We start from the raw sequence: 57,671 nt of genomic DNA, 5'->3' as shown, positions 1-57,671 counted from the left end.
TGACACAGCCTGCGTACCGATTGCTACAGAACCAGCACCAGAAGAGCGTGTTGCAGGATATCGAGTAATATTATTAGTGGCATCAACTAAATCATGCCCAGAAATATCTTTAAATACAGTATTAATATTACCTTGATTTAAATTACTTACTATTGAGCCATCCACGTTAGTTTTTGATACTGTATCTAAATCGTCCCCACCAATAGCAACAGACGATGCTCCACTTGCGATCGTATTACCACCAATGGCTGTAGCCTGGTCACCTGAAGCAATAGTTTTATATCCGATTGCTAATGATTGTGTATTGTTCGCTACAGAATGGGTACCAACTGCAATCGCCATATGGCCACTTGCATTTGCATCAAACCCCAACGCACTGCCTTCCCCACCTGCATAAGCTTTACCCCCTATAGCCGTAGCTTCCGCACTCATTGCAGTTGCATAATTACCAACTCCGGATCCTATAGCAATAGTAGTAGGATGCGTAGGATTCGAGTTTACTGTTCCAAAACCATTGGTATAGGCAGCCTTAACATCTGTTGGAATTCCACCTGACAACGCTAAACTAACGCCACTAAACGTATACAAAATTTTAATTAAAGAAGCTTGCGGCCCAGCAGATGAGGAAACTTTATCCCTATTTTGAGCTAATTCAGAAACCACAACCATCTTTTGATTAACATGGTCCCAAATAACTTTAAATATCTTATTCATAATTTACCTTTAATCGTAATAAAAAGTCATGTTGAATACTTGATGCTAAAAATGATCAGACTACATCTCATAACTTAATTTTCAATTTGAAACTGTGGATAATATATCACCATTTTAGATAGATAAAAACTATAAGTAAAAAGATTTCATTAAGCATTTCCTCTCAATGTAAAAGGTTAAAATTCATCTTATCTACTCATACTACAATGAACAAAGAAATAATTTTTTAAAACCGTTTAAACGGAAATTCTCAATCGCATTAATTACAAAAAATCCGCATCTAACATAAGTAATTTCATTCACTTTGAAGATGCAGATTTATAATGAAAAATAAATTTATCCCAACAACGATTTATCCCTTACCGCTCCTTTATCCGCCGAGGTTGCAAAGTGGCCATAGACTTTCAATGCGAACGATACTTCACGTTGGCGGTTGGCTGGTTGCCAGCCTTTTTTATCCTGTTCGGCACGGCGTGCGTCCTGTTCAGCTTGCGGTACAACGAGTTCGATTGAGCGGTTTGGAATGTCGATCTCGATTTTATCGCCGTCTTTGACTAAGCCGATTAAACCACCTGCCGCAGCTTCTGGTGAGCAGTGGCCGATAGACAAGCCCGATGTACCACCGGAGAAACGGCCGTCGGTCAGCAAGGCACAGGCTTTGCCTAAGCCCATTGATTTTAAGTAGCTGGTTGGGTAGAGCATTTCCTGCATACCCGGGCCGCCTTTCGGGCCTTCATAGCGGATCACGACAACGTGTCCGGCTTTGACTTTACCGCCTAAAATGCCTGCAACCGCATCTTCTTGGCTTTCAAATACAATCGCTTCACCGGTGAATTTGAGAATGCTCTCGTCCACGCCCGCTGTTTTCACGATACAGCCGTCAAGGGCGATGTTACCTTTCAGCATCGCTAAGCCGCCGTCTTGGCTGTAAGCAAACTCTTTCGAACGGATACAGCCGTTTTCACGGTCGTCGTCCACCGTATCCCAATGGGTATCTTGCGAGAAGGCTTTGGTGGTACGAATGCCCGCCGGCCCTGCACGGAAGAATTTATGTACGGCTTCGTCTTTGGTTAAAACGATGTCGTATTTGGCGATCTGCTCCGCCATACTCATTCCCAGCACAGTACGGGTTTGGTTGTTGAGCAAGCCGGCACGATCCAGCTCGCCCAAAATCGCCATAATACCACCGGCACGATGCACATCTTCCATATGGTATTTTTGCGTGTTCGGCGCCACTTTGCTTAGGCACGGCACTTTGCGGGAGAGACGGTCGATGTCTGCCATGGTGAAATCCACTTCCGCTTCTTGTGCCGCAGCGAGTAAGTGCAGCACGGTGTTGGTTGAACCGCCCATTGCGATGTCTAAGCTCATTGCATTGTCAAAAGCTTCTTTGGTGGCAATTGAACGTGGGAGAACGGAATAGTCGTCCTGCTCATAGTATTTTTTGCACAGTTCCACGATTTGTGTGCCTGCGTCTAAGAAAAGTTGTTTACGGTCGGCGTGAGTGGCAAGGCACGAACCGTTGCCCGGCAAGCTCAACCCTAAGGCTTCGGTTAAGCAGTTCATTGAGTTTGCGGTAAACATACCCGAGCAAGAACCGCAAGTCGGGCAAGCGGAACGTTCGATCTGCTCGCTCACTTCGTCCGATACATTTGGGTTCGCCCCTTGGATCATCGCATCGACCAAGTCTAATTTGATGATTTGGTCGGAAAGTTTGGTTTTACCGGCTTCCATTGGGCCGCCCGATACAAACACGGTTGGAATGTTCAAACGCATGGCTGCCATTAACATTCCCGGTGTGATTTTGTCGCAGTTGGAAATACAGACCATCGCATCGGCACAGTGGGCATTGACCATATATTCCACACTATCCGCAACCAAATCACGGCTCGGCAGCGAGTAGAGCATACCGCCGTGCCCCATGGCGATACCGTCATCAACCGCAATGGTGTTAAATTCTTTCGCCACACCGCCGGCTTTTTCGATCTGCTCGGCAACCATCTGCCCCAGATCTTTTAAGTGAACGTGGCCCGGTACGAACTGAGTAAAGGAGTTCACCACCGCAATAATCGGCTTGCCGAAGTCGTTTTCTTTCATTCCTGTGGCACGCCATAACGCACGCGCGCCTGCCATATTGCGACCTTGCGTTGAAGTCGCTGAACGTAATTTAGGCATAATCTCTCCAAATTTTGAATGTTGTGTTTGCTATGAATTGAGTTATTTTACTTGAATTTAAGAGGCTACGGTAATTTTTTTACAAGCGGTCAGATTTATAAAAAATTTTACAAAACTGTGAGTTATATCACATCGAAAACTCTTAAATTTAAGTATGCTATTAATATTACTATCACAGGAGGAAACTATGTTTAAACAACTTCAACAGGTCGGTAAAGCGTTTATGCTGCCGATTGCGATTTTGCCGGCGGCGGGTTTGCTGCTCGGGATTGGTGGGGCGTTGTCGAACAAGGCAACGGTGCAAGCCTACCCGATGTTGGATAACCCGACCTTGCAAGGCATTTTTCAGATTATGGCGTCTGCTGGAAGCGTGGTATTCGGCAACTTGGCGTTGCTGCTCTGTATCGGTTTGGGGATTGGCTTGGCGAAACGCGATAAAGGCGTGGCAGCGTTGGCGGCGGTGGTCGGTTATTTGATTATGACCGGCACGATTGCCGCCCTCATTCCGCTGTTTTCACCCGAAACCAAAGGAATTGATACGGGCGTGATCGGCTCGCTGGTGATGGGCTTGATCACGGTAAAACTGCATAATAAATACCACAACATTCAACTGCCGCAAATTCTCGGCTTCTTCGGCGGGTCGCGTTTTGTGCCGATTGTGACGGCATTTGCAGCGATCTTCGTCGGTGCGGTATTCTTCCTGATTTGGCCGACCTTCCAAAACTGGCTGGTCTCCGCCGGGCAGGGCATTGCGCAAATGGGCGAAATCGGCACGTTTTTCTACGGTTTCCTGATGCGTTTGAGCGGCGCGGTCGGCTTGCATCATATGATCTATCCGCTGTTTTGGTACACCGAACTCGGCGGCACGGAAGTGGTGAACGGCGAAACCATTATCGGTGCACAAAAAATCTTCTTCGCCCAGCTTGCCGACCCAAATCATCAAGGCTTATTTACCGAAGGGACACGCTTCTTCGCTGGTCGTTTTGACACCATGATGTTCGGCTTACCGGCAGCCTGCTTGGCAATGTATCACGCTGTGCCGAAAGCCCGCCGTGGTGCAGTAGGCGGCTTGTTCTTGGGGGCGGCATTGACCTCATTCATTACAGGCATCACCGAGCCGATTGAGTTTATGTTCCTGTTCGTTGCTCCGTGGCTCTATGTGTTCCACGCCTTCTTGGACGGCGTGTCGTTCTTTATCGCCGACCTGCTGAACATTTCCATTGGGAACACCTTTTCGGGCGGTGTGATCGACTTCACCCTGTTCGGCATTTTACAAGGCAACGAAAACACCAACTGGATTCGTGTGGTGATGGTCGGCTTACCGTGGGCGGCACTCTACTACTTCTCGTTCCTGTTCCTGATCAAAAAATTCAACGTGATGACACCAGGGCGGGCGGAAGATGTTGAAGAAGCTAGCGAACAACAAACCAGCTCGCTGACCGAAAATGCCCATAAAATCATCGCCGCACTCGGCACAGCAGCCAACATCGAGAATGTCGATGCGTGCATCACCCGCTTGCGTGTAGCGGTCAAAGACGTGAAAGCAGTCGACAAAGCCACCCTCAAAAAACTCGGTGCGATTGACGTACTCGAAGTCGGCGGCGGCGTACAAGCCGTGTTCGGGGCAAAAGCGGTGTTGTATAAGAGTGAAGTGAATCAGATTCTTGGTCGAGAAGATTAAGAAGAAGTATACAAGCGGTTGATTTCTTTCAAAAAATTGCAAATCATTCACTAAATATAGCCGCTTATAATATAAATTATAGTAAAAGGGCTAATCAATAAGATTAGCCCTGCTTTCATTAAAAATGGATTAATTAAAATTTCACCCCGAAACCCGCAAATAATACAACAGGATCAAGTTTTACTTTTACTTCGTGTTGCATATCCTGAGTTACAGTCGGAGTCTTAAATTTCGCTGTTGTTTTGATACGAGTGTACCAAGCCGATGCATTAAAATAAATGTTATCAGTTAATTTAACATCTACCCCTAAGTTCGCTACCGGACCAAATGAATGCTTTTTAACATTTAAGTCTGTTACTGCCGGATGAACAGATTTAGCGTGGTAGAAACGTGTATAGTTCAAACCTGCACCAATATAAGGCTTCACTGTTGCAGTTGGCTCAAAGAAATAGTATTGAGCGTATAAGCTAGGCGGTAAGTGTCTTAATCTGACTACTCTACCTAAGTCTGAATTTGGAGCTAATGCCGGAACATTCGCATTAATTTTATGTGAGAATGGTGTTGCACCTAATAATTCAATACCCACATTATCTGCCAACATATAAGTTGCAGTTAAGCCTAACTGAGTGTTGTTTTTAACTTTTAAGTCAACCTGTACCGGAGATGTTGTTTTAGAACTTGAATTCGCCTTAACATGCACAGCACCGGCACGGAACATTACATCACCTGCTTGATGAGCCATTGCTGAACCAGCTAATAAAGCCCCACCTAAAATAATTGCTAAAGTTGTTTTTTTCATTTTCATATCCTCAAAAAATAATTAGATTACCTATAACGAGGTAAACTTTAGTGAAGTGTAAATGAAGTGAAATAAAAATGAATTGATATTTATCAAATATTTAACATTAAACTACCTAATAAACATTATTTTTGTGATCTCTTTCACATTTTTACTTCAAAATATTCTCGAAATTAAAAATACAGCTCAATTGACTTTGCTATGTTATTCCAAAGTTGAACTCTCTGTCCTGCTGCTAAATGCTTTCATCAACTTATCCACTTTCTGCGCATTGCGGGCAAAGCCTCGGCAACGAGGACATATCATTAAATGAATTTTCAACTGTAACTGCTGTTTAAAATTGAGTTTCTGCTCGCAAGAAAGAGAAATCAGCTCGGTGGTTTCTTTACAATTTAACACCTTACTCTCCAAACCATTTTTGGCTTAAACAGACCTGTAAACGCAATCTTGATCGATAGAGCAACGTATGTACATTTGCCACTGAAATCTCACACTCTGTACAGATTTCTTCTGTTTCCATTTCTAAATGAGTACGCATCATAAACACTCTGGCTTGATTTACCGGTAAATTATTCAGACAAAACTCAAATATCTGCCAGAATTGAGCGGAGTAAATAGCACTATCAATGCTTTTCCATTCACTTGATACATACACATCATGATCCCAAGTTCCATTTTCATGAAACAGTTTCTCACTCAAATCCTGCTCATCTTGCTCAATTAGCTCAGATACCGTCACTAATTTGCTCTTAGCTTTGATTAAATCGACAATTTTATTTTTTAAAATAGCAAAAACCCACGTTTTCAACGCACTTTCACCTTTAAAAGAGTCAGCATATTTATAGGCACTCACAAATGCTTCTTGGACTACATCTTCAGCAAGTTCGTTGTTTTTTAAATATAAAAAGGCAAATTTCACCATTTGTAAACGTAGATCTTCCAGTTGCTTAGGAGAAATTTGCCATAAAGACGGGTGGGACATATACAGATCCTTTGGTAAAAATTGGAGGAATTGCACTACTTAAATTTAGATACTTTCTCCTGCATAGCTATTAATTTCTACTCTTAGAAAATAGGGGCAGAAATTAATAAGAGAACGTATTGATTGTAAATTTAACCTTCATCTGCCTTAATTGAAGAGGGATACAACACTTCCGCTTCAACCCATTTGTCCCACAACCGTCTTAATACTGTTTTCAAATTTGGATCTTGATTGATAAATTTACTCAATTCCGCCAATAGGCCGTTTAGTGAATTTGCGCTTTCTTGCAACGAACTAAGTAGAAAAAAATCCAGCTCTTCTAAGCACTTATAGTAGATACCAAACGCCGCATCACGCCAAATCAGCACATTAGTTGGCTCAACCTCAAACTGCTTAAACTCACTACGGATAAAATTGACATCATATTGGCGTAGCTCAGCAGCACCGGAAAGTTGCATTACAGTATTGTTATCCCATTCAAACTCTGCCGGTACATTTGCCATTGAGACTTCTGTCTGTAGCTGTGCGTTTTCAAAGTCCATTAGGGCAAGTAAGTGTGGTTCAAAACAGGCGTATTCTTGGCAAAAATGTAAAAACTCACTGGCAATATCTTGAAAATACGGCGAGTGGGCTTTGCCCTCCTGTACGAATTTTTCTTTAACATCACGCCATTGCTCAGCAGAAATATGCCGAGGCAATTCCACATAACAGCAATCAATAAACCCTAACGTATTATTGCGCACCAAACGGGCATATACGCCCAATCGCTGTGGTGACACGTTACCACGCATTAAACTTACATTGTTGTAGCGGATAGCATTAGCAAACTCGGCTTGAATCTCCTTTAACGAGCTTTTTTGCTCCTCAACCAGCTTAAGCGACATCTTTAAGCTCCGTTTTTGCATATTTTTTCTGTAAGCCTGCAATATGTTGAACTTCCTCAATCAACTCTTGGAATGGAGGGAAATTGAAATCACGCTCTAAAAGTGTTGGTGGAATGTATGGCAAACGTTCGTAAGTGTATTCCAGTAAATCCCACACCGTTTTTTGCACTGACTCGCCATGTGTATCCACCAACAAAGTCGGCAAATAGCGAAGTTCTCCTTTCACTATATTAAAAGACTCACCTTCGGTAATTTTCACCTCTTCTGCAGCATTATGATCCTCGTCGTGACCGGCAATATGAATATAGTTCACACGGTCTTTATCTACTTTATCGACAAATACAAATGGATCAAGAAGCCCATGATTGACACCATTTACATAAATATTGTTCACATCCAGATGAATGCCACAATCCGCCTCCTTTGCAATCGCATTAAGGAACTCCACCTCATTCATGGTACTGGTTGGTGAATGCAGATAGTAAGAGGTATTTTCCAGCGAGATCTGCATACCGAGATAGTCCTGAACCTGCTTAATACGGTTAGCAACATGCATGACAGCCTCATCAGTAAACGGCATAGGCAGTAAGTCGTACAAATGCCCCTCACACTCGCAATAACTGAGATGATCGGAGAAAAAGTGAGAGTTGTATTGCTGTTGCATTTTTTTAATGCCTTTGAGCAATTCCATATCTAACGGTGCCTGCCCTCCGAGTGAAAGCGATAAACCGTGAATAACCAGCGGAATTTTTTCTGCTACTTTATCGAAGTTATAACGTGCCTGACCGCCCATTTTGAGCCAGTTCTCCGGTGCTACTTCCATAAAATTAATAACACTGTTATCCGTTAAAGATAAAAAGCCATCCGACAAATCACGGCGATAACCTAAGCCTGCACCTGTAAATTTCAGCATTTTGTGTTCCTTTAATGATTTGTAAAAAAATAGGGAAAAACAACCGCTTGTTGCTTATTTCTCAACCCGACTAAGGGAGGAAGGGAGGAAGTGAGAGGGAAGGAATGAGGAGGAAAAAAATTACAACAAAATTGCAAGAAGGTAGGCAAATCTGCTAATTTTATTCTTCTCCCAGCCTTCCCCTTCAATGGATAGAGGAATCAGAGGTTATTTAGTCGCTCCACACTTCCCTTCGCCACATTTACCTTCACCTGCTTTTGACATGGTGTGTTTTGGTGAAGTAGCACCGCACTTACCTTCACCACATTTGCCTTCTGCTGATTTCGACATCATGTTTTTTGGTGCAGCTGCGCCACATTTACCTTCACCACATTTACCTTCTGCGGCTTTCATTTTCACACATTTACCATCTTTCATTTCAACACAGGCATCTGCTTTTACTGCCATAGTTTCTGCATTTACGGTTGTAGTTGCCATTGCTAATGCGCCAGCTAATGCCATTAAAGTTGATTTTTTCATTAAAAATTCTCCAAATTAAAGATTAAAGGAATTTCAACCAAGTTTTGGTTGGCGATTTTTTCTGTAATAGAAAATCAAGAGATAATGCACCTGCCCCCTGCATTAATAGAGGTACGAGCATCACTAAATAGATCAAGGCCATTTTGTAACCGTTGCTACACACGTTGTAACCTAAATCGGCATGAACGGCATACCAAGCTACTGAGGTTAAAATCATCAAACCAAGCGAACTAAAACGGGTAAATAGCCCCAGCACTAACAAGATTGGTAGGATAATTTCCGCACAGTTTGCCATTGCCCAGTTCAAATCCGTAGGTAACAGACTAAACGGAAACGGAAAACTGTCCTCAATAGAACTGAACCAGTTTTCGCCGTTTAACTTTTCTAAACCGGCCTCAAAAAATTCATAGGCAAGAAATATACGTAACACCAGTAAACCTATGCCGGGCATTACTATTGTTTTTGCACAGCATTCGGAAAATTGGGTTGAACAAGAGGACATAAAACGCTCCTAAAATAAATGAAAGTATTAGTTAGACGGAGCCGGCGGTAGGTTCTGACAAAAAATTTTTATTTTTCTAAACTAAAACCGTTAAATCTGGGTAAATCACCTATATTAATCGGCCAAAAATTTGCTAATGCATTAATTTTTGTGATCTTTTTCACATTTTTACTTGAAAAGTGCTTGACAAACACCATTTATAGTTTCGTTAGAGATTGACGCTAAATACCATTAGCTCAATGTGATAATCCATTAATAATGATATGGAGAAAATATGAATTTTGAAAAAATGACAACCAAGCTGCAAGAAGCATTAGCAGAATCTCAATCACTTGCTGTTGGAAAAGACAATCCGTATATCGAACCGGCTCACTTACTGTATGCATTGTTAAAACAAGATGGAGGCTCTATCGCTTCATTGTTTACTACATTAAATGTGAATGTGCCAACATTGATTCGCGAATTACAAACAATTTTAGACCGCTTGCCACAAGTTCAAGGCGGCAATACCCAAGTTTCACAACAATTAATTCGACTATTAAATCAATCTGACAAGCTTGCTCAACAATTTGGTGATAGCTTTATTTCATCTGAATTGTTTGTTTTAGCAGCTCTTGATGATAATGGCGATTTAGGCAAATTATTTAAAAAATTTGGCTTGAGCAAAGAAAAGCTGACACAAGCAATCAGCCAAATTCGAGGAGGGGAAAACGTGAATAATCAAAACGCAGAAGAAACCAGACAGGCTTTACAAAAATATACCATTGATTTAACCGAACGTGCCAAAGCAGGTAAATTAGACCCTGTTATCGGACGTGATGAAGAAATCCGCCGAGCGGTGCAAGTGCTACAACGCCGCACGAAAAACAACCCGGTATTAATCGGTGAACCGGGCGTAGGTAAAACAGCGATTGTGGAAGGTTTAGCCCAGCGTATCGTCAATGGAGAAGTGCCTGAAGGGTTAAAAAACAAACGAGTACTTTCCCTTGATATGGGAGCATTAATTGCCGGGGCAAAATATCGCGGTGAATTTGAAGAACGCCTAAAAGCCGTACTCAAAGAATTAGCTAAAGAAGAAGGACAAGTTATCCTCTTTATTGATGAAATTCACACGATGGTCGGTGCCGGTAAAACAGACGGTGCAATGGATGCCGGTAACTTATTAAAACCAAGCCTTGCCCGTGGTGAACTTCACTGTGTGGGAGCAACCACTTTAGATGAATATCGCCAATATATCGAAAAAGATGCTGCTCTGGAACGTCGTTTCCAAAAAGTATTAGTTGATGAGCCAACAGTAGAAGATACTATTGCGATTTTGCGTGGTTTAAAAGAACGTTATGAAATTCACCACCACGTACAAATTACTGACCCGGCAATTGTAGCGGCAGCAACGCTTTCGCACCGCTATATTTCGGATCGCCAATTGCCGGACAAAGCAATTGACTTAATTGATGAAGCGGCATCAAGCCTGCGTATGGAAATTGATTCTAAACCTGAGCCGTTAGATAAGCTCGAACGCCGCATTATTCAGCTCAAATTAGAACGCCAAGCGTTACAAAAAGAGGAAGATGAAGCCAGCCGCCAACGCTTAGCTAAATTAGACGAGGAAATGGCAACCAAAGAGCGTGAATATTCCGAGCTTGAAGAAGTTTGGAAAGCAGAAAAATCCGCATTGTTAGGCACACAGCACATCAAAGCCGAGCTGGAAAATGCCCGCATAGCAATGGATCAAGCCCGCCGTGAAAATGATTTTGAGAAAATGTCAGAATTACAATATGGCGTGATTCCAAACTTAGAAAAACAGTTACAAGCGGTCGAAAATGGCGAAAAAAATGCAGATGCCCAACTCCTTCGTACTAAAGTGACCGAAGAAGAAATCGCAGAGGTGCTTTCAAAAGCTACCGGCATTCCGGTTTCCAAAATGATGGAAGGCGAAAAAGAGAAATTACTACGCATGGAATCGGTACTTCATAGTCGTGTAATTGGGCAAAACGAGGCGGTAGAAGCAGTCGCTAACGCTATTCGTCGTAGCCGTGCAGGGCTGTCAGACCCGAATAAGCCGATTGGATCGTTCTTATTCTTAGGCCCAACCGGTGTGGGTAAAACCGAGCTTTGCAAAACCTTGGCAAACTTCTTATTTGACGATGAAGATGCCATGGTGCGGATTGATATGTCTGAGTTTATGGAAAAACACAGCGTTTCACGCTTAGTAGGAGCGCCTCCGGGCTATGTAGGCTATGAAGAAGGCGGCTATTTAACCGAAGCAGTTCGCCGTCGCCCGTATTCTGTAGTGTTGTTGGATGAAGTGGAAAAAGCACATCCTGATGTGTTTAACATTTTATTACAAGTATTAGACGACGGTCGCCTAACAGACGGCCAAGGCAGAACGGTCGATTTCCGTAATACAGTGGTGATTATGACTTCAAACCTAGGTTCACATCTCATTCAAGAAAATCCTGAATTGGATTATCAAGGAATGAAAGAAGTGGTGATGTCGGTGGTGGGGCAACACTTCCGTCCGGAATTTATCAACCGAATTGATGAAACGGTGGTCTTCCACCCGCTTGGTCAAGAACACATTCGCTCGATTGCCCGTATTCAGCTACAACGCTTAATCAAACGTTTGGCGGAACGTGGCTACGAAGTGACGGTAACGGATGCGGCAATCGACCATATCGGCAAAGCCGGATTCGACCCGTTATTCGGGGCAAGACCGTTAAAACGTGCGATTCAGCAAGAGCTTGAAAACCCGCTGGCACAGCAGATTTTAAGTGGTCAGTTATTGCCGAATAAAGCAGTAACGGTGGATTACCAAGGCGATAGAATTGTAGCAGTTCAATAGATAACAAGCGGTCTAAAAATGCAAAAATTTTGCAAAAAAAGACCGCTTGTATATTAAATATTTTCATAATGCCCTTCATTAACTTTCATCTGTTAATGAAGGGCTTTTGTTATCTGATTTTGCTATGATGAGCAAAATTTTGATAATCAAACTGAATAGGAGTGTTCAATGAGTAAACTATTTCCGGAAGCAACCACACGTCATCAAGCCCCTTATCGCAATGATATTGTAGGGAGCTTTTTACGCACCGATGCGTTAAAACAGGCAAGAGAAGATTTTAACCAGAAAAGAATCAGCCAAGAGCAATTACGTGAAGTAACTCGTGCCGAAGTTAAAAAATTAGTTGAATTACAAAAACAACATGGTGTGCAAGCAGTATCCGACGGTGAATTTAGCCGTACTTGGTGGCATTTGGATTTCTTAGCGGAACTCGATGGCATGGATTGGACAGAAACCGAAACCTTTAGTGTCAATTTCACCAGACATAAGCCTAAAGCTCAATCGGTAAAAATCGTGGGCGATATTGGTTTTTCCGATAATCACTCTTTTGTAGATGCCTACCGTATTTTAAAAGAAGCTGCCGGTGATTACCCAACAAAATTCACTATTCCTGCCCCCACAATGCTGCATATTATTTGCTGCGTGAGAGCGGAAGACTATCAACCATTACCGCAATATCAAGATGAACAAAAATTGTATGATGATATTGCTAATGCTTACATCAAAGCAATGCATAAATTCTATGATATGGGGCTACGTAATCTTCAATTAGACGATACTAGCTGGGGACAATTCTGTGCTGAGGATAAACGTAAAGAGTTTGAAGCAAGAGGCTTTGATTTGACCGATTTAGCAGAAAAATATGTTGCCCTCTTAAACCGTATTGTAGATGCAAAACCGTCTGATATGTCAATTACAATGCACATTTGTCGTGGTAATTTCCGTTCTTCATGGTTCTCAGAAGGCGGTTATGGACCGATTGCTGAAACCTTATTCGGCAAATGCCGTATTGATGGTTTCTTCTTAGAATATGATACCGAACGTGCCGGAACTTTTGAACCGCTACGTCATATTAAAGATCAGCAAGTGGTACTCGGTTTAATTACCTCTAAATTTGGTGATTTGGAAGATAAAAATGCGATTATCGCCCGTATCCAAGAAGCAGCGAAAATTGTGCCAATTAATCAGCTTTGTTTATCGCCACAATGCGGTTTTGCCTCTACAGAAGAAGGCAATATCCTCACAGAGAACGCACAATGGGCAAAATTACATTTAATTAAAGAAATTGCTGAAGAAGTTTGGGGTAAGTAATACTCTTTTATAAAAAAATAGCCAAGTCTAACTTGGCTATTTTTCATCTATAACCAGAACCAGTAACCAATTCCAGCAATCACTAGCATACAGAGTAAGTCGATTTTATAAGACTTGAGCATATCTTTTTGTCTAACCAAACCTGTTCCATAAACTATGGCATTAGGTGGCGTCCCTACAGGTAGCATAAAGGCACAAGATGCCCCTAACCCAATAATTAAGGCAAATCCAAGTGGGTTGATATTTAAAGCCTCTGCAATGGAGATAAAAATCGGCACAAGTAACGCCGCACTTGCGGTATTTGAAGTAAACTCAGTTAAGCTAACAATAAAAGCAGCAATAATCAAACACACAATAAAATAGTGCTTGCCTTCAATTAAAGAAATAATACCTTCTGCCATAATTCGGCTTGCCCCAGTATGGCTAAGTACAGCACTTAAAGTTAGCCCACCACCAAAGAGAAATAATATTCCCCATTCGGTATTGTCTTGAATTTGTTTCCAGCTCACGACTTTTGTTACACACAGCAATAAAGAAGCAACAAGGGCAACAATGCTATCAAAGCTCCCAATATTCGCTTTTAAACCTAAAAATGTTGAGATAAGAGGGTTAATAACACTACTTAGCACCCAGCAACACGCAATGAAAAGAAAAATACTCAGCGTAATAACACGTTGTTTATTAAATCCAATTTGCTCAAATTCAAACTCAAAATCTTGGTTAAATCTAGGCTTAAAAGTGATATATAAAATAAAGATGACTAATGGCAAGATAATCAACATAACCGGTAAGCCATACATCAACCAATCGGAAAATGTAAGGTGTAGCTGGGAAGCTGCAATCGCATTTGGCGGGCTTCCGACTAAAGTCCCCATTCCACCGATACTTGCACTATAAGCAATACCGAGTAATACGAAAGTATAAGTATTGCGTTCCGATTCTCTGTCCATTTTACTGAGAATACCTAATGCAAGAGGTAGCATCATTGCAGCCGTTGCAGTATTGCTCATCCACATTGATAAAAAAGCCGTAACTGCAAATAAATAAAGTACGGCAAGCAATAATTTTCCCTTTGCCAGTGCCATAATTTTATTTGCGATCATTTTATCAATTTTTTGGATATGCAATGCAGCAGCCAATGCAAAGCCCCCAAAGAATAAGAAGATGGTTGGATCAGCAAAGGCACTTAATGCCTCTTTTGAAGTAACTACCCCTAATGCAATTGCCAGTACAGGCACAAAAAGAGCAGTAATAGTAACGTGGACGGCTTCCGTGAGCCATAAAATAGCGACGAAAGCTAAAAGAGCCAGCCCTTTGGTTGGCTCAGGTTCAAAAGGTAATGCTTTAAGTAACACAAAAAAAAGAATGACATCAGATAGAAAAATAGCCATATCACGTCGATTCTTTTTAACTTGTTCTAAAATGAGCGCATTATTCATTTCAAATCCTTATATTTCATATTAATGGATAATATCTTATCTAAAATTACAACTTGCTATTAGAAAAATATACCAAGATATGAGGTAAATCAAAAAGATAGGGAATAAAAAAGCAAGCATTTCTGCTCGCTTTAGAAAATAAGTTATCAAATTACAAAAATAATTAAAATTAGACCGCTTGTAACGGAACATATTCAATGTCTAAATCTAATAAGGATTTAGCTAAGGCTTTTGTCATCGCTCTACTACTTAATGTGCCTTCTGCTTCTGCTAATACAATTCGCTCAACAGGCACATCTACCCGCCCTAAAAACAGGCGATAATTCAATGCACTTTGTAGCGGTAAAAAAGTTGGGTTAAAAGCGGCATTTTCCATATATTTGCCACAAATAATATGCTCACCCACTTGTAATGCTACTCCGCTAAATGTTTGACTGTAAGGAGCGTAAGATGAAGCCGCTGCCTGAATCGCCGCTTGTTCTAACTTATCACCTTTTACTTCAAACTGCTGAAAGTGTTCATAAAACAGCACTTTTTCAATATTTAAATCTTTCGGCCCAAAACTATCCGGCAAATAGCTATGTAATAAATTATTTTGACTGTGAGGTAAATGCACTTTTAAGTCAGCCGCACTGTTTAGCTCATTCATAAATTGACGGCAATGTCCGCACGGAGTGTAATTGACCACTATATCCGTAATCCGGCTTTCACCCGCCAAGAAGGCATGAGAAATCGCACTTTGTTCAGCATGAACAGATTGCTGCATACATTCACCGGAAAACTCTTGGTTTGCCCCAAAATAGAAATCCCCGTTTTTGCCGATCGCCACCGCACCAACATTAAATGCTGAAACAGGCGTCACCGCATAACAGGCTGCAACCGAAATACAACGCAATGCCAACTCAACAGCTGATAAATCAAATTGTTGGCATAACGCTTTAACATTGTCTGCTTTTAATTGCCCGTGGAAATTTTGTTTTTTCAACTGCTCAACAATCGCGTGGGTAACTTCATCGTTTTTGTCGGTTAATAACTTTTCAAAACGTGCCAAAATATGATTGTGAAAACTCATAATCCCTCCATTAATCTATTTATTATCATAAATCTGCCGACAAGCGGTCTGATTTTCTCAATTTTTTGCAAAGACTAAAGATGTCCCCGCTCAACAATCACGCCGACACTGCTAGCCTGTGCCACCGCTTTCGGTTTGTGTAGCTCAATGCGAATCCATTTCAGTCCATATTCTTTCTGCAATAAGTCCGCCAACTGATAGGCAACCGTTTCCACTAACTTAAAAGGTTGTGATTCCACAAAATGCAGTACTTTTTGTGAAACCTCTGCATAATTTAGACAAAATTGCACGTCATCTGTTTTTGCAGCTTGGGAAAAATCCCATGCCATATCAATATTAAAAACCAAACGTTGTTTAATTGTATGTTCCCAATCGTAAGCGCCAATAGAAGCAAATGCGGTCAGCTCCCGAATAAAAACTTTATCACTCATTTTTCATCCTGTTTTATTTTCTGAATTTCTGTAGAATATAGCACAAGATAAATTTAATCAGGAAAATTTATGAATATGATTCCCTATTTATTGATCTTAATCGCCTATTTGCTCGGTTCTATTTCAAGTGCGATTATTTTTTGTAAGCTAGCTGGCTTACCTGATCCAAGAGAAAACGGCTCACACAATGCCGGAGCAACTAATGTATTACGTATCGGCGGAAAAACTGCTGCGCTTGGTGTGCTACTATTTGATATATTAAAAGGCACTTTGTCGGTGGCTATGGGAATCTATTTTGCCTTAACGCCTTCTCAGCTAGGGTTTGTTGCTTTAGCGGTCTGCCTTGGGCATATTTTTCCGATTTTCTTCCAATTTCGAGGCGGTAAAGGAGTTGCCACCGCCTTTGGTGCCATAATACCGTTGAGTTTTATTGTAGCTGCTGGAGCAGTTGGCACTTGGCTGATAATTTTTCTACTGTTTGGCTACTCCTCATTAAGTGCGGTAATGGCAGCCTTACTTTTACCTTTTTACATTTGGTGGTTTGAGCCACAATTTACCTTTCCTGTTGCCCTAGTATGCTGTTTGTTGGTTTACCGCCATCACGATAATATTCAACGACTCTGGCGTGGACAAGAAGACAAAATTTGGGATAAATTTAAGAAAAAGCCAGCATAACAACCATATAGGGCAAAATAGGCATAGTGAATTCACTATGCCTATTTCATATCACACGGCTAAATCCGCTTCATCACCTCGATTTTGCAGCCATTGTTTACGATCTTCCGCTCTTTTTTTGCCGAGCAACATATCCATAATTTCAAAGGTACTGACCTCGCCCTCTTCTACATCCAAACTTTCATCAAATGTGAGTTGCACTAAACGGCGAGTACTCGGATCCATCGTGGTTTCACGCAATTGACTTGGGTTCATTTCACCCAAACCTTTAAAGCGTTGTACATTCGGCTTGCCTTTTTTCTTAGCTAGACGAGCCAAAATTGCTTCTTTTTCCGCTTCATCTAAGGCGTAATGCACTTCATCTTTGCCAATATCAATACGATAAAGCGGCGGCATTGCCACATAAACGTGGCCATTTTGTACCAATTTCGGGAAATGGCGTAAAAACAAGGCACATAATAAAGTCGCAATATGTAAGCCGTCTGAATCCGCATCGGCAAGAATACAAACCTTACCATAACGCAATTCATCTAATTTATCACTATCAGGATCGATCCCCAATGCGACCGCAATATCATGTACCTCTTGCGAAGCTAACACTTGATCTGATGATACTTCCCAAGTATTTAAAATCTTACCACGCAACGGCAAAATCGCTTGATACTCCTTATCTCTAGCCTGCTTTGCCGAACCGCCGGCAGAATCCCCTTCCACTAAAAAAAGCTCGGTACGGCTTAAGTCTTGTGCGGTACAGTCTGCCAATTTTCCCGGTAACGCCGGGCCGCTGACTAATTTTTTACGCACCACTTTTTTCGCTGCGCGCAAACGGCTTTGAGCAGAATTAATCGCCATTTCAGCAATCAATTTGCCGATCTGCACATTTTGGTTCAGCCATAAACTAAAGGCATCTTTTAAGCAGTTATCCACATAACTTGAGGCTTGACGGGAAGATAAACGCTCTTTGGTCTGCCCTGCAAATTGCGGCTCTTGAATTTTCAGCGAAAGCACATAGGCACAGCGGTTCCAAACATCATCAGCGGTCAGTTTAACGCCTTTCGGCAATAAGTTGTGGATTTCACAAAACTCTACCATCGCTTTGAGCAATCCATTGCGTAAACCATTCACATGCGTTCCGCCTTGCGGGGTTGGAATAAGGTTTACATAGCTTTCCGCCACCAATTCCCCACCTTCAGGCAACCACGTTAAAGCCCAACTTACCGCCTCCGTCTCTGCTGAGGTATCGCCAATAAATGGAGGATTCGGCAGCGATTCATAACCGCTTAAAGCTTCAGTTAAATAATCAGACAAACCGTCTTCGTAGTACCAAGTTTCTTCGGTGTTATTGATTTTATCAATGAAATTAATGGTGAGCTTCGGGCAAAGTACCGCTTTGGCACGCAACAAATGACGTAAACGGCTCACCGAAAATCGAGGGCTATCAAAATATTTCGGGTTTGGATAAAAACGAACAGTCGTCCCGGTTTGCTTTTTCGGACAAGAACCGATAACAGTCAGCTCCTCGACTTTCACCCCATTAGCAAAAGCAATGGAATAAACCTCACCGCCACGTTTAATTTGAATTTCCACACGCTCGGAAAGGGCATTTACCACCGAAATTCCCACACCGTGCAGACCGCCGGAGAAGGTATAGTTTTTATTTGAGAATTTACCTCCTGCGTGCAGTTTCGTTAAAATAAGCTCAACGCCTGAAATTTTCTCGGTAGAGTGAATATCCACAGGCATTCCTCGCCCATTATCCACAACTTCTAATGAATTATCGCTATGGAGAATAACATCAATTTTATCGGCATAGCCCGATAATGCTTCATCCACACTGTTATCAATCACCTCTTGCCCTAAATGGTTAGGACGTGTGGTATCGGTGTACATTCCCGGACGAAGCTGCACCGGCTCAAGATCTTTCAGAACGGTAATTTCATCCGCCCCATAGCGTTTTTCTGACATTATTCTTTCTCTTAGGCTACAAAATAAAATAAGGCTGAATTTTAAGGAAATTTAGCCTCTTTTGCAAAGTTTTGGTGAAATGATACCGCTTGCAACCTTTAATCTTCTAAAAACAACGGCCCTAAAGGCGTTTTAGGAATACCGAAATGTTCCGGGTAATGCACTTCTACCAAATACAAACCTTCCGCTTTGGCTGTGGGAGCGGCTTTTTCTCTATCTCGTTGATCTAGCACCCATTTTGCCCATTCTACAGGTTGTCTGCCCTGCCCGATTTCAAGCAAAGTGCCGACAATATTTCTGACCATATGATGCACAAAAGCATTGGCTTGAATATCAACAATCACATAATCGCCTTGACGGGAAACATTTAAATGGTGAATATTTCGCCACGGTGTGTTTGATTGGCATTTCGCCGCACGGAAAGAGGAAAAATCGTTTTCACCCAATAAAAACTGTCCTGCTTGGTGCATTTTGCTTTCATCAAGCGGGAAATGAAAATGGGTTACGCCTTTTGGCAGAATGGCTGAACGCAATTTGCTGTTATAAATAATATAACGATAACGGCGAGCAGTGGCACTAAAACGAGCGTGGAAATCATCACTCACTTCAACCGCCCATTTCACAGCAATATCATCGGGCAAATGAGCATTCGTGCCGAAACACCAACTTTGCAATGGACGAACGGCCTGAGTGTCAAAATGCACGACCTGACCTGTGCCGTGTACGCCTGCATCGGTTCTACCGGCACAAAATACTTCAACAGGGGAATCAGCCACAACAGACAACGCCTGCTCTAACTTTTGCTGCACGCTTTCCACTGCTTCTTGCCGTTGCCAGCCAAAATAGCGGCTGCCGTCATATTCAATGCCTAATGCAATTTTCATCTCAACCTCAAAACCTAATATCAAAAATAAGGGCGAAAAACTTTTCGCCCCTACGATTATTTATTTAATAAACCTAAAAATTCTTTGCGGGTTTCTCGATCATCTAGGAACACGCCACCGAAAGCCGAAGTAACGGTATAGCTGTTGGTGTCTTTCACGCCACGGCATTTTACGCAGAAATGTGTCGCTTTCACATATACTGCCACATCATCGGTTTCCAAAATGGTTTGGAAAGCAGTGAGAATCTGCTCGGTAAAGCGTTCCTGCACCTGCGGACGTTGGGCAAAAAATTGCACCACACGGTTAATTTTAGACAAACCGATCACCCACTTTTTCGGGTAATACGCCACCGCCACTTTGCCGTCAATAGTCACAAAATGATGCTCACAGGTCGAAGTTAAAGTAATATCATCTACCAACACCATTTCGCTCACCTTCATTCGGTTTTCGATATTCGTAATTTTAGGGAAAGTAGCATAATCTAATCCGCTAAAAATCTCATCCACATACATTTTTGCCAAGCGATGAGGTGTTTCTTCAAGACTGTCGTCCGTTAAATCTAAGCCGAGTAATTCCAATACTGCTTGCATATGCTGCTGAATTTCCGTACGGCGACTATCTTTATCTTTGCGATGAGCAACTGTCGGGGTCTCAATCCCTTTTGCCAATAACGCTTGGCGTACTTTCTGTGCTTCGTCAGAAATCCTATTTTCTGTTGTGTCTAATTCCGGTGAGATCGTTGTCATTGGTTTTCCTCTCAAATATAAGCCGCAAATTCTAACAAATTGACATCAAAAAAAATAGCTCTAAAATGAGCTATCATAGTTATAAATACAATATTAAACATGCGAAATAATCACTATCTCTTTAACGCCGAACTTGTTGCCGAAGAACAGGTCGAGTTTATCCAAGAATTACTCAGTTGCAAAAATTTTGAAAATTCCGACCGCTTGCTAGGCTTCTCAAAAGGTCGCGGTATTACATGGTTTTTAAAAACTAAGGCTGAACTTGGCATAAACATCGTACTTCGCCATTACTATCGAGGCGGATTATTCGGAAAATTGGTGAAAGATAGTTATTTCTTTAGCGGATTTAAACAGACTCGGGCATACCAAGAATTTTTCTTGCTACAGCAAATGTTGGCATGGAATTTACCGGTACCACGCCCTGTGGCAATCAAGGTGGTTAGAACCTTATGTTGCTATCGTGCAGATATTATGCTGGAAAAACTGGATAACACACAGGATTTGAGCAAAAGCTTACAATCTCGGGCTTTATCAGCCGAGCAATATGAACAAATTGGAAAGTTGATTCGCCATTTGCATAATCACCAAGTTCATCATTCTGATTTGAATATTCATAATATTCTACTAGACGATAAATCCAAATTTTGGCTGATTGATTTCGATAAATGCCGTATTCAAAAAGGCGATATTTGGAAAAAAGGTAATTTAGCCCGTCTGCTACGTTCTTTTAAAAAAGAGCAAGCGAGGTTAAATATTTTATTTAAAGATGAAGACTGGCAATCCATTTTGAAAGGTTATTTAGCGGAATAAGGACGCATGAATACGTCCTTCAAACTACCACCCCAACGCCTTATTGGCTACCCAATCACGCGCGTTAGAAGAATGTGAAACCGCAAATAACGCAAAATTCCGCCCTATTTGCACAGGTAACATTTCGCAAGAAAAGAGTGAAATCAAACCGCTTGTTGAGCTCATCATACTAACCTGATCTCGCTCTCGCCTTTTTTCAAATTCAACCAACAGCGAAAATTCGCCAATATCCTTGCCTTGCTTAAAGGCATCGGCAACTGAAGTAGCTAAACTAAAGAGATCACGCAAACCAAGGTTAAAACCTTGCCCGGCAACAGGATGCAGCATTTGTGCGGCATTGCCGACCACCGCCAAACGGTGGTGAATATGCGATTCCGCTTTTTGCAAAATGAGAGGATAAACAAACCGCTTGCTCACACGCAAAAACTGCCCTAGCTTCCAGCCAAATTGCTGCTGTAATTGAGCTAAAAATTCGCTATCTGACAATTGCATTAACGTCTTAGCTTCTTTCACACACCAAACCAACGACATACAACTCCCCGCCAAAGGCAATAAAGCAAAAGGCCCTTGCTCGGTAAAATATTCAAACGCCTGATTTTGATGATGCTCGCTCAACTCCACATTCGCAATCACCGCCGATTGCCCGTAATCTTTAACCTGTTGCGTTGCTACGCCACATTGTTTGGCAATATTTGATTGAATACCGTCAGCGGCAACCAGTAAGCGGCAGCTTAGTTGCTCACCACTGGCTAAAGTCAACTTACAACCTTGTTGTGAGCGTTCAATTACCTCCACTTCATTTGGACAGAAAGTGTGGATATTCGGCTGTTTTTCGAGGCAAGCGGTCAATTTCTTGCCTAATTTTGCTAATTCCACCACCGCACCAAGCTGAGGAATATTCTGCTCTGCCGCTTTCAGCGTGGCTTTGCCGAAATGCCCTTTATCCGCCACTTGGATTTGATGAATCGGGGTAGCGATAGCTTGAATCACCGCACCCAAATTTTCACCTGCAAGCGGTATAATTTGGCTCATTTTTTGCAAACTGCCTTGGGCTAATGCAATGCTGCGCGCATCAAAACCACCTTGCTGCTCATAGTTAGGTAACAATTTTTCGACAATCGCAATTGAAATTTTGTGCTGACAAAAACTGCTTAACGCCAACGCCAACACCGAGCCGGTAACGGCTCCGCCTACAATCACAACATCAAACTGCCTTTCCATTCCTACTCCTAAACCACCGCTTGCAAAATCGCTAACGGATAACACTCGCCTTTTAAATAATCCTGTACTGACTGAATCACCAACGGACTTCGCTCACACTGCCCTTCTTGCTGAATATAGTGATGGAACTCATCAAGCGTAAGCCACATCGCTTGGGTAATATCCGCATCTTTAGGTTGCGGCTCTAGCCAATCTTCCAACTCCACCGCAAACACAAAACGCAGATAATCAGTTTGGCTGCGAGGGGCTTGCCATTGATAAACACGAATCAGGCTGCTGATCTCAGCTTGAATGCCTGTTTCTTCAAATAGCTCCCGCTTTGCCGCTTCAAGCAACGTTTCATTTTGCTCTAAATGTCCTGCCGGCTGATTCAAGGTGCGTTTGCCATATTCGATTTCTTCGACAAACAAAAACTTGCCCTTGCAATGCACCACACAGGCAAGGGTAACATTCGGTTTAAACATTAAATGACCTCAATTAACGCTTTACCTTCTTCTTGTTCAAGTAATCTACCAACATGAAATAAAGAAACACAGGCATTTTTTGCAATTTGTTGGACTTTTTCAACCGCTTGCGGCAACACTGCAACAAGTAATCCACCCGAAGTTTGTGGATCGCACAAAATCGCTTTTTGCTCGTCTGTCATTGCAGAAATTAAATGACCATAGCTGTCAAAATTGCGGGTTGTACCGCCCGGCACAGCTCCTAAAGCGATGTAATCTTTTGTCCCGTCAAGAGTTTGAATATCCGCAAAATGCACTTCGGCACGCACATTTGAGCCTTGGCACACCTCGCTTAAATGACCTAACAGCCCGAAGCCTGTTACATCCGTCATTGCCGTGACTTCAGGTAGCTCAGAAAATTCCGCTCCAATCAAATTGATTTGGCACATTACCTCACTTGCCAAATGCTGATGTTCAGGCTGAAGTAATCCCTTTTTCTCTGCCGTGGTTAAAATGCCAATACCTAACGGTTTAGTTAAAAACAGCTCACAACCTGCCACCGCCGAAGCATTACGTTTTACACGCTCGGTTGGCACCACGCCGGTTACCGCTAAACCAAAAATCGGCTCGGGCGAATCAATCGAATGCCCTCCCGCCAAAGCAATACCTGCCTGCTGACAGGCAAAACGCCCGCCCTCAACAATTTGCTGAGCCACTTCCGCTGGCAATTTATTGACCGGAAAGCCCAGAATGGCAATCGCCATAATCGGCTTACCACCCATCGCAAAAATATCACTAATTGCGTTAGCAGAGGCGATCCGCCCGAAATCAAACGGATCATCTACAATCGGCATAAAAAAGTCCGTTGTACTGATAATCGCCTGCCCATTGCCTAGATCATAAACCGCCGCATCATCCGCCGTTTCATTGCCTACTAACAAGTTCGGGTCGATAAATTTGTCTAATTGAGTTTGTAAAATTGTCCCTAACACCTTAGGAGAAATTTTACAGCCTCAACCCGCCCCATGGCTGAACTGGGTCAATCTAATCGGTTCAGACATCTCGCCTCCATCATTAATCAAAATTACGCTTATTGTACGCTAACAAGCGGTAAAATTCGGCAAGTTTTTTGCAAAAAATTCCGGAAAATTTGCCGAATTTCACCGCTTATTTTATCTTACATTATCCATTTTTCTAAATTAGTCTCTACTTTGGGTTTCAATGCCAACTCATTTTCCAACGCATTAACCCACTCTACGCTATTCTCAAAAGGAGCAAAACGATGGCGGCGAGCCACAGCCGCAAAATCGCCTAATGTCAGATTATCGAAATAATAGAACCGAGAAAGCTCTTGCTCACTCAACTCCACCAATCCCAATATTCTAGCTTGGCTGATAGCAGCTTTTTTTCGCTGTTCCGGCTGTAAATAATCAAACTTCAATTTAAGATCAAAACGGCGTAAAGCCGCAGGGTCGAGATTGTCCATTAAATTGGTAGAGACAATCAACAAGCCTTCAAATTTTTCAATTTGCGTTAGCATTTCATTAACGAAACTATGTTCCCAGCTACGTTGTCCGCTTTCACGAGCAAATAAGAACGTATCGACTTCATCAAAAATCAGCACCATATTGTTCTCTTTCGCTTTTCGGAACGCTTCTGCAATCTGTTGTTCGGTTCCTCCGACAAATGGACTCAATAAATCCGAACCTTGTTGAACCAATGCTTGCAAGCCCATTTCCTGTGCCAGCCAATTTGCCCAAGCGGTTTTGCCGGTTCCCGGTGGGCCGTAGCAACAAATTCGCCCACGTTTAGTGCGTTTTAGCCCTTCGCTGATTTTGTGCATATTTTCCGCACAATTTACCCAATCTAAATTGTAGGCAATTTTGCTTTCAACAAGCGGTTCAATTTTGCGAAAACCTTGCGAAACCAGCGTTTGATTAAACATTCCCAACGCTTTTTCTGCAAACTCCGTTGAATTTTCAGCCTGTAAACAGTTCATCACATTAAAGATGCGAGTTAATACCGCTGGCGATAAATCGGCATTTCAAAAATCATATCAAAACGGCGGAGATAGGCATTGTCAATGCAGCTAACCGAATTGGAAATCCAGATCATCGGAATCGCATTATTTTCCAAGAAATCATTGACCCAAGCCTTATGCTCTTGGGCAACAGAACGCTCGGTAAATGAACTGGCGAACACATCTTCCACTTCATCAAAAATAATCACTGCACCTTTGCCCACCAGCAATTTTTGCGCCAAACGGCAATTCTCTAAACGCGTTTTTCCACTTAGCACATCGCCATCTTTATCTTGATTTGCCATTGTGTAAGCTGGCAGATTGAGCGTATTCGCCAGCAGTGCCGCAAATTCGGTTTTCCCTGTTCCTGCCGCTCCGTAGAGCAGAATATTTACACCTTTTTTCGCATTTTTTGTGGCAACTTCGAGATAATTCAGCATCATTTCACGACTTTTCGCAATATATTCATAATCACTTAACTGCAATATCGGCGGTATGGTTGGCACAGTTGCACGCTCGATCAAAGATTGCTCGGTAATCGGTAAAATCCCAAAATCATCGAAATCTAAGGCATCTCCCCACCCCAAATACTCACGAAACTGCTCAGGATTATAGCCACGCTCAATCAAACCGTAGCTATTTAATTTGCTCTGTTTCCCCAACACCGATTTTACTTCTTTATGGCTTATCCCCAGCAAATCGGATAACACCAACGCAGTTTGATTTAAATCCATATGCGGAAAATACTCTAATAAATTGCGTAAATTCCGCTCTGCCCGAAAGTGAAAGGCAAACTGCATCACCGCTTGTTCACACGGGTTCAAATCCAAAAATTGTGCCAATTTCGCCAAATTTTCATACGCTACCTGCCAAAGTTCTGGCAGATCATTCTGACTCACAATCGCACGATAACGTGCTTTCAATAAATCACGGGCAAGGGGTTTGAGTTCTTTCTCTTTTTCCATCTCCTCAGGCAAGCCCATAGCGAATGCCACATCATCTCGACGATAATTGTCATTACGGAAAAACTCCGAAAATAATCGATGCTCGAACATTGCTTTCAGCATAATTTTTTCAGAATAAAGGGAAACGGTTGAAGGGTTTAATTGATAGTTACTCATAAAACATTCCTCTGCTGATTTCACATCAGTAATTCTATTTATCAACACGACAAGTTGTGTCGCATTCAATGCTTTATGGTAGATTTTGATCGGACGAGCGGCATTATAGCGGTGAAAAATAAAAACGCAAGCGGCCGATTTTGCAGATTTTTTTATAAAATTGACCGCTTGCAACTAGGCTTCAAGGCTTGCCAAAATCTCTTCGACAAACTGTGAAACAACTTCCGTAGCTTTACCGTAACGAGCTTCTTTAAAAGCAGTTTTGACTTTACTCGGCTCTAAATTGAGCTCGACCGTGTAGGATTTCCAGCGATTTGCCTTTTCAACAAAACCAGCAGCAGGGTAAACATTGTCCGATGTGCCAATGGAGACAAAAATATCGCAATCGTAAATCGCCTCATCAATCTCTAACATTTGCAACGGAATTTCTCCGAACCAAACAATATGCGGACATAGCCGAGCGGGCTGAATACAGCAAGTACAGCGACTTTCGTCCGTCACATCGCCGTGCCATTCATAGACTGTACCTTTGTTCGGGCAACGGACTTTCAGCAATTCGCCGTGCATATGAATCACGTTTTTGCTGCCTGCACGTTCGTGTAAGTTATCGACATTTTGTGTGACAATCAGTAGATTTTCGCCGAGTTTCTCTTCCAATTTAGCTAAGGCAAGATGAGCCGCATTGGGTTGCACTTCGGGATCAAACAGTTTTCGGCGGCGTTCGCTATAAAAACGTTGGACTAACTCCCGATCTCGTTTATAGCCCTCAGGTGTTGCGACATCTTCTACCCGATGATTTTCCCACAAGCCGTCTTCGGCACGGAATGTACGAATGCCAGACTCGGCAGAAATACCAGCACCGGTTAGCACCACGATTTTAAGATCTTTTTTCATTTTAATGTTCCTTATTATTCCCATAATTTAAAAAATATTGATAGCTCTGCTTTTCAATAAAGTAGTATTCTTCCATTGTCTGTTTTGGATCAATTCATCCATATTCAGCGTATGATCAAACATCGCATATTGGTATGAATTTTCTCCCCCTGTTCCCCAAATAATGTTTTTCAACGTGAGTTTCCGATAAATCGGAATCAATAACGGCACAAGTAAACTTTCACAAAATAATGTTTTAGGATCATCAAAACGTGTCTGATTTATCCAGCCAAAGTCATAAAATTTACCGTTCTCTTCGCATATCACGCAATCAACACTTATCGGCATATCAAAAAATAGCTCTCCGTTTTCTAAGGTAAATTGATAGCAGTAACTGCCCTCAAAATGGGTATTGGAGTGCTTAATAAAGCGTAAACTTAAATACTTATCCCATAATTTTGACGTGATAGTAATTTGATTACCTTTATATTCTACTATCGGCTGCTGTTTTTGTACCTCCTGCAAGGCAATAAAACCGTTAATAACCCATTGGGTGAAATCTACTTTCATTGCAATTTCTCCAAATAACCAAACCGATTTTCTGCTATTTCTGCATTACTTGTAAATTTCCACATTCCCACTAATATGGCAATTTGCTTCAATTTTAGCATTACCATAAATCCGAGCATTATCTGAAATCCGAATTTCGCCAATATAGTTTCCACCAATTTTGGGATTTCCAAAAATTTTCACTGAACCACAAATACAAGTGTCTTTCCCACCTACCGCTGCATTCCCGAAAATTTCCACCTCATCTTCAATATCGCCTTTGACTGCGACTTCGGCATTATCATAAATTTTCACATTGCCACTTATACAGCCTCTTAATACTCTCGCACTGCCATACACTTTGGCATTATGTATCAAAACTGTGTAGCCACCGATATAACCATTTTCCGATACACAAGCCTGATCCCACACTTCCGCATTATTCGCCACCCAACAATTTCCCTCGTGCGACAAATTATGCTCACCACTAATAAAACCGCCTGAATCGCCTACTTTCACTTCCCTACCATCACTTGTCGTAAAATCTCGTAAAGCCTGAATTTGATAGAGCTTTTGCTCATCATTGCCTTTATCACTTTCGATCAAACGATATTTTTTCATTTGTGACTTCTGTTTTATTGAATAAATCTAGTTTATGCAAACGTGCGATATTTTATGTCGCACAAAAGATACTTTTTGTGATTTTCTTTTTAAGAAATACATAGATACACCGCACCTTAAAACAGGCTAATTGGAAGAGTTAAAAGTCGGAAAAAGAAAAAGCGGTGCAATTTTGCAGATTTTTTGCAAGATTGCACCGCTTGTACAAGATTAGTTATTTTTTAACTTGGAGAGTCTGTCACGTTCCTCGTCAAAAATTTTCATCATTTCATTATTATGATTATTGATATTTTTTGCATTCCACTTATCATAACTAAGCATTATCGCTTGTTTAGGACTAATACATTTTAAGCTACCTGATACATATCTTTTTACTTTATCTGATGGAATCTCATCATTTAATGATGAATTTTGATAATGAGAAATCAAGCATAAATTACCAAAACTATTTAAAATCTCCTCTCTTTTAGAATCAAAAGGATCAACATCATTTAATAAACTATCTTTCTTACTTTGAGGTAAATAATGTTCGATAGAATTTCTAGACAATGAAAATATGAAGTTGTCTTTCTGTAGAAAATCATTCTTTTCACCGACTTTATTATTCCAATCTCTCCATAGAAGATAATCCAAATAATTAAATATATAGTTAGGTATATATTGACCTTTTTGATTAAATAATTTTTGCCTACTATCCTCTATATAATAATCGTAAGCCAATTTCTCCAGTATTGATATGTATGAATTAGCCAACAACCCATATCCCTCTTTAAGAGAATCACTTTTGTAAAGAATACATAAAACATCATACAGCCACTCTTTATATATTTTTTGTCTAAATGCCGTATGAAACATAGAGAGTAGCTGTACTATCTTAGTATGTTCCTCTGACGTATCATAATTAACACCTTCATTAGTAACTATTCCCTCTTTTTCTTTAGCTTCAAAAGCTGTCCCAAATGTATTCACTTCTTTGAAATAAAAATATTTTCCATTCTTATATTTTTTTAAACCATTTAAAGACCAACTATCATCTTCATCTCTTGATTTGATAATATATCTATCAAAAATCAATCTACATTTTAGCAGGCACATAATAAACTCTTTTATTTTATCTTCAGCAAGTAATTTATTAAATACCTCAAAAATAAATTTATCATTTAAAGGAATATCTTTATCATTTAAAGGAATATTTTTATTTGAAGTAAAAACTTTCAAAACAATCATTAAGAAATTAGGGAAGTCTATAATAGAGTTAAATTTCCCATCTCTAATTTCATCATAATTATTGTTATTAACATCACTGTTAATAATTTTATGTCCATCTAATAATGATAAAATATCTCTTTTATCACTACTATATTTATCAGGTTCTGATTTTATTACTGCCAGCATCTTATCAAAATCTGATGGTATTTTCTCACAAAAATCACCAAAGAAATTTTCATTCGTCCTAACACTTTTACTATCATCATTAGAATATGGAAAACGCTTGATAGCATAAACATTCATATCCGAACAAGAATCCCAAATTAAGGAAAACAAAGATCTTTCATTTTCTTGAAGTTTATCCATCAATCTTGCTTTTAGTACTTCGTGTTTTTCTAATTGCTCACCACGATTATTCATAATTTCAAAATAATGGTTAAGATCCGTATTTTCAGGCACTTCTGTTCTAAGAATAACAACTCTTTCAAGTAAAAAATTGAAAAACTTCTGTTTTTTATCCTCATCTAATAATTCATTATAATTTTTGATAATCTGAAACCCTTGCTCTATACTATTTTTCTGAGATTGTTTAGAGTGAAGTTTTTCAAAACTATCATTTGATTCCTCTCGATGCTCAAAATCCAAATAGATATTTTTTTCTTTATTGTAATAACTTAATAGTAGCTTTAATGTGGTTAAGCGTTGTTGCCCATCAATCACTTCATATCCGTCTTTACGCTTGGACACCACTAGGCTACCTATATAATAGTTTTTACCTTCATTTTTATTTAAGGCTTCGAAAATATCTTGAATAAGTAATTCAATTTCATCTTTACCCCAAGCATAATTACGCTGATATATTGGCACAATATATCTATCACTGTTACATAAATCTTTTATATGTGATGTTTTTACTTGCTCATTCGTCATTCTTATCTTCCTCAATATTTTTAAGTATAGAAACCAATCCTGTTTTATTACCCTTATCAAATTCAATGCTGTATTCATCAATAATAAACTCTAGAAATTCTCTTGAGTTATCAGATCTTATTAAATGAGAGAAAGAGCTATTTGAGTGATAAACTTCATTTTCCACCATTCTATAGAATACTCTACCCTGCATTAAACGAATCCGATAGCACCATTTAAAGCATTTTTCTACGGCTTGAACGAGATTTTCTGTACCAAATTTATCGTAGTAGAGCATTACCAAACATTTAAATAAATTCTTGATATATTTATCACCGGTTCGATAAGAACCGGAGTATTCATCAATATACCTTAATAAATTATTGTCATAGTCCTTCAATTTTCCTGAAAAAATCTCGGAGCTTGTCAAGAACCCTGTCTGCTTATCAAATAAGAAAATATAGCTTTCTCTATAATGCTCGATATAACGGAAAAAGAGTTCCCCATTCACAATAGGTTGAACAGATTGAAAGTGAATTTTAGCAAACCGGCTATCTATTAAAGTAGGGAAAACCTGATACATTTTATATAAGTTAAAACTTGCAAGTTGCTGTGTAATATAAGGATAATTTTTATCTGCACCCGCACCCTTGAATGTATCCAACTCCTTATTTGTGAATCTTTCTGCTGTCTGATATTTCTGCCAACGCCGTAATCTGAACAAAGTTTCGCTGATAACTTCTTTTAAATCTGCAATCTCAGCTTCTACTGCACTTTCCCAATTTTCTACACATTGATAAATCGTTTCTTTATCTGCATTAAGTTCTCTTAAATGGTAAGCCTTTAATAAATCATAAGGAGCAAGCGATTTTCCCCTTGCATTTTGAGCATCAAAGAATTGGAAAGCTTCATCAATATCTTCTAATTCAATGTAAACAAATTCACAATTTTCTAAAATATAGTTAGCAAAGCCCTGTTTGTCTTTTACTCTTTCTTGAATAAATTGCTCAACCGCATTTTTATTCATTATAAGATTATCAGCACTGATACTATGAGAAAGATTCTCTGATAATAACGGAAAAGTAGAATCATTAGTTAATAAATATAAAATCACACTAAGACTAATCAAACGTTGTTGTCCATCTACTATATTGAATTTTCCTTTTTCATCTTTATGAATAACAACAGCCCCAACCCGATAAATTTTCTTACCATTTTCAAAATGAAAATAGAGATCGCTTAGTAGTTGAGTGATATTTTTTATCGACCATTTATAAGGTCGCTGGTAATCTGGAATAGAGAGTTTCTCTCTTATAACATCTTCAATTTTTCTAATTTTAGCAATTTCTTTTTCAGTATTCGGTTGGCTCATTTCTGCTCCTTTATTACACTATTCCAATGTTTTCATTGTATCAAACATTTGCAGATTTCCGTTGAATTTAACCCGCTTGTAATACCTTATCAATCATTTTCAATGCTGCCAATCCACCCATTTCCAAACTCAAAAAATGCATTTTCGGCACGCCGGCATCAATAGAGTTAATTCGAATCAAACCGCCTTTTTTCTGTTTGGCGGTGCGTTCGGAAAAATTACGCACGGTTGGAATCGCTTTGCCTGCTCCAATTTCGATCACCACTGGTCGCTCCGTTTTGCAAAGCCACTCTTCAAGCAATATCTGTTTGCCGAGTTGATAGTTTCCCGCATATTTCCTGTCGTTGAACATCAGTACATTTTGACGGGCTAAGCCGCCGCAGTCAGGGCAACGTGGAGCTTCACTCAACACAAGGCACTATTCATCATCGGTAATAGGTCGGTAGCCGTACGACCACCACGATCTACCTTGGCAATTTGCGACACACTGCAAGCGGTCTAATGTGCCGTGACATTCGTAAATTCGGGCTTCTGAAAAACCTGCTTTGCGGAAATGTCCGTCCATGTTGCTGGTGAACACAAAATAGCCGTGAGGTTTAGCCTCCGCCCAGCGTTTAAGAATAGCGTAGCCCTCGTGCGGTTCGGCTTGGCGATATTGGTTTAAGCGGTGAGCGAAAAACCATTTGGCAAGCTCGGGGCGTTCTTGATAAGCAAGCGGTGTCGCAATATCCATAAATTGCAAATCGAATTTTTTAAGCGGTGGATAAGCATTCCAAAATCCGCCCACGCTGCGGAAATCGGGCAAACCGCTATCTACCGACATTCCTGCCCCTGCGGTAATTAAAATGCCGTCTGCTTGGCAAATCAGTTCGGCAGCGTAATTGAGATCGTTTTTCATATTTTGCTCCCCTGTTTTTGATGATTTTACCTATTCGTGCGGCAAATTGTGTCGCACAAATCATAAAATCTCACATATCACGACCGAAAAATCATCATACAAGCGGTATTTTTTGACGAGTTTTCTGCAAATTTGCAGCATCTCTTGATTTGTAGCGTATTTTCGCCAAATCATTTCAATCTGTTTGGGTGTAAGATAATCGTAAAAACCGTCAGAACAAAGCAACATACTTTCTCCTTTTCCTAGCTGAAATTCGGCAGAATGAATACGGAAATCCTCCGCTTCAAAATCTGCGGTAATACAGTCGGATAACGCTCGGTACATTGAGGCATACTCTGCCCTTTCATTCGCTAATCCCTGAGCTTTCATTTCATTCAATACCGTATGATCTAAACTTAATTGCTGCCACTCTCCGCTTGCAGTGATTTTATACGCTCGGCTGTCGCCGACATTCAGAATTTTGCCTTTACCATTGGCATCTAATTCGCAACCGACAAAGGTGCTGCTTATGCCAAAATGAGAAGTCGCATATTTTTCACAAAGCTCAAATTGTGTGTTTCTCAACCATATTGAGTTTAGCTCTCGGCACTCACCTAACTTTTCCATTAAGAAACGGCTGGCGAGCTGCGACTTTGAACTGTGCGAAACACCGTCCGCCACACCGAAAATCACCTTGTCTTTATCCAAAAGCTCACTTTCGGCATTTTTACATTGCCATTGATAAACAGCTTTACCGTTGAATAACGCATCTTGGTTTTTCTGACGATAGTTGCCGACTTGTTGGCAAAACGTGAGTTGAAAAGGCATTTAATCGCTCCTGTTTTGATTTTTTGCTTTTAAAACAGGCTTAGAGGGAAAATAAAAAGTCGGAAAAAATTAGAATTTCTCGATCAAGATCACAAAATTAGCCCGAAATCCAAATTGGTTTTATGGTAAGGTATGGACAAATAAAGGAGAGCCTATGCAAGATTTAATCACGCCTACCAGCGCTAACATTCTGCTCTATTCCGCACAACAAGATGTGCAAATTGAAGTGCAATACTTAGATGAAACCTTTTGGCTGACACAAAAAAGTATGGCGGAGTTGTTTAGGGTACAGCCTCATACTATCAATTTTCATTTGAAACAGATTTTTGAGACAGCGGAGTTAGAACAAATTTCAACCACTCGAAAAATTCGAATAGTTCAACAGGAAGGAAATCGTCAAGTTAGTCGTAATCTTGATTTCTACAACCTCGATGCCATTATCGCTGTCGGCTACCGAGTAAATAGCCGTGAGGCAACCCAGTTCCGCATTTGGGCAACTAAAACATTACGAGAATTTATCATCAAAGGCTTTGTCGTTGATGAGCAACGCTTAAAACAAGGAAAACAGTTCGAGCAAGATTATTTTGAGCAGCTCGTTGAGAAAATCCGTGAAATTCGGGCATCTGAACGCCGTTTTTATGAAAAAATCACGGATCTGTATGCGTTATCTTCTGATTACGATCCGAAATCTCCCCTTACCCGACAATTTTTTGCCACCGTGCAAAATAAGCTACATTGGGCAATTACAGGGAAAACCGCTGCCGAAATGATTTATCACAAAGCCGACAGTCAAGCTCCTAATATGGGGCTAACCACTTGGCGAAATGCCCCCGACGGCAAAATTTTGAAAAGCGATGTTTCTGTTGCCAAAAATTATTTAGAAGAAGCACATATCAGCGAACTCAATAGATTGGTTTCTGCTTATTTAGATTTGGCAGAAAACCGTGCCAAACGGCAAATTCTGATGAATATGGCAGAATGGGAGACATTTTTAAATAACTTCTTGATGCTCTCCAACTACCCGATTTTGCAAGATAGTGGCAAAATCAGTGCTGAAATGGCAAGAATTAAGGCAGAAACGGAATATGAAAAATTCCGTGTGATTCAGGATAAAACCTTTAAAAGCGACTTTAATCGCTTTTTAGAAGAAACCGTCCATTTTCAACGCTAATACAAGCGGGTCATTTTGCAATAAATTCTGCAAAATGACCCACTTGCTTTTCTAAATACGCTCTTTTTGAATATCCCAAATATCCTCACCGAATTTTCGCAGCCACCATTCCAGCATATCATTTTCTGCGACTATGGCTTGAATACGGTAATGCTCGTCCGTTTCTTCCACGATATTCTGATTTTTGGATAATGGCGTTTCGGTTAAATGAAACCCTGCCGATTTAGTGATAGAAAATGTCAAACAGACTTTATCGCCACTGCCAAAGCCAAGATGCCCGTCTTCTTGATAACGCTTCAGATCAAAATCAGTGGGTCGAGTAAAATTGAAGGTGGAAATTTCAACTTTTCTCAAACGATGCAAGGCAAGCAAACGGTTATCCTCAAATCCTTCATAGCGACAAACTAAATAGATACTCGCCCCTTGTTGAGCAATAGCGAGTGGCATTATAGTTGCCGAATGTTGCTTACCATACTGATTTTGGTATTCAATATGTAGCAATTTGTTCTGAAATAAAGCCTGGCTAACCGCAGCAAAAATATCTTCTTGAATTGTTGCCGGCACAAGCGGATAGCTTGTCGGCGTTGAGCAGACTTTATTAAGCCATTGATATTCGGGTTTATCTTTACTGCCTGACACCATTTTATCTGCCTGTTCAAAAAAGGGTTTCATTGATGACATTAAATTTGCTGGTAGCAGATATTTCAACTGCTGTTCAGCAAGTTTGAGTAGCAGTGACTGCTGTTCATTTAAAATCGGAAGTGCCAACCCCTGAGAGTAGAGTTTCCAACTATATCCAAACGGCTTGCTTCGTTCATCGCATTCAATATCAAAATGCTCACACAAAATTTTAAGTGTGCGTTGAATACTTCTTAAATCTCGCTCAAATCCAGCATCAAGTATCTGTTGGTGTAAGGTTTTCGCATCAATTTTTCGAGGCAATTTAGGAATTCGGCGTAGGATTTCCAGCTGTACCAGGGTTGCATCAATATCTTTGGGGCGGTTTACCATACTATTCTCCATAGAAATTTTTCAATATTATAATAAAGTTACGATATATTGTGTCGCATAAAATGAATTTTGCAAAAAATTCTGAAAATTTGACCGCTTGCGGTATAATCACGCTCTATTTTGAACGCAGAATTTAAGTAAAAAGGAAGAAATAATGTTTGAATTGAACCCGATTAAAAGCCAACTTGCTGATTTATCTCAACGAACTGAGGTAATTCGGGGGTATCTTTGACTTTGAACATAAAGTCGAACGCTTAGAAGAAGTGAATGCCGAGCTGGAACAGCCTGACGTGTGGAACAAGCCGGAAAAGGCACAGGCTCTGGGTAAAGAGCGGGCGATGTTGGAGCAGATCGTCAATACCATCAAAGCGTTAGAACAAGGCATTGAAGATGTTGAAGGTTTGATTGAGCTTGCAGTGGAAGCCGAAGATGTAGACACCTTTAACGAGGCTCAAGCCGAAGCTGACGATTTAGAGAAAAAACTCGCTGATTTAGAGTTTAAGCGAATGTTCAGCGGTCCGCATGACAGCGCCGACTGCTATTTGGACTTACAGGCCGGTTCAGGTGGCACGGAAGCGCAAGACTGGACGGAAATGTTGCTACGCATGTACCTACGTTGGGCGGAAAGCAAAGGTTTCAAAGCAGAATTGATGGAAGCCTCCGATGGTGATGTGGCAGGCATTAAATCTGCCACCGTAAAAATTTCCGGCGATTATGCTTACGGTTGGTTTAGAACTGAAACAGGTATTCACCGCTTGGTGCGTAAAAGCCCGTTTGATGCCAATAACGGCCGCCATACATCGTTCTCTGCGGCGTTCGTTTACCCTGAAATTGATGACGATATTGATATTGAGATCAACCCTGCCGATCTCCGCATTGATGTATACCGTGCCTCGGGCGCCGGTGGTCAGCACGTCAATAAAACGGAATCGGCGGTGCGGATTACCCATATGCCGAGCGGAATTGTAGTGCAGTGTCAGAACGGTCGTTCGCAACATCAAAATAAAGATCAGGCGATGAAACAGCTTAAAGCGAAGCTTTATGAGTTGGAAATGAGCAAGAAAAATGCCGAAAAACAGGCGATGGAAGATAATAAATCCGACATCGGCTGGGGCAGTCAGATCCGCTCGTATGTATTAGACGATTCCCGTATCAAAGACCACCGTACCGGCGTAGAACACCGCACTACACAACAAGTGCTAGACGGCGATTTGGACAAATTTGTGGAAGCGAGTTTGAAAGCCGGGCTTTAATATTGTCCACTGAATGCTTGAACAAGCAAAACGACTGGCACTCACAATAAGCTGAGTGCCTCATCCATAAAGATAGCCTATGTTCCTAGAATCCTTACAATTCAGCATCAGCATTACGCTGCCAACTATTTTATTAATGTTGTTTGGTATCTTTTTACGTTATCGAAAATTTATTGACGATGCATTCTGCCAGACTGCATCGAAAGTAGTGTTTAATTTTACTCTACCTCCAATGATTTTCTTTAATATGCTGAAAAGTCCGCTGGATTTTTCCAGCCAAATTAACCTGATTGCAACGGGTGTCGGTGGCACATTGCTGATTTATTTTTGGGCGGAATGGTGGGCGGCTCGCCACATTGAAAACAGACGTTATCGCTGCATTTTCACTCAAGGCACATTCCGTGCTAATGCGGCAATTTTAGGCATTGCGTTAATTCTCAATGCCTATGGCGATAAAGCCTTAGCTGCCGCTTCTGTCTATATTTCGTGTTTGGTGATTACCTTTAATGTGCTTGCCGTGATTACCCTTACCTCTTCGCTGAGCGAAAGAAAAGTGAATGTAGGCAGATTAATTATTTCAATTTTTAAAAATCCACTAATATTGGCTGTGGTGGTAGGCATTATATTTAACGTGTTTGAATTAAGTAGCCTGATTCCCAAACCGATTGAATCTGCGGGGAATTTAATTGCCGGGCTAACCTTGCCGCTGGCGTTAATTTGCACCGGAGCAAGCCTTAACTTCAAGCAGCTTAAGCAATTTAATCAAGGGGCAGAAAGTACGATTAACAAAATTGTGCTGTTTTCTGCCTCGGTTCGCTTAATTTTTGCCCCGCTGTTTTTATTACTGTTTGGCAAATTTCTTTTAGCTTTACCGCCAATGGAACTCGGCATTGTATTTGTTACCGCCTCTGCGCCTGTGGCCTCTGCCACCTATGCAATGACCCGAAATTATGGAGGCGATGGTGAAGCAGCCGCTAATTTAATTGCCGTTACCACTCTTGGCTCAATGTTGAGTGCAAGCTTGGGCTTATTTATGTTACGCCAAATGGGCTGGGTTTAATTTTATGGAACAAAATTTATTTTAATAGGAAATTACATGGAATATCGTTATTACATCACCAGCACTATTGCGATTATCGCATTACAACTTTTTTTATTCAGTTTTAGCAAAACAATAGCTTGGCTGTTTAATCTATCCGCTAAAGCTCGTAAAGCCCTTACTATCACCACCTTTTTGCTGATTAACGGCTTAGTCGTTTTACATATTACCCGCACAGTAACGCTGTTTAGACCAATGGCATTTGTGCTGGTATTGCTGCTATTTGCATTTTTTATCAGTTTTTTGACCGCTTGTATTTACAAACTCAGTCAAGGAAATCCAACCGTAAACCGTTGGCTAAAAATCTGCTACCCTTTTGCCTTTTTAGGCTTAGTCGGGCTGGGGTTTTATAATGCCTATACACCAACGGTGGTGCATTATTCGGTAAAACTAGATAAACCATTAGCCCAACCACTTCGCATTGGTATGGCAAGCGATCTGCATTTAGGTCAACTGTTTGGAGCCAAGCAACTTGATAAACTAGCAGACATTTTCAACCAAGAAAAAGTGGATCTGATTTTATTGCCTGGCGATATTATGGACGATAATATCAGCGCCTATCGAGCGGCAAATATGCAACCGCATTTAGCGAAATTGAAAGCTCCACTTGGTGTTTATGCTACCCTCGGCAACCACGATTTCTTTGGCGATCAAGAGAATATCGCACAAGAAATTACCGCTGCCGGCATCACTGTTTTATGGGATCAAGCGGTTGAAATTGACGGAAAATTTACCATTATCGGGCGAAATGATGATTTGATGAAAGACCGCCCCTCTACGGAAAAACTACTGCAAGGAGTAAATACAAACCTACCCGTGTTTTTGCTCGACCATCGCCCGACAGAAATAGAAAAACACGCACAATTACCGATTGATATACAAACCTCAGGGCATTCGCACAAAGGACAAGTTTTCCCCGCCAGCATTATTACCAAGCTGATGTATCGCCTACATTACGGCTATGAAAAAATCGGCTTCGGGCATTATTTTGTCACCTCAGGCTATGGTTTCTGGGGCGTGCCGATGCGACTAGGTTCCCAATCGGAAGTGATGATTATTGAGGTGGAAGGGAAAAATCCATAACACTTATAAGCGGTAAAATTTATCTCAAAATTTGCAAAAATGTCAGATAAATTAACCACTTGACATCATTTTTGTGAGCTATATCACAGTCATTTTTCACAACTTTCGCTATACTCTTTCTCATTCTAATTTTGAGGAGTGTTATATGAGCGAATTTGTTCTTAACGACCACCCACATCGCCGTTTTAATCCGCTGAAAAATCAGTGGATTTTGGTTTCCCCTCATCGGGCAAAACGTCCATGGCAAGGGCAACAAGAAGAAATTGTGCAAGATGATAAACCAAGCTACGATCCAACCTGCTATCTCTGTCCGGGCAATAAACGTATCACCGGTGAGCAAAATCCGAATTACACCAAGCCGTTTGTGTTTAAAAACGATTTTTCGGCGTTACTGTCCGACACACCAGCTCCTGAGCCAAATAACGATCCGCTGTTCCAAATCTCACATACCCAAGGGGAAAGCCGTGTGATTTGCTTTTCGCCCGATCACAGCAAAACCTTGCCACAACTTTCGGTTTCAGAAATTACCGATGTGGTGACCGTTTGGCAAGAGCAAGCAAACGAGCTGAAAACATCTTACCAATGGGTACAAATTTTTGAGAATAAAGGCTCAATGATGGGCTGCTCTAACCCACACCCGCACGGTCAAATTTGGGCGAGTAATTTTTTGCCGAATGAAATCACCCTTGAAGATGAATGCCAAGCCAACTATTTCGCTCAATATGGCAGCCCGCTTTTGCTGGATTATGCTAAGCGTGAACTAGAAAAAAACGAACGGATTGTTGCTGAAACCGAAGATTGGATTGCGGTGGTGCCTTACTGGGCAAGCTGGCCGTTTGAAACGTTATTGTTACCCAAAGCCAAACAATTTAAGTCGATTACTGATTTAAACGAAACGGAAAAAGCCGATTTATCCTTAGCGTTGAAAAAACTCACTACTCGCTACGATAATCTGTTTAATATCAGTTTTCCTTATTCAATGGGTTTCCATTTCGCCCCGTTTAACGGCAAAGAAAACGCCCATTGGCAGCTACACGCGCATTTTTATCCGCCACTTCTGCGTTCGGCAACAGTACGTAAATTTATGGTTGGCTATGAAATGATGGCTGAAACCCAACGAGACTTAACTCCGGAGCAGGCAGCAGAACGTTTAAATGCAGTCAGTGACATTGAACATTATAAAAAGTAAGGAATACCAATGAAACCACAAGAAATTGCCATTCAAAAATTTGAACAACATTTTGGTTACACCGCTGAACGTACCGTTTTTGCCCCGGGTCGGGTGAATATTATCGGTGAACATACTGATTATAACGATGGTTTTGTGATGCCTTGTGCCATTAATTATGGCACTGCGGTGAGTTTTGCCAAACGGGACGACCATAAATGGTGTGTATTTGCTATCGATCTTAACGAACAAGATGAGTTTGATTTAAGCCAGCCAATCACCCAAAGTGAACATAAATGGGCAAACTATGTGCGTGGTGTGGTCAAATATATTCAAGCCCAATATCCCGATTTCAAACAGGGGGCAGATTTAGCCATCACCAGCGATGTACCGATGTCATCAGGCTTAAGTTCCTCAGCCGCACTCGAAATTTCCATTGGAAAAACTGCTCAACTATTGGGAGATTTACCGTTTTCATTACAACAAATCGCTTTAATCGGACAGGAAGCGGAAAATAAATTTGTCGGCTGTAACTGTGGCAATATGGATCAGCTCACCTCAGCATTAGGGCAAAAAGATCATTTGGTAATGATTGACTGCCGCTCTCTTGAAATCACGCCAACCCCTGTGCCACAAGGCTATTCGATTGCAATCATTAACTCTAATGTAAAACACGACTTGGTGACAGGCGAATACAACAGCCGCCGTCAAGAGTGCGAATTTGCCGCTCATTTTTTTGGAAAAGATAAATTGCGTGATGTCACCGCCGAGCAATTTATTGAGCGAGCCGCCGAATTAAACGAAGTCAATGAACTTGCTTATAAACGAGCTAAACATATCATTAGTGAAAACCAACGCGTGTTGGAAGCAGCAGAAGCATTAAAAGCGAATGATATGGTAAAACTAGGCGAATTAATGGCACAATCTCACGACTCTATGCGTGATGATTTTGAGATCACTATTCCGGAAATTGATTATTTGGTCGAACTTGCACAAAGGGCTATCGGGAAAAATGGCGGGGCAAGAATGACAGGTGGCGGCTTCGGTGGTTGCATTGTCTGTTTAGTACCAAATGATAAAGTAGCGTCTCTTCGTCAGCTCGTTGCTGAAAACTATGAAAAGCAGACCGGTATTAAAGAAACTTTCCACCTTTGCACTGCTTCTGATGGTGTGCGTGAGGTATAAGCTTTCCCTAGCGCGAGCCGTGCTGAGTTAAATTCTCCCAGCTCCTCTGGGGCTGAAAAAATAGAGAGCTACAGCGTGGCTCAGATTTTCTAACCCCCATACGGCTCGTATGGGGCAAAGAGGTAATCTATGAATCTATTCACTCTGGAAAACCCATTTTTAAAAATCACCCTATCCGATTTAGGTGCCTCTTGGTTATCCTGTATAGTCAAAATGCCAAATGAAGAACGGGAAGTATTAGTTACAACATCTGCAAAAAATTGGCAAAAACAGACCGCTTACTTCGGGGCGACGATTGGTCGCTACGCTAACCGTATTGCCAATGCCGAATATTCACTGAACGGTAAAACCTATCAGCTTGGCAAAAATAACGGCAATAATAATTTGCACGGAGGGGCTTTAGGTGGAGATAAAGTCATATGGACATTGGAAAGCCAAAGCGAACAAGCGGTTAAATTTTCCTATATTTTTGCAGATGGCGAAGAAGGCTTTGGCGGTGAAGTGCAAGCAACTGTAGAATATCGTTTAGAACAAAACGAACTGAAAATTCTATTTAATGCCAAGGCTAATCAAGACACTCCGCTTTGTTTAACCAATCACGCATATTTTAATTTGCAAGGCTTTGGCGATGTGTTAAATCACCAACTGATGATTAATGCCGAGGCTTATCTACCTGTGGACGAAAGTGGTATTCCCAATGCTCCACTGAAAAAAGTGGACGGTACCAGCTTTGATTTCCGCACAGCGAAAACAATTGGGCAAGATTTGTTAAAAGAGACCGATCAAAAAGCGGTAAAAGGTTACGATCACGCATTTCAGCTTGCAAAAAACTCGCAAAATCCGACCGCTTGTTTAACTGTATCGGATCTAAAAATGGAACTTCGGACCTCAATGCCGGCTTTACAACTCTATACGGGCAACTGGCTAAAAGGGCAACCGAATGTAAAAGGCGGTGAATATGAGGATTATGCAGGTGTAGCACTAGAACCTGAGTTTTTCCCGAACTCGGTGAATCAACCTGAATTATTACAATTTGGGGGAATTACTAAGGACGGGGAAACTTATCAGCATTCAATAAGTTATCGCTTTATTCTATAAATAAATGAGGGGCTATTTATCCCCTCATTTCAACTTATTGAGTTAATGTTTTTACCAAACTAATCACATCTTCAATTTGCTTAGCGGATAATTTGCCTTCGGCAGTAAACTGCACTTTCCCTGATTTATCAAGCACCGCAATAAAGCTTTCTTTTTCTTTTAAGCCCCAAGCTTTTTTTACATTCCCTTGTTGATCTAATACAACTTGGCTGTGCGGATTGTCTAATTTTCCGTTTTCTACACTATTTTTTACAAATAAACCTGTGCCGACAATTGCATCATCTGCATTTACGATAGTGACAGTTTGGTATTTACTGCGATCAAAGCCGGCACTTTTAATCGCTGTCATCAAAGCTTCATTTTTCTCTTTAACCGAAGTTCTACCTGCAAAATGGTGGATAACACGCACCTTTCCACTTAGCGATGACGAACTCCAATTTTTATAAGACACTTTTCCACCCGAAACGGTTAATTCGCCATCTTTGGCAACTGCAACATTAGGCATAGATTGATTTAGCTGTACATTGTGAGCAAATGCCGCATTTGCAAAAATTAAGCCAAAAATAACCGCTAGTTGAGATGATTTTCTCATTTTTTCTCCTTACATTTATAAAATTTATCCCGACACGGAATCAAATAAACCGATTTTACTCAAATCTTTGTTTAAAAGAAAAGCATTCGATGAATTTTTCTACTCGTTAATTCATTGAATTTATGGTATTTTAACAGACGTTTTTACAGCATTTATTTTTTTATTCATTTATAACAATTTAAGGAGCTTTATATGCAACAAGGCAGCGGAATGGAGATGATCTTTATCCTGATTATTTTCGGTGCAATTTTCTATTTCATGATTTATCGCCCACAAGCAAAACGCCAAAAACAACAACGCGAATTACTTGCAAGCCTGGCAAAAGGTGAAGAAGTATTAACCAGCGGTGGTTTAATCGGTAAAATCACAAAAGTAACTGCGGATAATGATAATATCGTCATTGCATTAAATGATACAACAGAAGTTACTATCAAACGTGATTTCGTGGTTGCAGTGCTACCGAAAGGTTCATTAAAATCGCTTTAATTAAACATTTAACATTTGGGGATTTATTGTGTTAAACCGTTTCCCTCTATGGAAGAATTTAATGGTGATCTTCGTGATCGCCATTGGTGCTTTATATGCCCTTCCAAATTTATATGGCGAAGATCCGTCAGTGCAAATTTCCGGCACTCGTGGTCAAGAAGCAACGTCTGAAACTCTTGCTCAAGTACAATCCACACTTTCATCCATGAACATTCAGCCAAAATCTGCCGTGCTGGAAAACGGCTCGATTTTAGTTCGCTTGGAACAGGATGATCAACAACTTCCTGCCAAAGAAAAAATTTCCGAAGTATTAGGTAACAAATATTCTGTGGCATTAAACCTTGCACCTGCAACACCAAGTTGGCTAAGCAATATTGGTGGTAGCCCAATGAAACGTGGTTTAGATCTGCGTGGCGGTGTACGTTTTTTAATGGAAGTTGACATGAATACGGCACTTGCAAAACAACAAGATTCTTTGCAAGACAGCCTACGTAATGATTTCCGTAAAGAAAAATTACAGTATAAAGCGGTCAAAAAAGGCGAAAATTTTGCAACTGAAATTGAGTTTATTGATAACGAAACCGCTGAAAAAGCAGGACGTTTAATTCGTCGTGCACATCCTAATTTAGATATTTTAATTAAAGAAAATAATCTTACTTTAACACAATCTGCGCAAGCTTTATCTGATTCTCGTAGTTCAGCAATTGAACAAAACTTATCAATTTTGCGTAAACGTGTTGAAGAATTAGGCGTTTCTGAGCCAACTATTCAACGCCAAGGTGCAGATCGTATTGTGGTTGAATTACCGGGTGTGCAAGATACAGCTCGTGCAAAAGAACTTCTAGGGGCAACCGCAACCCTTGAATTCCGCTTGGTGAACACCGAAGCGAATGTTGCCTCTGCTGCCCGTGGTATCGTGCCGGCTGATTCGGAAGTCCAAAGCACCCGTGACGGTGAACCTGTAGTCTTACGTCGTAAGCCTTCTTTAGGCGGTGAACATATTATTGATGCAACCGCAGGTAAAGATGAGCGTGGTTTACCACAAGTTAGTATCAAGCTAGATACTGCAGGTGGTGAAATGATGGGCGAAATCACTAAAATGGCAATCAAAAAACCGATGGCTACTCTTTATACCGAATTTAAAGATTCCGGACGTAAAGATGCTAACGGCAAGGTAATTCTTGAGAAACACCAAGAAGTGATTAATGTTGCAACTATTCAAACACGTCTTGGCAATAATTTCCAAATTACCGGCATTAACTCACCAGCTGAAGCACAGAACTTATCGGTGTTATTACGTTCAGGCGCTTTAATTGCTCCAATTGTGATTGTAGAAGAACGCACTATCGGTGCATCACTCGGTACAGATAACGTGAAGCAGGGTATGGATGCCGGCATGTTAGGGCTTGGCTTAACTATCCTATTCTGTTTGGCTTACTATAAAATGTTTGGTGTGTTTGCTTCTTTTGCTTTACTTGCCAATATGGTGCTAACCGTAGGTTTAATGTCATTAATCGGTGCAACACTGACAATGCCGGGTATTGCAGGGATTGTGCTTGCGGTAGGTATGTCGGTGGATGCAAACGTACTGATTTATGAGCGGATTAAAGAAGAGCTGCGTAATGGTCGCTCAATTCAACAAGCAATTGATGAAGGCTATAACGGTGCATTCTCCAGTATTTTTGATTCAAACTTGACTACAATCTTAACCTCATTAGTGCTTTACGGTGTTGGAACCGGGCCTGTAAAAGGCTTTGCCGTAACACTTGCATTGGGGGTAATTATCTCTATGTTTACCGCCATTACAGGAACCCGTATGCTGGTAAACTGGATGTATGGTGGCAAACGCGTGAAGAAACTCTGGATTTAAGGTGGAATAAATGGCTATTGAAAATGTAACAAAAGATGTAGCAGACATTAAGCTGCCTTATAAACTGATTCCTTTTATGAGATACCGTTACATTGGTTTTGTTTTCTCATTAATTGTGTCTGCACTATGTATTTTCACAATTGTAACAAAAGGATTTAACTGGGGGTTAGACTTTACCGGCGGTACAGTCATCGAGACTCAATTCTCTCAACCTGCAGATTTAGCTAAGCTACGCTCTGAGCTTGAAAACAGCGGTTATGGTAGTGCATTGGTACAAACAACCGGCAGCCAAAAAGATCTGATGATTCGTTTGTCTGCTAATGCCGGTGATATGACGGTGGGTAATAAAGTGATGGATATGATCCATCAAAAATTAGACCCAAATGCCGTTATCAAAAGTATTGAGTTTGTTGGACCTAATGTAGGTGAAGAGCTTACACAAGGAGCAATTTATGCAACCCTTGCCACGCTTGCAATGCTATTAATTTACGTAGGCACTCGCTTTGAATGGCGTTTAGCGGTAGGCGGTATTGTAGCCCTTTTCCATGATGTATTGGTAACCATTGGTATCTTTTCATTCTTACAGATTGAAATTGACCTAACCTTCGTGGCTGCTATTTTGTCTGTGGTAGGCTACTCACTAAATGACTCTATCGTCGTATTCGACCGTGTGCGGGAAAACTTTGTCAAAATTCGTCGGGCAAGCTCTATTGAAATTATTGATATTTCTTTAAGCCAAACACTTTCCCGTACTTTAATGACCTCGGTGACTACTCTATTCGTAGTACTGGCACTCTTCTATTTGGGAGGTCCAACATTACATAGTTTCTCCCTTGCATTATTGATTGGTATTGGTTTCGGTACTTATTCATCTATTTATATTGCAATTGGTGTTGCCCTACAACTTGGCTTGAAGCGTGAACATATGCTTCAACCTACTGTGGAAAAAGAAGGGGCAGATCAAGATTCATTTATTGATTACTAATATTTTTACAAGCAGGATTTATTCCTGCTTTTATTTTTCAAGCTGCGCAAACGTTTGCTATTTTTTTAGAATTTCTGTAGAATTCAGCTTCCAAAATTTTCTCTATTTCTCTTTTGAGGTTTCTATGTCCTTATTTAAATTTGAAGAACGAGGTTCAAACGTTCGTCAAGAAGTGATTGCCGGTTTAACGACATTCTTAGCAATGGTTTATTCTGTCATTGTTGTACCGGGAATGTTAAGCCAAGCTGGGTTTCCTGCAGAATCTGTATTTATTGCAACTTGTTTAGTTTCCGGACTTGGTTCAATTTTAATCGGATTATGGGCTAATGCTCCTATGGCAATCGGATGTGCCATTTCTCTTACCGCCTTTACCGCATTCAGTCTGGTTCTAGGACAACAAGTTTCTATCCCTGTTGCCTTAGGAGCTATCTTCTTAATGGGAGTTGTTTTTACCATCATTTCTGCAACAGGCATTCGAACTTGGATTCTGCGTAATTTACCAAGCAGTATTGCACACGGTGCCGGCATTGGAATTGGCTTATTCCTGCTTATTATAGCTGCAACCAACGTGAAATTAGTCATTAATAGCGGAATGGATATTCCGGTCAAACTAGGTGATTTCACCTCATTCCCTGTTTTAATGTCTTTAATCGGCTTGGCTGCAATTATCGGCTTAGAAAAACTTAAAGTAAAAGGAAGTATTTTGTGGGTAATTATCGCCATCACGATTGTTGGTTTAATCTTTGATCCAAATGTAAAATATTCAGGCTTTTTCAAAATGCCAAGTTTTGGAGAAAATTCCCAATTCTTAAATCTAGATATTATGGGAGCATTAAATACGGCGATTTTACCTGTCGTATTCGCCTTAGTAATGACCGCTATTTTTGATGCAACAGGTACAATTCGAGCCGTTGCAGGACAAGCAAATTTATTAGATAAAGAAGGTCAGATAATCAATGGTGATAAAGCTCTAACATCAGACTCATTCGGCTCAATTTTATCCGGCTTATTCGGCACGGCTCCCGCTGCAGTGTACATTGAATCCGCAGCAGGTACAGCAGTAGGCGGTAAAACGGGCTTAACTGCGGTCGTGGTCGGTATCGGCTTCTTATTTATGCTGTTTTTCCAACCACTTGCTTTCTTAGTACCAAGTTATGCAACCGCACCTGCTTTGATGTATGTGGGTTTATTAATGCTAAGTAATGTATCTAAATTAGATTTTAGTGATTTCGTAGGTGCAATGGCAGGCTTAGTTTGTGCAGTATTTATTGTATTAACTGCTAATATCGTAACAGGTATTATGTTAGGTTTTGCAACTCTTGTGATCGGTCGCCTAATTTCAGGAGAAGCTAGAAAACTCAATATCGGCACTGTTATGATTGCAGTAATCTTAGTCGCCTTTTACGCTTTTGAATTAGCAATTTAATTTTGCAAAAAAATAGCTAAAAATGATCGCTTACAGCACAAAACAAGCGGTCATTTTTGTTTTAAAATTTGCAAGATAGCCGAAACTCATTGAAATAATAGGCTAGAATTAGATTCTTTGAGCGTATTTTATCGCTTGTAATTATTTCCACTCTTGGTCTGAGATGATAGACTGCGTCATCTATTTTATTTATATTATTCAGGAAAATCATGAAATCCTTTAGATTGAAATCTTTATTATTCAGTTTAGGCTTTGCCACTACTTTATTATCTGCTAACACCGCACAAGCAGAAGGTCGTTTAACCGTTTACTGCTCGGTACAAAATAATGTATGTGAAGATATAACCAAACAATTTTCACAGAAATACAATGTAGAAACCCAATTTATCCACGGTGGAACAGGCACTATTTTTGGTAAAATCAAAGCAGAATCCGCCAATCCGCAAGCAGATATTTGGTTTGGCGGTACTATTGAGCCTCACTTTCAAGCGGGTGAGTTAGGCTTACTAGAAGCTTATCGCTCACCGTTACAGGCAGAAATCTTACCTCAATTTAAATCTTTAGTGGAAAGCGAACAAGGAAAATTCACCTCTATCATTTATATGTTAGTACTTGGTTTTGGCGTAAACAGTGAGAAATTAGCTAAGCTTGGCGTACCAACTCCAAAAACATGGGAAGATTTACTTGATCCTCGTTTAAAAGGTGAAGTGCAGCTGCCCGACCCTCGTAGCTCAGGCACAACCTATACTCTAATTACCACCCTCTCGACTTTATGGGGGGAAGAAAAAGCCTTTGATTATTTGAAAAAGCTAGACAACAACATTTCTCAATATGTAAAAAGCACTTTAGTCACCAGTAATTTAGCCCGTGGTGAAAGTGCGGTTACTGTTGGATTTGTGCACAGTTATGCCACTGAAAAAGAGAAAGGTGCACCGGTGGAAGCGGTTATCCCACAAGGTAAAGTAGGCTATGCCTTAGGTGGAGTAAGTATTTTAAAAAATGCTCGTAACTTAGAAAATGCAAAACTGTTTATGGATTGGGTACTGTCTAAAGAAGCCCAAGAAATCCCATGGCGGCAACATGGCGTATACCAAACACCAACTAATGTAACTGCCGAAGTTGCACCGCAATCGACTAAAGCAGATGCATTAGAGTTTATTAAAATTGACTATAAAAAAGCCGGCTCAAGTGAAGAAGGTAAACGCTTAGTCGATAAATGGTTAGCCGAAATCAAACTGGCTAAATAATATCAACTAATTGCAAAATTAAGTGAAAAAATAACCGCTTGTAAGATGTAAATCACAACATCAAACAAGCGGTTTTTTGATTATCGTAGTCACGATAATTGCGATTAAATTAGAATTTAATGCAACTTCATCGTTGGTCTTAAGAATCGGTTAATCTGCCCAACTAACACAATCAAGCCGGTTTTTACACAGCCGTGTAAAGCAACTTGGTGCATTCGGTAAAGTGATAAGTAAGCAAGGCGGGCAATTTTACCTTCAATAAACATATCCCCACTAACCAGATTTCCCATTAAATTCCCCACAGTACCAAATTTTGAGAAGGAGAGCAGCGAGCCCTTATCTTTAAATTTGAACGGTTTCATCTCTTTACCTTCAATGAGGGCAACAATATTTTTTCCACATTGGCTTGCCATCTGGTGTGCAGCTTGAGCTCGTGGTGGAATCGGTTTGCCGTCTTGTATTAACGCCGCACAATCTCCAATCACAAACACCGAATCATCCACTGTAGTTTGCAAGGTATCTTTAACTTCAATCTGATTTAAACGATTAGTCTCAAAGCCAAATTCTCGAGTGATTTCAGGGGCTTTTACACCTGCTGCCCACACCATAATATCGGCTTCAATTTTTTCGCCTAGGCGAGTCATTAAACCGTCAGGGCGAGCCTCTGTAATCATTGTTCCCAAACGCACATCCACCCCGGCTTTTTTCAATTCATGGAAAGCAGAAATAGAGACTCTTTCCGGCAAGGCAGGAATAAGGCGTGGGCCTGCTTCGACTAACGTGACTTTTAAGCTTGCACGATTTAACTTACCAAACCCGTAAGAGTTTAAATTCTTCGCTACATTATAAAGCTCCGCCGATAACTCAATACCGGTTGCCCCACCGCCAACAATTGCAATTTTTACATCTTTATCTTCACTATGAGAGAAATGTAAAAACAGCTCCATCAGACGTTTTTGGAAAGCTCTTGCCTGTTCTGAACTATCAAGAAAAATACAGTTTTCCGCTACACCTTTAGTACCAAAATCATTTGATTTACTACCGATTGCAATAACCAATTTATCATAACGAATATTACGTTCTTTCACTAATAACTGGTTATGATCGTTATAAATTGGAGCAAGAGAAACCGATTTATTTTCTCTATCTACTGCAACTAAAGTACCTTGCTGAAATTCAAAACCATGATTTTTTGCATGAGCCCGATAACTTAATGCATCCGTACCCTCATCTAAGGTTCCTGTTGCTACCTCATGTAATAAAGGTTTCCATAAATGGGTAGCATTACGATCAATTAAAATGACTTTTGCTTTCTGCTTACGCCCTAGCTTATTACCCAAATAGGTTGCAAGCTCCAATCCACCGGCACCACCGCCTACAATAACAATAGTTTCCATAAAAATACTCCGAAAATGTAAAGTTAAGATTAAAATTTAGATACTAAAATGCATTGTATGCGCGAAAAGAATAATGTCTAGTAAATTAGTAAGGTTATTACTTTTATAGGCTGAAAAATAGATAACAAGCGGTCTATATTTAGTAATTTTTGGCAAATTAAGAGGACGACTAACCAGAAAAATGAAGTTTTGTTTTACACAAACGGCAAATATAACTTCGCTTATTACGCATCACTGCATTATGCCTGCGAATGGACAGTTGGTGAGTTTGGCAAGCACATTGATAGCTAAATTGCTGCTGCACACTTTGAACATCAAAACAGTGATAGATTTCAGCCGGTACACCCAAGACGGTTTCCATCATCATTTTCCATTCTTTGCCGTGCGATTGCACCCGCCCAAAATGTTGATAAACCAAAATATGAGCCAGCTCGTGTGGCACAACTTGACTAACAAACTCCAATCCATTTTCCTGTAATAAAACAGGATTGAAGCGAACTTCATTACGTTCCAAATAGGCAACACCGGCTTTTACACCACGAACCGCATAGCTGACGGTAGGTTGTATAAAAGTTTTATTGAAATAGGTATTGGCACGTTCCAGATCACGCTTAAGCTGACGTTGAACCTGCATTTTCAGTTGACGAAGATTAGACATTAACGCGGGCAATCCATCGGCTGCCATTGTTTGTTATAGCAAATATAGAGTTCATCTTTGCCGCCACTTAAATAAACATCTCTTAATTGCGGATTATTGGCTTTTATCCACTTAAACAGCTCTGATTTTGACATCTCAAAATCAGGCAAAGTCAGCTCGTTATAAAGTGATTTTTGCTTACTGAAATAATCCTCAGCTTGATTAAAGGCACAAGCGCCATGTTTTTCCCATTCGCCTTGCAAAAGCGTAGCCCCCGGTGATTCCGGCAGATATTTTTTAATCGTATTTTCCTCAACCATCGGCAAATCACCCTGACAGTAACGTGGATGATCTTCCACACTACGGGCTTCCTCACTTTGTGGCCATAGGCCGTGAATCACCCAACCAAATTCTTGGTTACTATCACATTGATATTTCAAATGCTGTGGTACTTTACCATTGTTATTACGTCTCTGTTTTTGGCAAAATGCCGGAGACCATGAAAGCGCAAGAGTGTAATAATCAGTATCCACAACATTTTGCTTCAAACGGTCATTTTTCATCTGAACATCGTAATTGCCTAAAGACGAATTTGCCAACTGAGTGCTTTGTTGTGTTTGTTTCTGTTTCGTTGTTCTAGGCGGCTCTTTTTTCCCCGCATCGTTAAAAAAGTAGGAAATACTCGCCAGCACGACCAACACAATAAGGGATACAATTTTTTTCTGATTCATTTTCATTTATTTAATATCTTGTTGAATATAAAACTCTCGGATTCCAACAGCAAGCGGTGATATTTTGCAAATTTTTTACAAAATCAGACCGCTTGTAAACCCAAACGAATCCATTTTTTCAATTCGTCGGAATCTTCTACTGCGTATTCAGGGATTGTCCAATAGTGCATTTTATTTATTTTACCTTTGGCAAAATAACTAAATTGCTCGGCATTTTCCGCTAAAAACAGAGGCAAGGTCTCGGCATTGGCTTTGACAAAAATTCGATAATCTTTGTTAATAATGGCCACAATTTTCTCACCAAAAAACAGGCAATAGTCACCAAACATCTTTTTTGAACGCAGCCCCGAAATTGACGAAAGCTGATCCAATAAAAAATGGATAAATTCTGCATTTGCCATATGATCTCCTTTAGCGAAAATTCGGGTTATAATACACAAATTACGGGGGAAATTATATGAAAATCGGATTAGTGCTTGAAGGCGGTGGCTTACGGGGCATTTTTACTGCAGGAGTGTTAGATATTTTCTTAGAAGAAAATATTCATATTGATGGCATAATTGGCGTTTCCGCCGGAGCATTATTTGGCGTAAATTTGCCCTCGAAACAAAAAGGAAGGGCCTTAAGATATAACAAAAAATATCTGCACGATAAAAGATATATGAGCATAAGTAGCTTACTTACAACAGGAAATATCATTAATCGAGACTTTGCCTTCTATGAATTACCGTTCACCCTTGATCCTTTCGATCAAGAAACTTTTCAGCAATCAAACACTGATTTCTGGGTAACCGTAACCAACATAGAAACAGGTGAACCTGAATACGTGAAAATCAATAATGCCTTTGAGCAGATGGAAGCTTTTCGTGCCACCTCAGCCATGCCGATTGTTTCAAAAATTGTGGAAATTGATGGCAAAAAATATTTAGACGGAGGCATTTCAGATAGTATTCCTTATCAAAAACTCCAAGCAATGGGATACGATAAAATTATTGTCGTCCTCACCCGCCCATTAGAATATCGTAAAAAGCCAAGCTCAATGTGGCTGTTTAAATGGTTTTATCAAAAATATCCGAAATTAATCGAGCGTTGGGAAAACCGTTATGCGGAATATAATCAGGCGGTTGAAGAGGTAATTCAACTTAATGAAAAACAAGAGATTTTTGTTATTCGCCCAAGCAAAACAATGAAAATCAGCCGCTTGGAAAAGAACCTCGACAGGCTACAAACTATGTATGATTTAGGCGTGGAAGATGCGAAAAATGCTCTTGCAGGATTAAGGCGTTATTTGAGCAAATAACAAAATACCATTTGCCTAAAAAGCTCAAAAAATATATTATAGACGTCTAGACGGAAATACTTCCAAACAAATTTTAGACAAGCGGTTGAAATATACAAAATTTTTGCAAAAAACGACCGCTTGTTATTATTTTAAATTAACGAGGAATAATTAATGGCTATTAATTTATTTACTTCTGAGTCAGTATCAGAAGGGCATCCGGATAAAATCGCAGACCAAATTTCAGATGCGGTGTTAGACGAAATTTTAAAACAAGACCCTAAAGCACGTGTGGCGTGTGAGACTTATGTAAAAACCGGTATGGCTTTAGTCGGTGGTGAAATCACAACATCAGCATGGGTAGATATTGAAAATTTAACCCGTCAAGTAATCTGCGATATTGGCTACACCCATTCTGATATGGGCTTTGATGCACACTCTTGTGCAGTCTTAAATGCAATTGGCAAACAATCTCCGGATATCAACCAAGGCGTTGATCGCGCAGATCCACTTGAGCAAGGTGCCGGTGACCAAGGTATTATGTTCGGCTATGCAACCAATGAAACAGAAGTATTAATGCCTGCACCGATTACCTATGCTCACCGTTTAATGGAACAACAAGCGATCGTTCGTAAATCAGGTAAATTAGACTGGCTACGCCCGGATGCGAAAAGCCAATTAACCTTCGCCTATGAAAACAACAAAATTGTGGGCATTGATGCAGTTGTACTTTCTACCCAGCATGCGGAACATATTTCCCAAAAAGATTTAATTGAAGGGGTGATGGAAGAGATTATCAAACCTATCTTACCAAGCGAATGGCTAAGCCAAAACACTAAATATTTCATTAACCCAACAGGCCGTTTTGTAATCGGTGGCCCAATGGGTGACTGTGGCTTAACCGGTCGTAAAATCATTGTTGATACTTACGGTGGTGCAGCTCGCCACGGTGGTGGTGCATTCTCGGGTAAAGACCCATCTAAAGTAGACCGCTCTGCTGCTTATGCTGCACGTTATGTAGCCAAAAATATCGTTGCTGCAGGCTTAGCAGAGCGTTGCGAAATCCAACTTTCTTACGCTATCGGTGTGGCTGATCCAACCTCAATTATGGTGGAAACTTTCGGCACAGGTAAAGTGAGCAACGAAACTTTAGTGAAATTAATCTACCAAAACTTTGACCTACGCCCTTACGGCTTAATCAAAATGTTAGATTTAATCAAACCAATCTACCGTGAAACTGCCGCTTACGGCCACTTCGGGCGTGAACATTTCCCTTGGGAGCAAACCGACAAAGCTGAAGCACTTCGTGCCGGAGCAGGTTTATAAGCAAATAAGGGCGAATATAATATTCGCCCTTATTTATTGGTCTATGGGGTAAAACATGTAAGGAAAATACCCCTAAAGATTAGCAGGAAGAAGATATGCTTTATGATAGCCATATTCACTTAGATCAATTTTCAGATGATGAAATCCGCTCTATTCTTCAAACACCTCAACTTGATAGTCTGCTTGCTGTAGCAACAGATTTAGCCAGTTGTAAACGCCTTTTAACACTTAAAGAGCAGTTTCCTAAACTTCATATTGCTGCCGGTTTCCACCCAGAACAGGCTCTACCCTCTGAAACGGAACAAGCTAAATTGTTTGATTGGATTGCAAAAAATCATACAAAATTAACCGCTTTAGGCGAAGTTGGCTTACCACACTATCTTAAACGGGAAACCCCACAACTAGATTACGCACCTTATATTACCTTACTTGAGCACTTTATTCTTCTCAGCAAGCGGTATAATTTACCTCTAAATTTGCATATCGTCTACGAAGATACTGATATCGCCCTTGAGCTACTCAGTAAACATAATATAAATAAAGCTCAATTCCACTGGTTTAAAGCTAATGATGATATGCTTGAAAAGCTATTGAGCACTAATTATTTTGCCAGCCTTACTCCAGATATTCTACATAATCCTAAAACTCAAAGAGTTGCCGAATATTTCCCTCTCGAACGCCTTCTTATCGAAACAGATGCTCCTTGGCAGTATGAAGGGTTTAGCAGAGTTGATATCGTTGAGCAACTTTTAGCTGTTGTGAAGAAAATTGCAGAAATTAAATCGATGCCAGTCGAGAAAATAGAAACACAACTATATAATAACTTTTTACAACTTATTACTACCTAGCAAACACTCATCCTTTTGCCCTTAAGCTATTATCTTTTATTCCAATTTCCTCTAAAATCCCCAAAACAAAAACCCCAAGCCTATCGCTAAGCTTGGGGTCGATTTTACTTATTTGCCTCTCGGCTGAATAATGCCCTGATGTTGCCCTACTCTCACATGCGGAATCCACACACTACCATCGGCGTCACTGCGTTTCACTTCTGAGTTCGGTATGGATTCAGGTGGCACCACAGCACTATCGACATCAGGAAAATCTTCGATGATTCAGACTTTCTTCGTCTTTACTTTTGTCTTTCTAAATTGTTTTGTTTGTTCTTTACTTTCTTCGGCTTTTGCCTTTAATTCGAAACAAGCTGTTTATTCTGAGTTGATTTGTTTAGTTTCTTTTGTTTAGTTTCTTCGCTTTCTGTCAAAAACACTTGAGCGTTGTATAGTTAAGCCTCTCGGGCAATTAGTATAGGTTAGCTCAACGGCTCACACCGCTTACACACCCTACCTATCTACGTCTTAGTCTTAAACAACCCTTACCAACTTATAGTCGGGGAGAACTCATCTCAAGGCAAGTTTCGTGCTTAGATGCTTTCAGCACTTATCTCTTCCGCACTTAGCTACCCGGCAATGCGTCTGGCGACACAACCGGAACACCAGGGGTGCGTCCACTCCGGTCCTCTCGTACTAGGAGCAGCCCCTCTCAATTCTCCAACGCCCACGGCAGATAGGGACCGAACTGTCTCACGACGTTCTAAACCCAGCTCGCGTACCACTTTAAATGGCGAACAGCCATACCCTTGGGACCTACTTCAGCCCCAGGATGTGATGAGCCGACATCGAGGTGCCAAACACCGCCGTCGATATGAACTCTTGGGCGGTATCAGCCTGTTATCCCCGGAGTACCTTTTATCCGTTGAGCGATGGCCCTTCCATTCAGAACCACCGGATCACTATGACCTGCTTTCGCACCTGCTCGACTTGTCTGTCTCGCAGTTAAGCTTGCTTATACCATTGCACTAACCTCACGATGTCCGACCGTGATTAGCAAACCTTCGTGCTCCTCCGTTACTCTTTGGGAGGAGACCGCCCCAGTCAAACTACCCACCAGACACTGTCCGAACACCCGATTAGGGCGCCTCGTTAGAACATCAAACGTTAAAGGGTGGTATTTCAAGGACGCCTCCACACAAACTAGCGTTCATGCTTCAAAGGCTCCCACCTATCCTACACATCAAAATTCAATGTTCAGTGTCAAGCTATAGTAAAGGTTCACGGGGTCTTTCCGTCTAGCCGCGGGTACACCGCATCTTCACGGCGATTTCAATTTCACTGAGTCTCGGGTGGAGACAGCCTGGCCATCATTATGCCATTCGTGCAGGTCGGAACTTACCCGACAAGGAATTTCGCTACCTTAGGACCGTTATAGTTACGGCCGCCGTTTACTGGGGCTTCGATCAGGAGCTTCTCTTTCGATAACACCATCAATTAACCTTCCAGCACCGGGCAGGCATCACACCCTATACGTCCACTTTCGTGTTTGCAGAGTGCTGTGTTTTTAATAAACAGTTGCAGCCAGCTGGTATCTTCGACCGGTTCAACCTTCGTGTGCAAGACACTACAATCTACGCCGGCGCACCTTCTCCCGAAGTTACGGTGCTATTTTGCCTAGTTCCTTCACCCGAGTTCTCTCAAGCGCCTGAGTATTCTCTACCTGACCACCTGTGTCGGTTTATAGTACGGTTTAGTGTAACCTGAAGCTTAGTGGCTTTTCCTGGAAGCGTGGTATCGGTTACTTCAGCTCCGTAGAGCCTCGTCATCACTTCTCGGCGTTAAAGAAGACCGGATTTGCCTAGTCTTCACACCTACCGGCTTAAACAGGGATTTCCAACACCCTGATAACCTAACCTTCTCCGTCCCCACATCGCAATTACACCAAGTACGGGAATATTAACCCGTTTCCCATCGACTACGCTTTTCAGCCTCGCCTTAGGGGCCGACTCACCCTGCCCCGATTAACGTTGGACAGGAACCCTTGGTCTTCCGGCGAACGAGTTTTTCACTCGTTTTATCGTTACTTATGTCAGCATTCGCACTTCTGATACGTCCAGCAAACCTCTCGATTCACCTTCTTCCGCTTACAGAACGCTCCCCTACCCAACAGTCTTTCGACTGATGCCGCAGCTTCGGTGCTATATTTTAGCCCCGTTACATCTTCCGCGCAGGCCGACTCGACTAGTGAGCTATTACGCTTTCTTTAAATGATGGCTGCTTCTAAGCCAACATCCTAGCTGTCTAAGCCTTCCCACTTCGTTTCCCACTTAATATAGACTTTGGGACCTTAGCTGGCGGTCTGGGTTGTTTCCCTCTCCACGATGGACGTTAGCACCCACCGTGTGTCTCC

50 protein-coding genes, 2 rRNA genes and 2 pseudogenes (2 of these 54 running past the window's edge) are annotated in these 57,671 nt (G+C 40.9%); 20 read left to right on the top strand and 34 right to left on the bottom strand.

Features of this window, described 5'->3' with window-relative positions; genetic code table 11:
- Together A6B41_RS03780 and ilvD are read right to left on the bottom strand one after the other, a co-directional pair.
- Window positions 1-714, bottom strand: the 5' portion of a protein-coding gene (locus A6B41_RS03780) for a YadA-like family protein (protein ID WP_027074947.1). It extends 8,913 nt beyond the left edge of the window; the window shows 714 of its 9,627 coding nt (coding positions 1-714); its start codon is at window positions 712-714; its stop codon lies off the left edge, out of view.
- Window positions 715-1,050: 336 nt separating this feature from the next.
- Entirely contained in the window at window positions 1,051-2,889 is a 1,839-nt protein-coding gene (gene ilvD, locus A6B41_RS03775; RefSeq protein WP_027074948.1) for a dihydroxy-acid dehydratase, read from the bottom strand.
- A gap of 187 nt (window positions 2,890-3,076) precedes the next feature.
- Between ilvD and A6B41_RS03770 the strand changes: the two genes are divergently transcribed.
- Window positions 3,077-4,570 (top strand): PTS transporter subunit EIIC, encoded by a 1,494-nt coding sequence (locus A6B41_RS03770; protein WP_027074949.1) that lies wholly within the window; start codon window positions 3,077-3,079, stop codon window positions 4,568-4,570.
- Between the two features lie 133 nt (window positions 4,571-4,703).
- Here the strand turns inward: A6B41_RS03770 and A6B41_RS03765 are convergent, their stop codons facing one another.
- The 7 genes from A6B41_RS03765 to A6B41_RS03735 all read right to left on the bottom strand — a co-directional run bounded on the left by A6B41_RS03765 (window position 4,704) and on the right by A6B41_RS03735 (window position 9,169).
- A complete protein-coding gene (locus A6B41_RS03765) occupies window positions 4,704-5,369 on the bottom strand; it encodes an OmpW/AlkL family protein (RefSeq protein WP_027074950.1) in 666 nt (221 codons plus the stop codon).
- 204 nt (window positions 5,370-5,573) lie between these two features.
- A complete protein-coding gene (locus tag A6B41_RS03760) occupies window positions 5,574-5,768 on the bottom strand; it encodes a zf-HC2 domain-containing protein (RefSeq protein ID WP_027074951.1) in 195 nt (64 codons plus the stop codon).
- 1 nt (window position 5,769) lies between these two features.
- Window positions 5,770-6,351 (bottom strand): sigma-70 family RNA polymerase sigma factor, encoded by a 582-nt coding sequence (locus A6B41_RS03755; RefSeq protein ID WP_027074952.1) that lies wholly within the window; start codon window positions 6,349-6,351, stop codon window positions 5,770-5,772.
- A 131-nt stretch (window positions 6,352-6,482) separates the two neighbouring features.
- A complete protein-coding gene (locus tag A6B41_RS03750) occupies window positions 6,483-7,235 on the bottom strand; it encodes an HvfC family RiPP maturation protein (protein WP_027074953.1) in 753 nt (250 codons plus the stop codon).
- Window positions 7,225-8,145: an HvfB family MNIO-type RiPP peptide maturase gene (locus tag A6B41_RS03745; protein ID WP_027074954.1), complete on the bottom strand. Its 921-nt coding sequence runs from the start codon at window positions 8,143-8,145 to the stop codon at window positions 7,225-7,227. Before A6B41_RS03745 ends, A6B41_RS03750 begins: the two co-directional genes overlap by 11 nt.
- Before the next feature lie 210 nt (window positions 8,146-8,355).
- Window positions 8,356-8,667 carry an oxazolone/thioamide-modified RiPP metallophore HvfA gene (gene hvfA / locus A6B41_RS03740; protein WP_027074955.1) on the bottom strand — a complete coding sequence of 104 codons (312 nt, stop codon included), beginning with the start codon at window positions 8,665-8,667 and terminating at the stop codon, window positions 8,356-8,358.
- A gap of 22 nt (window positions 8,668-8,689) precedes the next feature.
- Complete coding sequence (locus A6B41_RS03735; RefSeq protein ID WP_050436804.1) at window positions 8,690-9,169, bottom strand: HvfX family Cu-binding RiPP maturation protein; 480 nt, start codon at window positions 9,167-9,169, stop codon at window positions 8,690-8,692.
- A gap of 274 nt (window positions 9,170-9,443) precedes the next feature.
- On the opposite strand from A6B41_RS03735, the gene clpB reads away from it, so the two are divergent.
- The gene (gene clpB / locus A6B41_RS03730) at window positions 9,444-12,011 is read left to right on the top strand and encodes an ATP-dependent chaperone ClpB (RefSeq protein ID WP_027074957.1); all 2,568 of its coding nucleotides are present in this window, start codon (window positions 9,444-9,446) and stop codon (window positions 12,009-12,011) included.
- A 168-nt stretch (window positions 12,012-12,179) separates the two neighbouring features.
- Window positions 12,180-13,322: a 5-methyltetrahydropteroyltriglutamate--homocysteine S-methyltransferase gene (locus tag A6B41_RS03725; protein ID WP_027074958.1), complete on the top strand. Its 1,143-nt coding sequence runs from the start codon at window positions 12,180-12,182 to the stop codon at window positions 13,320-13,322.
- 47 nt (window positions 13,323-13,369) lie between these two features.
- Here A6B41_RS03725 and A6B41_RS03720 read toward each other — a convergent pair whose 3' ends face one another.
- The 3 genes from A6B41_RS03720 to folB all read right to left on the bottom strand — a co-directional run bounded on the left by A6B41_RS03720 (window position 13,370) and on the right by folB (window position 16,264).
- Window positions 13,370-14,761, bottom strand: a complete 1,392-nt coding sequence (locus tag A6B41_RS03720; RefSeq protein WP_027074959.1) for a DASS family sodium-coupled anion symporter — start codon at window positions 14,759-14,761, stop codon at window positions 13,370-13,372.
- A gap of 169 nt (window positions 14,762-14,930) precedes the next feature.
- Window positions 14,931-15,833 carry a cytidine deaminase gene (gene cdd / locus A6B41_RS03715; RefSeq protein ID WP_050436805.1) on the bottom strand — a complete coding sequence of 301 codons (903 nt, stop codon included), beginning with the start codon at window positions 15,831-15,833 and terminating at the stop codon, window positions 14,931-14,933.
- Window positions 15,834-15,907: 74 nt separating this feature from the next.
- Entirely contained in the window at window positions 15,908-16,264 is a 357-nt protein-coding gene (gene folB / locus A6B41_RS03710) for a dihydroneopterin aldolase (protein WP_027074961.1), read from the bottom strand.
- 69 nt (window positions 16,265-16,333) lie between these two features.
- Between folB and plsY the strand changes: the two genes are divergently transcribed.
- A complete protein-coding gene (plsY, locus tag A6B41_RS03705) occupies window positions 16,334-16,939 on the top strand; it encodes a glycerol-3-phosphate 1-O-acyltransferase PlsY (RefSeq protein ID WP_027074962.1) in 606 nt (201 codons plus the stop codon).
- A gap of 51 nt (window positions 16,940-16,990) precedes the next feature.
- Here the strand turns inward: plsY and parE are convergent, their stop codons facing one another.
- The 3 genes from parE to folE form a co-directional block, all read right to left on the bottom strand.
- Window positions 16,991-18,904: a DNA topoisomerase IV subunit B gene (parE, locus tag A6B41_RS03700; protein WP_027074963.1), complete on the bottom strand. Its 1,914-nt coding sequence runs from the start codon at window positions 18,902-18,904 to the stop codon at window positions 16,991-16,993.
- A 98-nt stretch (window positions 18,905-19,002) separates the two neighbouring features.
- Window positions 19,003-19,788: a tRNA pseudouridine(38-40) synthase TruA gene (gene truA, locus A6B41_RS03695; RefSeq protein WP_027074964.1), complete on the bottom strand. Its 786-nt coding sequence runs from the start codon at window positions 19,786-19,788 to the stop codon at window positions 19,003-19,005.
- A 56-nt stretch (window positions 19,789-19,844) separates the two neighbouring features.
- Window positions 19,845-20,534 (bottom strand): GTP cyclohydrolase I FolE, encoded by a 690-nt coding sequence (gene folE / locus A6B41_RS03690; RefSeq protein WP_032847528.1) that lies wholly within the window; start codon window positions 20,532-20,534, stop codon window positions 19,845-19,847.
- A gap of 99 nt (window positions 20,535-20,633) precedes the next feature.
- Between folE and A6B41_RS03685 the strand changes: the two genes are divergently transcribed.
- Window positions 20,634-21,344: a 3-deoxy-D-manno-octulosonic acid kinase gene (locus tag A6B41_RS03685; RefSeq protein WP_027074966.1), complete on the top strand. Its 711-nt coding sequence runs from the start codon at window positions 20,634-20,636 to the stop codon at window positions 21,342-21,344.
- A 24-nt stretch (window positions 21,345-21,368) separates the two neighbouring features.
- Here A6B41_RS03685 and ubiH read toward each other — a convergent pair whose 3' ends face one another.
- The 11 genes and pseudogenes from ubiH to A6B41_RS03630 all read right to left on the bottom strand — a co-directional run bounded on the left by ubiH (window position 21,369) and on the right by A6B41_RS03630 (window position 33,387).
- Complete coding sequence (gene ubiH / locus A6B41_RS03680) at window positions 21,369-22,565, bottom strand: 2-octaprenyl-6-methoxyphenyl hydroxylase (protein WP_027074967.1); 1,197 nt, start codon at window positions 22,563-22,565, stop codon at window positions 21,369-21,371.
- An 8-nt stretch (window positions 22,566-22,573) separates the two neighbouring features.
- Window positions 22,574-23,029, bottom strand: coding sequence for an NUDIX hydrolase (locus A6B41_RS03675; RefSeq protein WP_027074968.1), 456 nt, complete (start codon window positions 23,027-23,029; stop codon window positions 22,574-22,576).
- Window positions 23,029-24,069: a selenide, water dikinase SelD gene (selD, locus tag A6B41_RS03670; protein WP_084493771.1), complete on the bottom strand. Its 1,041-nt coding sequence runs from the start codon at window positions 24,067-24,069 to the stop codon at window positions 23,029-23,031. The genes A6B41_RS03675 and selD overlap by 1 nt, the downstream gene beginning before the upstream one ends.
- Window positions 24,070-24,185: 116 nt before the next feature.
- Window positions 24,186-26,149: pseudogene (locus A6B41_RS03665) on the bottom strand (AAA family ATPase).
- 174 nt (window positions 26,150-26,323) lie between these two features.
- On the bottom strand, window positions 26,324-27,043 hold the full coding sequence (gene cobB, locus A6B41_RS03660) for a Sir2 family NAD+-dependent deacetylase (RefSeq protein WP_027074970.1): 720 nt from the start codon (window positions 27,041-27,043) through the stop codon (window positions 26,324-26,326).
- A 27-nt stretch (window positions 27,044-27,070) separates the two neighbouring features.
- A complete protein-coding gene (locus A6B41_RS03655; RefSeq protein WP_027074971.1) occupies window positions 27,071-27,592 on the bottom strand; it encodes a hypothetical protein in 522 nt (173 codons plus the stop codon).
- Between the two features lie 45 nt (window positions 27,593-27,637).
- A complete protein-coding gene (locus A6B41_RS03650) occupies window positions 27,638-28,192 on the bottom strand; it encodes a hypothetical protein (protein WP_027074972.1) in 555 nt (184 codons plus the stop codon).
- Between the two features lie 210 nt (window positions 28,193-28,402).
- Window positions 28,403-30,331 (bottom strand): DUF262 domain-containing protein, encoded by a 1,929-nt coding sequence (locus tag A6B41_RS03645; protein WP_027074973.1) that lies wholly within the window; start codon window positions 30,329-30,331, stop codon window positions 28,403-28,405.
- Window positions 30,321-31,682, bottom strand: a complete 1,362-nt coding sequence (locus A6B41_RS03640) for a DUF262 domain-containing protein (protein WP_027074974.1) — start codon at window positions 31,680-31,682, stop codon at window positions 30,321-30,323. The genes A6B41_RS03645 and A6B41_RS03640 overlap by 11 nt, the downstream gene beginning before the upstream one ends.
- 67 nt (window positions 31,683-31,749) lie before the next feature.
- Window positions 31,750-32,580, bottom strand: a pseudogene (locus A6B41_RS03635) (SIR2 family NAD-dependent protein deacylase).
- Between the two features lie 60 nt (window positions 32,581-32,640).
- Complete coding sequence (locus A6B41_RS03630; RefSeq protein WP_027074975.1) at window positions 32,641-33,387, bottom strand: PP2C family protein-serine/threonine phosphatase; 747 nt, start codon at window positions 33,385-33,387, stop codon at window positions 32,641-32,643.
- Window positions 33,388-33,541: 154 nt separating this feature from the next.
- On the opposite strand from A6B41_RS03630, the gene A6B41_RS03625 reads away from it, so the two are divergent.
- A complete protein-coding gene (locus tag A6B41_RS03625; protein ID WP_027074976.1) occupies window positions 33,542-34,558 on the top strand; it encodes a virulence RhuM family protein in 1,017 nt (338 codons plus the stop codon).
- Between the two features lie 51 nt (window positions 34,559-34,609).
- On the opposite strand, the gene A6B41_RS03620 is transcribed toward A6B41_RS03625, so the two are convergent.
- Window positions 34,610-35,569, bottom strand: coding sequence for a helix-turn-helix transcriptional regulator (locus tag A6B41_RS03620; protein WP_027074977.1), 960 nt, complete (start codon window positions 35,567-35,569; stop codon window positions 34,610-34,612).
- A 154-nt stretch (window positions 35,570-35,723) separates the two neighbouring features.
- Between A6B41_RS03620 and prfB the strand changes: the two genes are divergently transcribed.
- The 6 genes from prfB to A6B41_RS03590 all read left to right on the top strand — a co-directional run bounded on the left by prfB (window position 35,724) and on the right by A6B41_RS03590 (window position 42,455).
- A protein-coding gene (gene prfB, locus A6B41_RS03615) for a peptide chain release factor 2 (protein WP_156930230.1) occupies window positions 35,724-36,822 on the top strand; the annotation gives its coding sequence in 2 pieces (ribosomal slippage) (window positions 35,724-35,798 and window positions 35,800-36,822; 1,098 coding nt in all).
- 79 nt (window positions 36,823-36,901) lie between these two features.
- The gene (locus A6B41_RS03610) at window positions 36,902-37,882 is read left to right on the top strand and encodes an AEC family transporter (protein ID WP_027074979.1); all 981 of its coding nucleotides are present in this window, start codon (window positions 36,902-36,904) and stop codon (window positions 37,880-37,882) included.
- Window positions 37,883-37,918: 36 nt separating this feature from the next.
- A complete protein-coding gene (locus tag A6B41_RS03605; protein WP_027074980.1) occupies window positions 37,919-39,004 on the top strand; it encodes a metallophosphoesterase in 1,086 nt (361 codons plus the stop codon).
- Between the two features lie 145 nt (window positions 39,005-39,149).
- Window positions 39,150-40,193: a galactose-1-phosphate uridylyltransferase gene (galT, locus tag A6B41_RS03600; RefSeq protein ID WP_027074981.1), complete on the top strand. Its 1,044-nt coding sequence runs from the start codon at window positions 39,150-39,152 to the stop codon at window positions 40,191-40,193.
- 9 nt (window positions 40,194-40,202) lie between these two features.
- The gene (gene galK / locus A6B41_RS03595; RefSeq protein WP_027074982.1) at window positions 40,203-41,357 is read left to right on the top strand and encodes a galactokinase; all 1,155 of its coding nucleotides are present in this window, start codon (window positions 40,203-40,205) and stop codon (window positions 41,355-41,357) included.
- Between the two features lie 129 nt (window positions 41,358-41,486).
- On the top strand, window positions 41,487-42,455 hold the full coding sequence (locus A6B41_RS03590) for a galactose-1-epimerase (RefSeq protein WP_027074983.1): 969 nt from the start codon (window positions 41,487-41,489) through the stop codon (window positions 42,453-42,455).
- A gap of 34 nt (window positions 42,456-42,489) precedes the next feature.
- On the opposite strand, the gene A6B41_RS03585 is transcribed toward A6B41_RS03590, so the two are convergent.
- Entirely contained in the window at window positions 42,490-43,047 is a 558-nt protein-coding gene (locus A6B41_RS03585) for a YtfJ family protein (RefSeq protein WP_027074984.1), read from the bottom strand.
- Window positions 43,048-43,239: 192 nt separating this feature from the next.
- On the opposite strand from A6B41_RS03585, the gene yajC reads away from it, so the two are divergent.
- The 5 genes from yajC to A6B41_RS03560 all read left to right on the top strand — a co-directional run bounded on the left by yajC (window position 43,240) and on the right by A6B41_RS03560 (window position 49,061).
- Window positions 43,240-43,533, top strand: a complete 294-nt coding sequence (gene yajC / locus A6B41_RS03580; protein ID WP_027074985.1) for a preprotein translocase subunit YajC — start codon at window positions 43,240-43,242, stop codon at window positions 43,531-43,533.
- 28 nt (window positions 43,534-43,561) lie between these two features.
- The gene (gene secD, locus A6B41_RS03575; protein ID WP_084493773.1) at window positions 43,562-45,403 is read left to right on the top strand and encodes a protein translocase subunit SecD; all 1,842 of its coding nucleotides are present in this window, start codon (window positions 43,562-43,564) and stop codon (window positions 45,401-45,403) included.
- 10 nt (window positions 45,404-45,413) lie between these two features.
- A complete protein-coding gene (gene secF, locus A6B41_RS03570) occupies window positions 45,414-46,388 on the top strand; it encodes a protein translocase subunit SecF (protein ID WP_027074987.1) in 975 nt (324 codons plus the stop codon).
- A gap of 124 nt (window positions 46,389-46,512) precedes the next feature.
- Entirely contained in the window at window positions 46,513-47,814 is a 1,302-nt protein-coding gene (locus tag A6B41_RS03565) for an NCS2 family permease (RefSeq protein ID WP_027074988.1), read from the top strand.
- A gap of 209 nt (window positions 47,815-48,023) precedes the next feature.
- Entirely contained in the window at window positions 48,024-49,061 is a 1,038-nt protein-coding gene (locus A6B41_RS03560; protein WP_027074989.1) for an ABC transporter substrate-binding protein, read from the top strand.
- A 116-nt stretch (window positions 49,062-49,177) separates the two neighbouring features.
- Here A6B41_RS03560 and A6B41_RS03555 read toward each other — a convergent pair whose 3' ends face one another.
- From A6B41_RS03555 to A6B41_RS03540, 4 genes are all read right to left on the bottom strand, one after another.
- Entirely contained in the window at window positions 49,178-50,458 is a 1,281-nt protein-coding gene (locus tag A6B41_RS03555) for an NAD(P)/FAD-dependent oxidoreductase (protein ID WP_027074990.1), read from the bottom strand.
- 169 nt (window positions 50,459-50,627) lie between these two features.
- On the bottom strand, window positions 50,628-51,116 hold the full coding sequence (locus A6B41_RS03550) for a SprT family zinc-dependent metalloprotease (protein WP_027074991.1): 489 nt from the start codon (window positions 51,114-51,116) through the stop codon (window positions 50,628-50,630).
- Window positions 51,116-51,826 carry a ribonuclease T2 family protein gene (locus A6B41_RS03545; protein WP_027074992.1) on the bottom strand — a complete coding sequence of 237 codons (711 nt, stop codon included), beginning with the start codon at window positions 51,824-51,826 and terminating at the stop codon, window positions 51,116-51,118. Before A6B41_RS03545 ends, A6B41_RS03550 begins: the two co-directional genes overlap by 1 nt.
- 83 nt (window positions 51,827-51,909) lie before the next feature.
- Complete coding sequence (locus A6B41_RS03540; protein WP_027074993.1) at window positions 51,910-52,227, bottom strand: TfoX/Sxy family protein; 318 nt, start codon at window positions 52,225-52,227, stop codon at window positions 51,910-51,912.
- A gap of 56 nt (window positions 52,228-52,283) precedes the next feature.
- Here A6B41_RS03540 and A6B41_RS03535 point away from each other — a divergent pair, with 56 nt between their 5' ends.
- The 3 genes from A6B41_RS03535 (at window position 52,284) to A6B41_RS03525 (ending at window position 55,279) form a co-directional block, all read left to right on the top strand.
- On the top strand, window positions 52,284-53,126 hold the full coding sequence (locus A6B41_RS03535) for a patatin-like phospholipase family protein (RefSeq protein ID WP_027074994.1): 843 nt from the start codon (window positions 52,284-52,286) through the stop codon (window positions 53,124-53,126).
- Window positions 53,127-53,279: 153 nt separating this feature from the next.
- The gene (metK, locus tag A6B41_RS03530) at window positions 53,280-54,431 is read left to right on the top strand and encodes a methionine adenosyltransferase (RefSeq protein WP_027074995.1); all 1,152 of its coding nucleotides are present in this window, start codon (window positions 53,280-53,282) and stop codon (window positions 54,429-54,431) included.
- A gap of 95 nt (window positions 54,432-54,526) precedes the next feature.
- Window positions 54,527-55,279 carry a TatD family hydrolase gene (locus A6B41_RS03525; protein ID WP_027074996.1) on the top strand — a complete coding sequence of 251 codons (753 nt, stop codon included), beginning with the start codon at window positions 54,527-54,529 and terminating at the stop codon, window positions 55,277-55,279.
- 133 nt (window positions 55,280-55,412) lie between these two features.
- Here A6B41_RS03525 and rrf read toward each other — a convergent pair.
- Both rrf and A6B41_RS03515 read right to left on the bottom strand, forming a co-directional pair.
- A 5S ribosomal RNA gene (gene rrf / locus A6B41_RS03520) occupies window positions 55,413-55,528 on the bottom strand.
- A gap of 181 nt (window positions 55,529-55,709) precedes the next feature.
- Window positions 55,710-57,671: ribosomal RNA gene (locus A6B41_RS03515) — 23S ribosomal RNA — on the bottom strand; it runs 940 nt beyond the window's last position.

The sequence above is a fragment of the Mannheimia granulomatis genome (genome assembly GCF_013377255.1).
GTDB lineage: Bacteria > Pseudomonadota > Gammaproteobacteria > Enterobacterales > Pasteurellaceae > Mannheimia > Mannheimia granulomatis.
Note: the sequence above shows the minus strand (reverse complement) of the source record. Positions and strands in the feature narration are given on the sequence as shown.

Bases quoted from the DNA above. Each gene is read 5' to 3' on its own strand.
- folB (WP_027074961.1), bottom strand. From the start codon at position 16,264: ATGAGTGATAAAGTTTTTATTCGGGAGCTGACCGCATTTGCTTCTATT.
- secF (WP_027074987.1), top strand. From the start codon at position 45,414: ATGGCTATTGAAAATGTAACAAAAGATGTAGCAGACATTAAGCTGCCT.
- A6B41_RS03545 (WP_027074992.1), bottom strand. From the start codon at position 51,826: ATGAATCAGAAAAAAATTGTATCCCTTATTGTGTTGGTCGTGCTGGCG.
- metK (WP_027074995.1), top strand. From the start codon at position 53,280: ATGGCTATTAATTTATTTACTTCTGAGTCAGTATCAGAAGGGCATCCG.
- ubiH (WP_027074967.1), bottom strand. From the start codon at position 22,565: ATGGAAAGGCAGTTTGATGTTGTGATTGTAGGCGGAGCCGTTACCGGC.
- A6B41_RS03535 (WP_027074994.1), top strand. From the start codon at position 52,284: ATGAAAATCGGATTAGTGCTTGAAGGCGGTGGCTTACGGGGCATTTTT.
- A6B41_RS03525 (WP_027074996.1), top strand. From the start codon at position 54,527: ATGCTTTATGATAGCCATATTCACTTAGATCAATTTTCAGATGATGAA.
- A6B41_RS03550 (WP_027074991.1), bottom strand. From the start codon at position 51,116: ATGTCTAATCTTCGTCAACTGAAAATGCAGGTTCAACGTCAGCTTAAG.
- galT (WP_027074981.1), top strand. From the start codon at position 39,150: ATGAGCGAATTTGTTCTTAACGACCACCCACATCGCCGTTTTAATCCG.
- A6B41_RS03770 (WP_027074949.1), top strand. From the start codon at position 3,077: ATGTTTAAACAACTTCAACAGGTCGGTAAAGCGTTTATGCTGCCGATT.
- A6B41_RS03645 (WP_027074973.1), bottom strand. From the start codon at position 30,331: ATGACGAATGAGCAAGTAAAAACATCACATATAAAAGATTTATGTAAC.
- A6B41_RS03565 (WP_027074988.1), top strand. From the start codon at position 46,513: ATGTCCTTATTTAAATTTGAAGAACGAGGTTCAAACGTTCGTCAAGAA.
- truA (WP_027074964.1), bottom strand. From the start codon at position 19,788: ATGAAAATTGCATTAGGCATTGAATATGACGGCAGCCGCTATTTTGGC.
- clpB (WP_027074957.1), top strand. From the start codon at position 9,444: ATGAATTTTGAAAAAATGACAACCAAGCTGCAAGAAGCATTAGCAGAA.
- A6B41_RS03640 (WP_027074974.1), bottom strand. From the start codon at position 31,682: ATGAGCCAACCGAATACTGAAAAAGAAATTGCTAAAATTAGAAAAATT.
- A6B41_RS03655 (WP_027074971.1), bottom strand. From the start codon at position 27,592: ATGAAAGTAGATTTCACCCAATGGGTTATTAACGGTTTTATTGCCTTG.
- A6B41_RS03555 (WP_027074990.1), bottom strand. From the start codon at position 50,458: ATGGAAACTATTGTTATTGTAGGCGGTGGTGCCGGTGGATTGGAGCTT.
- A6B41_RS03675 (WP_027074968.1), bottom strand. From the start codon at position 23,029: ATGTTTAAACCGAATGTTACCCTTGCCTGTGTGGTGCATTGCAAGGGC.
- parE (WP_027074963.1), bottom strand. From the start codon at position 18,904: ATGTCAGAAAAACGCTATGGGGCGGATGAAATTACCGTTCTGAAAGAT.
- A6B41_RS03650 (WP_027074972.1), bottom strand. From the start codon at position 28,192: ATGAAAAAATATCGTTTGATCGAAAGTGATAAAGGCAATGATGAGCAA.
- A6B41_RS03735 (WP_050436804.1), bottom strand. From the start codon at position 9,169: ATGTCCTCTTGTTCAACCCAATTTTCCGAATGCTGTGCAAAAACAATA.
- A6B41_RS03755 (WP_027074952.1), bottom strand. From the start codon at position 6,351: ATGTCCCACCCGTCTTTATGGCAAATTTCTCCTAAGCAACTGGAAGAT.
- hvfA (WP_027074955.1), bottom strand. From the start codon at position 8,667: ATGAAAAAATCAACTTTAATGGCATTAGCTGGCGCATTAGCAATGGCA.
- galK (WP_027074982.1), top strand. From the start codon at position 40,203: ATGAAACCACAAGAAATTGCCATTCAAAAATTTGAACAACATTTTGGT.
- yajC (WP_027074985.1), top strand. From the start codon at position 43,240: ATGCAACAAGGCAGCGGAATGGAGATGATCTTTATCCTGATTATTTTC.
- A6B41_RS03540 (WP_027074993.1), bottom strand. From the start codon at position 52,227: ATGGCAAATGCAGAATTTATCCATTTTTTATTGGATCAGCTTTCGTCA.
- A6B41_RS03630 (WP_027074975.1), bottom strand. From the start codon at position 33,387: ATGCCTTTTCAACTCACGTTTTGCCAACAAGTCGGCAACTATCGTCAG.
- A6B41_RS03625 (WP_027074976.1), top strand. From the start codon at position 33,542: ATGCAAGATTTAATCACGCCTACCAGCGCTAACATTCTGCTCTATTCC.
- A6B41_RS03610 (WP_027074979.1), top strand. From the start codon at position 36,902: ATGTTCCTAGAATCCTTACAATTCAGCATCAGCATTACGCTGCCAACT.
- plsY (WP_027074962.1), top strand. From the start codon at position 16,334: ATGAATATGATTCCCTATTTATTGATCTTAATCGCCTATTTGCTCGGT.
- A6B41_RS03750 (WP_027074953.1), bottom strand. From the start codon at position 7,235: ATGTCGCTTAAGCTGGTTGAGGAGCAAAAAAGCTCGTTAAAGGAGATT.
- A6B41_RS03765 (WP_027074950.1), bottom strand. From the start codon at position 5,369: ATGAAAAAAACAACTTTAGCAATTATTTTAGGTGGGGCTTTATTAGCT.
- ilvD (WP_027074948.1), bottom strand. From the start codon at position 2,889: ATGCCTAAATTACGTTCAGCGACTTCAACGCAAGGTCGCAATATGGCA.
- A6B41_RS03720 (WP_027074959.1), bottom strand. From the start codon at position 14,761: ATGAATAATGCGCTCATTTTAGAACAAGTTAAAAAGAATCGACGTGAT.
- A6B41_RS03560 (WP_027074989.1), top strand. From the start codon at position 48,024: ATGAAATCCTTTAGATTGAAATCTTTATTATTCAGTTTAGGCTTTGCC.
- A6B41_RS03725 (WP_027074958.1), top strand. From the start codon at position 12,180: ATGAGTAAACTATTTCCGGAAGCAACCACACGTCATCAAGCCCCTTAT.
- A6B41_RS03605 (WP_027074980.1), top strand. From the start codon at position 37,919: ATGGAATATCGTTATTACATCACCAGCACTATTGCGATTATCGCATTA.
- A6B41_RS03620 (WP_027074977.1), bottom strand. From the start codon at position 35,569: ATGGTAAACCGCCCCAAAGATATTGATGCAACCCTGGTACAGCTGGAA.
- folE (WP_032847528.1), bottom strand. From the start codon at position 20,534: ATGACAACGATCTCACCGGAATTAGACACAACAGAAAATAGGATTTCT.
- A6B41_RS03685 (WP_027074966.1), top strand. From the start codon at position 20,634: ATGCGAAATAATCACTATCTCTTTAACGCCGAACTTGTTGCCGAAGAA.
- A6B41_RS03590 (WP_027074983.1), top strand. From the start codon at position 41,487: ATGAATCTATTCACTCTGGAAAACCCATTTTTAAAAATCACCCTATCC.
- cdd (WP_050436805.1), bottom strand. From the start codon at position 15,833: ATGAGTTTTCACAATCATATTTTGGCACGTTTTGAAAAGTTATTAACC.
- A6B41_RS03585 (WP_027074984.1), bottom strand. From the start codon at position 43,047: ATGAGAAAATCATCTCAACTAGCGGTTATTTTTGGCTTAATTTTTGCA.
- cobB (WP_027074970.1), bottom strand. From the start codon at position 27,043: ATGAAAAAAGATCTTAAAATCGTGGTGCTAACCGGTGCTGGTATTTCT.